Raw genomic sequence first — 57,671 nt, forward strand, 5'->3', positions numbered from 1 at the left:
AGCGCGGGCAACTCGCCCGTACCGCCCACCAGATCGCGGCCGTCGAGGCGGGCAAAAATACCCTCGCTGTCCAGCATCCCCAGCAAAAGCTCGGCTTCCATCAGGTTTTGTGGCTCGTAGATACGTCGCATGGCCGTCACTCGCTACTCATTCTCGCTGTGTACATCCAGCATCCACTCATGACCATCGGTCTGCAGCTTAAACACGATAGGACGGCAACACACCGGGCAGTCTTCTATGTACTGCTGATCGCCGCCCGACAGGTCCAGTACCGCCTCAACCTCTTCACCGCAATACGGGCACGCATAGTATTCAGTCTCAAGCATCGCGGTCTCCAGAGTGACTTGTGCGTATAATCGCCGTCTATTTGCAGGGCTATTATTGTGTCCTGCCCTGTGTACTAACCTTAGCTGTTTCCAACAAGAGAGCATGATGGGCGAATTCGATAGCATCCGACCTTACAACGACGCCGAAGTCCCAGCCGTGCTGGCCCGGCTGCTCAGCGACAAGGCGTTTCTGGAAATCCTGACCCACTTCCGCTTCCCACGTCTGGCGGGCGCTTTCGGCTGGTTGTTACGACCCCTTATAGCGCATCGCCTGCGCAAAGAGTTCGCAGGTGTCACCTCGGTCGCCACTTTACAGGACAAAGTTGAAGTCTATGTCGACCGCACCATTGGGCAAGCCACTGACGGCGTGACCTACACCGGCGTAGAGCGGCTCAAGCCCGGCAGTGCGTATCTGTTCCTGGCCAACCACCGCGACATCGTCATGGACCCGGCTTTCGTCAACTACGCGGTGTACCACGCGGGCCTGCCGACGCCGCGTATCGCCATTGGCGACAACCTGCTGCAAAAACCCTTTGTCAGCGACCTGATGCGCCTGAACAAAAGCTTTATCGTGCACCGCTCAATTACCGGGCGTCGCGAAAAGCTGGCGGCGTATCAACTGCTGTCGGCGTATATCAATCACTCAATCATCAATGATTGCCAATCGATCTGGATTGCCCAGGCCGAAGGCCGCGCCAAGGACGGTGATGACCGCACTGATTCGGCGATCCTGAAAATGTTCCACATGAGCCGTAAAAACGAGCCCTTCGCCGAGGTGATTCAGTCGCTGAATCTGACGCCTGTGTCGATCAGCTACGAATACGACCCCTGTGATCAGGCCAAAGCCCGCGAACTGTATATCCGCGCCACCACCGGCACTTACACCAAAGCCCCGGGCGAAGACGACACCAGCATTGCCAACGGCATTACCGGCTACAAAGGCCGCGTGCACATCAACTTTGCCGAACCCGTTACCGAGGCCTTCGAAGACAGCAAATTGCTGGCCGCCGAAATGGACCGTCATATTCTCAGTGGTTATCGCCTGTTCCCTGCCCACTACCTGGCGTATGCCCAGTGGACCGACGCAGACCCGCAATTGCAGGTGCCCAAGGCCGCCGAAGTGTTCCCCGCCGAAGAACTGGCCAAGGCCCAACAAGAGTGGCAACGCCGCCTTGACGCCTGCCCGGCGGAGCATCGCCCGTATCTGGTGCTGCAATACGCGATGCCGGTGCGCAACCAGTACCGGATCAAGGCCGGATTACCCCTCTGACGCCTCTCATTTTCGTAGCAGCTGCCGAAGGCTGCGTCCGGCGACGCAGTCGTCGTAATCATTTTACGATCGCTGCGCAATCGGACGTCGCCTTCGGCAACTGCTACGAGAACATCGGGTGCTAATTTCTGCTGTCACCGTATCGTCATCAAGAGAGGTCACTCTGTGGCCCCTCGACACCGACACGGAGATTGTCATGCTGCACGCAGAAAATCAGGACCGTCTTTACCTCATCGCACCCAGCGACGAACAGCAAGCACTGATCGAGGGCTTGGCCTTTAACGTGCAGGACCATCACTGGCTGGTTTTTTGCGCCTTGAGCGGCCACACCCATGCCGACCTGCCCGAGCTGGATCTGCTGACCGGGGTCAGTCGCCTTGAAGTGTATGCCGAAGCAGCCTGAAGGCAGTACCCACAAAAAAGCCCGAACGCAGCACGTTCGGGCTTTTTGTTTAAACGCGATTACTCGCTCAGCAAACGACCAATGCTCGGGTCTTTGAACACGCGTGTCAGTGCGTCGCTCAACACATCGCTGACCAGCTTGGTGTTGGTTTCCTGATTGGGTGCCATGCCGAAGCGCTGATCCAGCGAGGCACCATAACGGCCACTGTAGGTACGCCCGCCGTTCTTCACATCAGAGCGAAACGTCGCCCCAATGGTGGCTTCGGTCACGTACATGGTGTCTTTGGGCGATTGATACTTAAGCTCGGCCAGAGTGACGGTCAACGTCGGCGCATTCATTGCATTGCTGGTGGGGGTGAAACCCAGCAAACGCACGGCGGCTTCAGCTTGAGCCTGGAGCTTGGGGATCACGTCGTTGCTGCTGACGCTGATCGCGCTGGTCTCGGGGTACATGCCGCCACGGGTTCCCAGGGTTGGCGACGGACGGCCGTCTACCACACGCACCACTACCGGCTGGCCCCGGCCCACGGGTGCCAGCTGAGTTGTCAGCTTGGGTTGCGGGCTAAGCTGCTGCGGGCTGTGGGCGCAACCGACCAGCGTCAAACTGGTCACAGTAATCAAACCGAACAACAGGCGTTGCAACATGCTCATCTCTCCAGGACTGGGTAAAACAGGTCGCCAGTATAGCGGTGCACTGTCCCTGCTAACTAGCGGCTTGCTGTGCGCTGTTTTACGCAGTCGTCAGCCAGTAACCGCCAGGGTCGAATGCAAAGAAATTGACCGGCGAACCAATTAAAGTCATTAAACAGGGTCAATTGCCCACGTTTCTTCGATACACTCTCCCCCCGATTATAAGGACGTCTCCTGATCGGGCCTCGCAGCACCGCTAATGCGCTTGTATTAGCTCCCCCGCACCGCCCACAGAGAGCCGCCCACACAGACCCTGTGAAACGGGGGCGCTTGATTTTTTATGCGTCGATCCCCATTTTTCACACGGTCTGCCAGAGCTGTCATAACGCTCGGCCACTGGTGTTCGGTGCCACGCGTGCGACAGCCCTTTTTTGAGGTTCACGTCTTCAAGAGAGCGTGAAAAAAAACGGGTTTTCACAACTTCACAAGAGTGTGGCGAGCAAATGAAAAGTTTTGCGTCTGAACATGCACCATTAGCGTCTGAAACAGCCCCACCAAGCAGGATCGAAGTCGGCTCCACAGCACGAGACTGAAGCCTGTCCGCATCGGATCTGGTTGCACAATCGGACGCTCTAGACCTTAAGTCGAATTGCCTGTCGGGAACCAAAATGCGTTCATATGAACCTTCAAGGCCCGACTGGAAGCGTCCGCTGAAGTAGCAAGAAATTGCGAGAATCGGACATGGCGATCCTGGCCACGCGTGGTTTGAGGCACACCTGATTGACGCCTCGGAACACCTGGCAGCTATGCCGTCAATTTGGTGCCGTAGATTTTGGAGACGCGTTAATGGCGCATAACGAAGCAGTCGACGTAGTACTGGTTGGAGCAGGCATCATGAGTGCCACTCTTGCCGTGCTGCTCAAAGAGCTCGACCCCGGTATTACGCTGGAAGTTGTTGAGCAGATGGACTCAGGTGCTGCAGAAAGTTCCAACCCGTGGAACAACGCCGGCACCGGTCACGCTGGTCTTTGTGAACTGAACTACACGCCGCAAGCGGCCGATGGCTCGATTGACATCAAAAAGGCTGTGCATATCAATGCCCAGTTCGAAGTGTCAAAACAGTTTTGGGCCTATCTGGCGCAAAAAGGAACCTTCGGTTCGTGCAAGTCCTTCATCAGCCCGATTCCTCATCTGAGCTACGTTGAAGGCGAGAAAGGGGTTTGCTTCCTGAAAAAACGCTTTGACGTGCTGAGCCAGCACCATGCGTTTGCCGACATGGAATACACCGAAGACAAAGCCGTCATGAACGAATGGATGCCCTTGATGATGCCGGGCCGCCCTGCGGACCAGCGCATCTCGGCCACTCGCGTGATGCAGGGTACTGACGTCAACTTCGGCGCCCTGACCCAGCAACTGCTCAAGCATCTGGGCAGCGCTCCGGACACCCAGATCAAGTACAGCAAAAAAGTCACTGGCCTTAAACGCAATGGCAGCGGCTGGACAGTGAGCATCAAGGACATCAATAGCGGTAACACCCGTCACATTGATGCCAAGTTCGTGTTCCTGGGCGCTGGCGGCGCTGCCTTGCCACTGCTTCAAGCTTCCGGCATTGAAGAAAGCAAAGGTTACGGTGGCTTCCCGGTCAGCGGTCAGTGGCTGCGTTGCGACAATCCAGAGGTGGTCAAACAGCATCAGGCCAAGGTGTACAGCCAGGCTGCGGTTGGCTCCCCACCGATGTCGGTTCCGCATTTGGACACCCGTGTGGTCGATGGCAAAAAGTCCCTTCTGTTCGGACCTTATGCCGGCTTCACCACCAAGTTCCTCAAGCATGGTTCGTTCCTTGACCTGCCGATGTCGATTCGTCTGGGTAACATCGGGCCAATGCTCGCCGTAGCTCGCGACAACATGGACCTCACCAAATACCTGGTCAGCGAAGTGCGTCAGTCGATGGAGCAACGCCTTGAGTCCCTGCGTCGCTTCTACCCGCAGGCCAAAGCCGAAGACTGGCGCCTTGAAGTGGCCGGCCAACGGGTTCAGATCATCAAGAAAGATCCGAAAAAAGGCGGTGTGTTGCAGTTCGGCACTGAGCTGGTAGCAGCGAAGGACGGTTCGTTGGCTGCGCTGTTGGGCGCATCTCCGGGCGCTTCGGTGACCGTTTCGATCATGCTTGACCTGATTGAGCGCTGCTTCGCTGACAAGGCCAAAGGTGAATGGGCCACCAAGCTCAAGGAAATTTTCCCGGCTCGTGAAAAAGCCCTCGAAACCGACGCTCAGTTGTACCGTGAAATCAGCACCCGCAACTCCGAGTTGCTGGAACTGGTCGCACCGAGCACCGCAACCAGCATCGCGTAACACCATCGCCCCATAAAGGGGCGCACAAAAAGCCCGCGCCCCACTATGGAGCGCGGGCTTTTTATTGCCTCATCGCATCGTAAACATCACCCGTGAACCGCCGTGGCTTACAAACTCATCGTCGTCGGGTACGGCAATCTGCTCGGCACTGCATTGAGCAGGCACTGAACCCACAGATTTGGCCCCCACCCAACGATTGAGGTTGGCAGAATCTGGCGTGAGGTGGCCAAAGCCGAAGTGACACGCTTGCTCGCCGTACTGATAGGTAAATGCTTGGGTGCCCCGAGATTCGGGCAAGTAATACATCAATTCCTGACTGCCGCCCGGTGTAATAACAAAGTCATGGCCCGAGTTCTCTGGCTGGCTCAACCATGAAAAATCCTTGCCCGGCGAAATGTCATGCTCCGTTGCGTTGAATATTTCGACCTCCAGCACCGGATCCAACGCCAGCGCGGCCGGGCCAAAAAGCCCCAACATCAGGCCGGTTATCCTTACCAATGTACCCGTCATTGCTCAATTCCTATGAGTCATCGACCCATAGTCCTTATGGGCCGCTTCATCATCGAGTATTGCTCGCCCACGCAAAAGCCCCATGCGCCAAAGCACACGGTATCTGTCGGAAGGGTCTGTAATGGTGCTTGCTTTGTAGCCGCTGAGGAGCGCAGCGAGGCTGCGTCCGAAGATGCAGTCTTCGCATACCCGATGGTCGCGGTATTCCTGACTCATCGGGTCATGAGGCTTTACGACTGCTGCGCAGCCGGACGCAGCCTCGCATAGCTCGTCAGCGGCTACTCACGAGCGAGATTAACCTCGGGCTTGCTCGATCAGCTCGATGTATTCGGCAGCATTGCGCTGGTCTTTGATGAGGTCGACAAAGGTCTGGCCATGCTCATCTTTGCCATCAAGGTCGTAGCCGGCTTCTTTGAAAAAGCCCAGAAAACGCTCGAAATCGTCAATACGCAGGCCACGATAGGCCTTGATCAGTTTGTGCAGCGAGGGTGAAGTGGCGTCTACCGGCTCAAAATCCAGGAATAACTTGACCTGCTCGTCGCCAATCTCATCACCAATCAACTGTTTCTTGTCTTTACGCATGTCCGACTCCAACCTGCTCAAACTTCACGGGGCCCGCAGTTTACCCAAGGCTCAACGTGCGCGCACGCTGCCGGTGTGCAAATCAGCCCAGACATGGCCATTGGCATAGGTCAAAAACTGAACATAGACCGTGTCATTGCGCAGCAAATCCATAATCACGCGGTATTGGCTCTGTGGATAAGACAGGTTCAAAGTGCGGGTTTTACTGTCAAATGTCGGCTTTTTAAGGCTTTTACTTTCGCCATCGAATGTCATCAGCACTTCACGCACCGTTGCCCCCTGGCTCATAGGCTTACCCTTGAGGCGCACCAGTAGAGGCGATGTGACCGGAATCGGCTGCTGATTGGACTGCCGCTGGCTGCCCACCACCACAGAGTAAGAGGTCACCAACATCAACTGTTGGTGCTCGGGCGCTTCGGCCCGCAGTTGAAGGTCATCAGCCGGTAGAAACTGCGCATGCAACGGCGCAGTCGCAGCGGGCGCGGCCGCCAATGGCAGGCTGGCCATCAACAGGCTCAATGCAACACTGCGAAATAGAAAACTCATGGCATATTCCAAAAAGCGGGAAACAGCACTCTAGCATGCTGTTTACTGCGACCGGCAGAGGTCAGCGAGCTACTGCACAACCAACTGACCGGCCTCAATGCGCACGTGCCGGGCATGAAAGCGCGCCAGACTGCTGCGATGCCCCACACTGACAATGCTCAAGCCCTGGAGTTGGTCGATCAGCGCCTGATACATCATCGCTTCGTCTTCTTCATCCATCGCTGACGTGGACTCGTCCATGTACAGCCACTGCGGGCGATACAGCAACACACGGGCAAAAGCCAGGCGTTGTTGTTCACCACCAGAGAGCAAACGCTGCCAGTGATTAGGTTCATCAAGCTTGGACACCAGATGCCCCAGACGGCAGTCATGCAGCACGCGCTCATACTCTTCAAGCGCGTAAAGGGTGCTCTCCTGTGGATAACTCAACGCGTCACGCAGGGTGCCGATGGGCAGGTAAGGTTTTTGCGGCAAAAACAGAGCGCGCTGTTCAGGCAACCGAATCGCCCCACCCCCTTGCGGCCACAAACCGCCCATCGCCCGCAGCAAGGTGCTTTTGCCGCTGCCTGAACGACCACTGAGCATGACTCGCTCGCCCGCCGCCACCCGCAGGTTGGCGTCACACAGCAAGGGGCGCCCATCGGCCAAAGTCAGGTCCAGTTCATCAACCAGTAACGCGTCGCCTTGGGCCCGCACATCAATGGCAGGGGGGCGTAGTTCGTTATCGGTCATTGCCTGACGAAAGCTCAGTAACCGGTCGCAGGTCGCGCGCCATGCGGCCAGGGTCACATAGGCATCAATAAACCAGCTGAAATTTTCTTGCACATTGCTGAAGGCCGAGTTGATTTGCATCAGCTCGCCCAGCTCGATTTTGCCTGCGAAGTATCGCGGTGCCGCGACAATAAACGGAAAGATAATGGCGATTTGCGAATAACCCGCCGTGAAGAACGTAAGGCGTTTTTGCACCTTCATTTGTGTCCAGAAATTCTTCCAAACCTTGGTGAACCGTTCACTCAAGCGCTCATATTCGTTGGGTTCACCGTTATACAAGGCAATGCTTTCGGCGTTTTCACGCACCCGCACCATCGAAAAACGCAAGTCAGCTTCGTAGCGTTGTTGTTGATTACTCAGGCCAATCAGACGACGACCGATCAAGTGCGCCAGCCAACTGCCCACTGCGGCATACACCAGCGCGCACCAGAACATATAGCCGGGTATGGTGATGCCAAAGACTTCAATACTGCCTGAAACGCCCCACAAGATAATCGAAAAGGACACCAGGCTGACCACGTTGCGGATCAAACCCAAGCCAAGCGTGAGCGTGTTGTCGGTGAACGAGTTGATGTCTTCGCTGATGCGTTGGTCAGGGTTATCGGTATAACTGCCCTGCTCCAGCTGGTAATAGTTCTTGTGCGCCAGCCAGCGCGCGAAGTGCTCCTCGGTCAGCCAGCGACGCCAGCGTATGGTCAACATCTGTGTGAGATAAAGCCTGTAGACCGCACCGACAATACCCACTGCCGCGATGATCCCGAAGTAACCGATCAGGCTCCAGAAGGCCGCGCCATCCTTTTTTTCCAGCGCGTTGTAAAAGTCCTTGTACCAATGGTTGATCCACACCGAGAGGCCTACGCTGACCAGCGACAAGGCAATAACAGCGACCAGCAACATCCAGGCCCCAGCACGTTCTTCACTGCGCCAATAGGGTGTAATCAGGCCCCATACCCGAGGGATAAAATCGCCGTGCACAGCATCATTGACCGCAGAAGGCTCAGCGTTCTTTTTCATCGTTCAAGCTCGGTGGGTATAGAGAGCAACCGGTAAGCCGGTCAAGGCGACCGGCCTTTGACGCGCAGAAACGTCTAGTTACAGACTAGAGGCGGTTGCCACTGCGTTGCAACTCGCAAGGCAGTGGCTACAGCTCTCGTTCAGCGTCGGACCGGGCGCTTTTGCAACTTGCGCTGCAAGGTGCGGCGGTGCATGCCCAGTGCGCGGGCGGTGGCGGAGATATTGCCTTCATGCTCACCCAGCACGCGCTGGATATGTTCCCACTGCAAACGGTCCACCGACATCGGGTTTTCCGGCACCAGAGAATCCAGATCGGCGTGCTCGGTCAGCAGGGCCGCCAACACGTCGTCGGCATCGGCTGGCTTGCACAGGTAGTTGCAGGCGCCGCGTTTGATCGCTTCAACGGCGGTGGCAATACTCGAATAACCGGTGAGGATGACCACGCGCATTTCCGGGTCGAGTTCCAGCAGTTTAGGCAGCAAAACCAGACCTGAATCGCCGTCCATTTTCAGGTCCAGCGCGGCAAAGTCCGGCAAGTCCTGCTGAGCCAGCTCCAGCCCTTCATCTGCCGAACTGGCAGTGCTGACGCGAAAACCGCGGCGTGACATGGCGCGGGCCATCACTCGGGTGAACGTGGCGTCATCGTCTACCAGCAACAAATGCGGCAGCTCTTCTTCTTCGACCTGAATTTCTTCACTCATTTTCATTTCCTCGGGCGACACGTGGCAGGCGCAGCTCGGTGAGCGTGCCGCCATCCTCATGACTGTAGAGTTTTACCGAGCCGCCTGCGCGTGTCACGCTGGCTTTGCTCAAGAATAGGCCCAGACCGAAGCCTTTACCCTTGGTTGTAAAAAAAGGTTTACCGATTTGCTCTGCGATGGCCAACGGAACCCCGGGGCCATGATCACGAATATTGATGGTGACATCCACCGCATCCCAGTCCAGGGACACCTCAAGCCCTTCGGGGCAGGCGTCGGCTGCATTGTTCAACAAATTGAGCAGTGCCTGGGTCAAATCGGGGGGCGGCGCCATGCGCGGTATCGGCGCATGACCAAGACAATTAAAGCGATAGGTGGCTTCGGGGCGCATCAAGTGCCAGCGATGCAGCGCTTCATCCAGCCACTCGGTGACGTCCTGCACTTCAATGGCCAGACGGCGATTGGCTTCAGCGGCACGCACCAATTGCTGCAAGGTCTCCTTGCACAACTTGACCTGATCCTGAAGCACGCTCAAGTCTTCTTGCAACTCCGGGTCGGGGTGATCGCTGCGCATCTCTTTGAGCAACACGCTCATGGTCGACAAGGGTGTACCCAGCTCATGCGCTGCACCCGCAGCTTGAGTCGCGACCGCCAGCAATTGCTGATCACGCAACCCCTCTTCACGACGCAATGCGCGCAGTTCTTCCTGGCGACGCAACTCTTCGGCCATTTTTGCGGCAAAAAAGGTAATAACCCCCGCAGAAAGCGCAAAGCTCAGCCACATCCCGTAGATCTGCAGCTTTTCGCGGAAGAACGCCATCGTGTCCAGCGGGTAAGACTGCACCAGCAGCAAGGTGTAGAGCGTGAGTGCGATACACGACAACACCACCGAGAACCGCCAGGGCAGGGTAACGGCGGCAATGGTCAGCGGCACCAGATAATACGAGACAAACGGGTTGGTCGAACCCCCCGAGAAGTACAGCAAGGCACTGTGGATAAACAGGTCGCATGCCAACTGGAGAGCGTACTCCAGCTCGGTAACCGGCCATGTGGTACGTAACCGGATGGCCGTGAATGCACACAACAGCATGGAGAAAGCCAGCGTCAGGCATAGCTGAAACCACGGCAGCGGCAACAGATCGAACAGATAGGCAATGCCTACTGAACTCGCCTGCGCGGCCAGCACGAGTGTTCGGATAATGGTAAGGCGCCAGAGATTTTGGCGAGTAACGGAGACTAACTGTTCGGGGGCGAGCATGAGCTCTCCTGATGAGCACTGCAGGCGATTCGTGCGCAGTATAACCAAGCTGAAGGCCTGACAGTCACAAGTGCGGCAAAGGGCCACAGTGTAATTTCTGAATTTTTGTCTATTAGCCGCCCCCGCGCCATCTCGTAGCAGCTGACGAAGGCGGCGTCCGATTGCGAAGCGATCGTAAATCCGCGAATCTCGATACAACAGTTAAAACGCGCTGCCTAATATTGCGACGGCTTCGCCGCCGGACGCCGCCTTCGGCAGCTGCTACGGAGCACAGTGCAGTTGTAGTGAAAATGTAAACTGGGCGAACGGAAGCCCAATCACTACAGTCTTATAGGTTTACCCATTCAAGGAGCTTCCATGTCTACGTTCCAGCGCACTGCAGCCGTTCTGACTCTGACCCTCGGCACATTCGCCAGCCTGCCGGCGTTGGCCGAAGGCATTAACTACAATCAGGTTTCTCTGCGTGCCGAGGCCAGTCAGGAAGTGCCTCGCGACCTGATGATAGTGACCCTGTACACCGAAGCGCAAAATAGCGACTCGGCCAAGCTGGCAGCTGAAATCACCACCACCATGAACAACGCCCTGAATCAGGCCAAACAGGTCAAGGAAGTGACCCTGCGACAGGGGTCGCGTAACAGCTTCCCTATTTACGACAACAAAACCCAGAAAATCACTGGCTGGCGTGAACGCGCAGAGTTACGCCTGGAAAGTACCGATTTCGCAGCCCTGTCCAAGCTGACCGGCGAACTGATGCAAACCCTTAAAATGGGCAATATGCAATTCACCGTGGCCAATGCCACGCGCAAAACCAGCGAAGATGCACTGCTCAAAGATGCGGTCAACGCCTTCAAGGCCCGCGCCCAACTGGCCACCGATGCCTTGGGCGGCAAAGGTTACAAAATCGTCAGCCTGAACCTCAACACCAATGGCTACCCGCAACCCTATATGCGCGGCGCCATGATGATGAAAGCCGCCGCCCCTGCAATGGACTCGACGCCTACTCCCGAAATTGAAGCCGGCACCAGCGAAGTCAGCATGAGTGCTGACGGCGTGATTGAAGTGCAGATGCAATAAAACTGCGTACGTTTGCCCAAGCCCTTGAAGTGGTTTCGCTTCAAGGGCTTTTTTACGCCCGGTGTAATAGTGGGACGCGCCCAAGAACAATATTAGAAAATTCTTACACCATTTAGAGCGTGGACTTACATGCAAGCCCGCCAAAAGTCTGGATAAGTAACAACCCCGCACCAAAGCTGGGCATTGAGCGTGCTTGCGTGTAGCACGCATGTAACTAAATGAGTCGAAAACCGCGACGCAAACGATCAAATGCGTCATAAGTTATAGATAAGCGACATTCTTGTACGCACGTTCCACTTTTTTCGGGTGCACACTCATACACATATTGCATTGGGTACGGGCCGTGCATAAGTATCGCCAGGTCGACTCATAAGGTCGCCCTCAAATCAAAAACGATAAAAATCATGAGGTCTCCATGTTTAAACTCGCGGTCATTCCGTTGTTGGTGGGCGCCAGCCTGCTGGCCAGTGCACCTTTTGCCTCGGCGGCAACAAACCTGGTGTATTGCTCCGAAGGCAGCCCTGCCGGTTTTGACCCGGGCCAATACACCACCGGTACAGATTTCGATGCCTCGGCCGAAACGATGTTCAACCGTTTGAGCCAATTCCAGCGCGGCGGCACCGCCGTCGAACCCGGTCTGGCCACGAGCTGGGACGTTTCGCCGGATAACTTGATCTGGACGTTCCACCTGCGTGACGGGGTCAAGTTCCACACTACGCCTTACTTCAAACCGACTCGCGACTTCAACGCAGACGACGTGCTGTTCACCTTCAACCGCATGCTCGACAAAGACATGCCGTTCCGTAAGGCCTACCCCACCGAATTCCCTTATTTCACCGACATGGGCATGGATAAAAACATCGCCAAGGTGGAAAAGATTGACGATAAAACCGTCAAATTCACCCTGAACACGGTCGACGCTGCGTTTATCCAGAACCTGGCCATGAGCTTTGCCTCTATCCAGTCAGCCGAATACGCCGACCAACTGCTCAAGCAAGGCAATCCGGCTGATATCAACCAGAAGCCAGTGGGCACCGGCCCATTTGTATTCAAGAGCTACCAGAAAGATTCGAACATCCGTTTTACCGGTAACAAGAACTACTGGAAGCCTGAAGACGTCAAGATCGACAACCTGATTTTCGCCATCACCACTGACCCGTCGGTGCGGATGCAAAAGCTGAAAAAGGATGAGTGTCAGGTGACTCTCTACCCGCGCCCTGCCGACCTCGAGGCGTTAAAAGCTGATTCGAAGCTGCAAATGCCACAGCAAGCAGGCTTTAACCTTGGCTACATCGCTTACAACGTGATGGACAAAATCAAGGGCAGCAACGAGCCCAACCCGATGGCTCAGCTCAAGGTTCGCCAAGCGCTGGACATGTCCGTGAACAAACAGCAAATCATCGACTCGGTCTATCAAGGTGCCGGTCAACTGGCTGTAGGTTCCATGCCACCGACCCAATGGTCCTATGACACCACCATCAAGGATGCCCCTTACGACCCTGAGAAAGCCAAAGAGCTGCTCAAGGAAGCCGGCATCAAGCCAGGTACCGAAATCACACTGTGGGCCATGCCTGTTCAACGCCCCTACAACCCGAATGCCAAGCTGATGGCTGAAATGCTGCAATCGGACTGGTCCAAGATCGGCATCAACGCCAAGATCATGACGTATGAGTGGGGCGAGTACATCAAGCGCTCCAAGGGCGGTGAAAACGGCGCAATGCTGATTGGCTGGAGTGGCGACAACGGTGACCCGGACAACTGGCTGGGCACCCTGTTTGGCTGCGACGCGATCGAAGGCAACAACTTTTCCAAGTGGTGTAACCCGCAGTTCGACAAACTGGTCAAGGCCGCAAAAGCCACCACCGATGTCGCTGAGCGCACAAAGCTTTATCAAGAGGCGCAGCAACTGATCAAACAACAGGTGCCCATGACACCGATCGCCCACTCGACGGTGTATCAGCCAATGAGCAAAAAAGTGGAGGGTTTCAAGATCAGTCCGTTTGCCTTGAACTCCTTCTACGGCGTGAGCGTCAGCAAATAAGGTTAAGGGTAAATGCGGCGACAACGCCGCATCCCCCCTACCCCCTCGCAATCGGAAATTTCCGTCAGTCTAAAGCCACTGCGTACTACAGCAGAGGCTATAGGACTTAGAGACATTTCCTACACGATTGTCAGTCCTGCCGCATTTACTCATATGCGTCGACTCCCTAACGTCGACGCATAGCCAGTCTATTGCGCCAGGTAAAACACCGTAGCTGATGAGAACGACGCCCCGAGCCCTTCGTGCGCAATCAAAAACGTGCGCGCAGGACTCAAAAACAAGAAAAAGGATTGGCAACTTCATGCGCAACCCAGTGGTTTTATCTGTATTACTCAGTGCCGGAATTCTGGCCGCAAGCCCGCTCGCAAACGCCGCCAACAGCTTGGTCTTCTGCTCGGAAGGCAGCCCTGCCGGCTTTGATACCGCGCAATACACCACCGCCACCGATAACGACGCGGCAGAACCCATTTACAACCGTCTTGCCGAATTCGAAAAAGGCGGCACGGCCGCCATTCCCGCATTGGCAAAAAGCTGGGACGTGTCCGAAGACGGACTGACATGGACCTTTCATTTGCGTGACGATGTGAAATTTCACACCACCAAATGGTTTACGCCGACCCGTAATTTCAATGCCGATGACGTGCTCTTCACGTTCAACCGCATGCTCAACCCTGAGCACCCGTTCCGTAAGGCTTACCCGACCGAGTTCCCGTATTTCACCGGAATGAGCCTGGACAAAAACATCGCCAGCGTTGAAAAAACCGACCCGCTGACCGTAGTGATGAAGCTCAACTCGGTCGACGCCGCGTTCATTCAAAACCTCGCCATGAGCTTTGCCGCGATTCTGTCCGCCGAATATGCCGATCAATTGCTCAAGACCGGCAAACCCAGCGATATCAATCAGCGACCGATCGGCACTGGCCCATACGTGTTTCAGCGTTATCAAAAAGATTCGAACATTCGCTATGCGGCCAACAAGGACTACTGGAACCCCAGCATGGTCAAGCTCGACAACTTGATTTTCTCGATCAGCGTCGATGCCTCGGCACGCATGCAAAAGCTGCGTAAAAACGAATGTCAGGTATCGCTCAATCCGCGTCCGGCCGACATTGCCGGTCTTAAGGCAGACCCGAAAATCAAGGTCATCGAAAAGCCCGGTTTCAACCTTGGTTACATTGCCTACAACGTTCAACACAAACCGCTCGACCAGCTTCCAGTACGTCAGGCGCTGGATATGGCCGTCAACAAGGATGCCATTCTCAAAGCGGTGTATCAGGGCGCGGGGCAAAAAGCCGTGAATGCCATGCCGCCCACCCAGTGGTCTTACGACGACACCATCACAGACGCCCCCTACAACCCTGAAAAAGCCAAGGAGTTGCTCAAGGCTGCCGGTGTCAAAGAAGGCACGGTGATCAACCTGTGGGCCATGCCGGTACAACGCCCGTACAACCCGAACGCCAAGCTGATGGCCGAAATGCTGCAAGCGGACTGGGGCAAGATTGGTCTTAAGGTCAACATCATCAGCTATGAATGGGGCGAGTACATCAAACGCACCAAAAATGGCGAACATGACATCAGCCTGATTGGCTGGACCGGTGACAACGGTGATCCGGACAACTGGCTCGGCACCCTCTACAGCTGCGACGCCATCGGCGGTAACAACTACTCCATGTGGTGCGACAAGGCCTACGACACGCTGGTCAAAAATGCAAAAACCATCACTGACCGCGACCAGCGCACTGTGCTGTACAAACAGGCCCAGCAGCTGATCAAGCAAAACGTGCCCATGACTCCGATTGCGCACTCCACGGTCAACCAGCCGCTTACGGCCAACGTCGAAGGTTTCACGGTCAGCCCTTTTGGACGTAACGCGTTCTCGGGCGTCAGCCTCAAGGAATAACCCCTCCCCTGCGCTCACCTTCAACCAGCCCCTTGGGAGGGTGGGTTGAAGGTGTGCAGCCGCAGGGCGGGGACAGGTTTGCAACGCTTCAAAGTTCCATAACAGCCAGGTCAAACCAATAAAGACCGGCAATAAAAAAAGCAGTAAGGAGCCTCAACCATGAAAGTCACAAGCAGCGCGTTGTTAGCCTTGTCCATCAGCGGCCTGGCCGGTATGGCCTACGCCGATGAGTTCATTGCCACCGAACTGAAAACCGGTGCCAGCGCTCAAAGCGAAACCAAAGGCTTTGTTGAAGAACAAACCTTGAGCGGCACCACGCGCAACTGGTATGCCAATGAGCTCAAGCGCCGCGACGGTCGCTTTACCTATAACGATCACGGTGAAACAAAAACCACCCCGCGCCGGATCAACTGGGTACAGGGCACCATCCTGGACTACACCTCGGGGTTCACCCAGGGTACCGTCGGGTTCAGCACCCAATTCGCGGCTTACAACGCCATTGCACTGGATCGCGACATCAATGACATTGCCGGCGACAACAACCGCACCCTGACCCGCCATAACGGCGACGCTGTGGGCCAGTGGAGCAAACTGGGGCTGGCCAATATCAGTGCGCGTATCTCCAACACCACACTGACCGCAGGCCGACAGAACTTCAGCAGCCCGACCATCGACGTGATTGGCAACCGTGCACTGCCTTCCAGCTTCCAGGGTGTGGCGCTGCACAGCGAAGAATTCAACAACCTGTCCTTTGACGCAGGTTCGTTTGATCGCGTGTCGCCACGTACCGAAGCCAGCCTGAGCAAGTTTCGTAGTGAATACAGCGCCACCGGGGTTGAGACAGACCGCGCCAGCGTCGCCGGCCTTAACTACCAGCCGTTCAAAAACCTGAAAACCACGCTCTACGCCACCCACGTAGAAGACTTCTGGAATCAGTACTACTTCGGCGCCGTGCACGACATGGGTGACAACGCCACGCTGGGCCTGAACACCAACTTCAACTACTACAAGACCCTCGACACCGGCAGCAAGGCCATGGGGAACATCAACAACGATGCGTACAGCCTGGCCTTTGCCCTGACCCATCAGGCACACACCGTCAGCCTGTCGTTCCAGCAAATTGCGGGTGATGAGTACTTCGACTACCTGCATGAAACCAACGGCATCTACCTGGCCAACTCCTTGCTCTCGGACTTCAACGGCCCGAACGAGAAGTCGCTGCAACTGGCCTACAGCATCAACATGGCGCAGTACGGCATACCGGGTCTGAAGTTCAACGCTTACCACGCCCGTGGTTGGGACATCGACGGCACTCATTACAAAGGCACTGCCTATGACGTGCGCAATATGGACGGTGAAAAACACTACGAGTACAGCGTTGGCACGTCCTATGCAATCCAAAGCGGCCCACTGAAAGCCACTGCCATTCGCGCCACCTACACCACACACCGCGCCAGCAAGAATCAGGCTGACGGCAGCATCAACGAGTTCCGCGTGGTCACCACCATTCCATTCAACATTTTGTAAAACACCGCTTACACCCCTGAAGACTACGGCTGATTCGACGAATCAGCCGTAGTCGTTACGCTGGCTCAACCAATTGGAGAGGGTTGCAATGAAAAAACGTCCACTACGCACTGCCCTGGCCGTGGCACTGCTCAGCACCGCTGTCAGTGTTAGCGCCAAAAACCTGGTGGTCTGTACCGAAGCCAGCCCTGAAGGGTTCGACATCGCTCAATACACCACCGCCGTCACGGCCGATGCTTCGGCTGAAACCATCCTCAACCGCCTGGTCGACTTTGCACCGGGCTCCACCGATGTTGTGCCCGCACTGGCAGAGCGCTGGGACATCAGCCCAGATGGCCTGGAGTACACTTTTCACCTGCGCCCCGACGTGAAATTTCACACCACCGACTATTTCAAACCGACCCGAACCCTGAATGCCGATGATGTGGTCTGGAGTTTTCAGCGCCAGCTGGACCCGAACCACCCGTGGCACAAGCTTTCGCTGGTCGGTTTTCCCTATTTCGAAAGCATGGGTTTTAAAGACTTGCTCAAGAGCGTCGAAAAAGTCGACGACCTGACCGTCAAAATAACGCTCAACCATGCCGAGTCGCCTTTTTTGCGTGACGTGGCCATGCCCTTCACGTCGATCTACTCCGCCGAATACGCCGACCAATTGCTCAAAAGCGGCAAAACAGCAGAGCTGAACAGCAAGCCGATCGGCACGGGCCCGTTTATTTTCGTGCGCTACAACAAAGACGCGCAGGTACGCTTCAAAGCCAACCCCGACTACTTTCGCGGCAAGCCGCCCAGCGACGTGCTGATCTTTGCCATTTCCACCGACAGCAATGTGCGCCTGCAAAAGCTCAAGGCCAACGAATGCCAGATCGCGCTTTACCCCAAGCCCGATGACGTCAAAAACATCCGCACCGACGCGAATCTAAAGGTCGATGAACTGGCCGCGCTGATGACCAGCTACATCGCCATCAACTCAAGCCATCCCTATCTGAACGACGTCCGGGTGCGCAAAGCCATCGACATGGCTTTCGACAAACAGACCTACCTCAATACCGTTCACGGCGCCGGTAATGCCCTGTTAGCAATAAACCCGTATCCGCCTACGATGCTCGGTTTTAACAAGAACATCCCGATTCCACCCCGCGACCTCGACAAAGCCCGCGCTCTGCTCAAGGAAGCCGGTGTACCTGAAGGGCAAGTCTTCACCCTGTTCACCCGCAACGGCGGCGGCCCGACCAACCCCAACCCGATGCTGGGTGCACAACTTTTGCAATCGGATCTGGCGCAAATCGGCATCAAGCTGGATATTCGGGTCATGGAATGGGGTGAAATGCTCAAGCGTGCCAAAAGCGGCGAGCACGATATGGTCTCCACCGGTTGGGGCGGCGATAACGGCGACCCGGATAACTTCCTGACCCCGCTACTAAGCTGTGAAGCCGCTAAAAATGGTGAAAACTACGCCCGCTGGTGCAACAAGGACTTCGAGGCCCTGATCACCAAGGCTCGCACTATCAGTGAACCCGCTGAACGGGCCGCACTCTATGAACAGGCACAGGTGATTTTCAATCAGGACCAACCCTGGATCAATGTGGTGCACCCTATGCTCTTCACTGCCCTGCGCAAAAACGTCGAGGGCTACACCCTTAGCCCGCTGACCAATAACAACTTCGCCACCACCCAGGTGAAGTAGAACAATAAAACACCCGCCAGCGTTCACCCGAACACTGGCGGACCTGCCTAACCGGCTGATGAGGTACACCACACGATGTTTAGTTTTATTGCCCGCCGAGTGGGATTGTTGATTCCCACGTTCTTCGGCATCACCCTGCTGACCTTCGCCCTGATTCGCATGATTCCCGGCGACCCGGTCGAAGTCATGATGGGCGAGCGTCGAGTCGACCCCGAAATGCACGCACAGGCCATGGAACGTCTGGGCCTGAACAAACCGCTGTATGAGCAATACTTTGACTACATCGACAAGCTCGCCCACGGCGACCTTGGCGAATCCCTCAGAACACGTGAAAGCGTGTGGACCGAATTTACCGCCCTGTTCCCGGCCACCCTTGAGTTGTCGATGGCCGCGCTGTTGTTCGCCGGCATCCTCGGGTTGCTGGCCGGTGTGATCGCGGCACTCAAGCGCGGCTCGTTGTTTGACCACGGGGTGATGGGGATCTCCCTGGCGGGTTATTCAATGCCCATCTTCTGGTGGGGGTTGATTCTGATCATGTTCTTCTCCGTCGGTCTTGGCTGGACGCCGGTGTCCGGACGCATCGACCTGCTGTACGACATCGAGCCAAAAACGGGCTTCATGCTCATCGACACCTTGCTCAGTGAGGAACCTGAGGCCTTTTGGGATGCGCTGCATCACTTGATCCTGCCCGCCATTGTGCTGGGCACTATCCCGTTGGCCGTGATCGCACGGATGACCCGCTCATCCATGCTTGAAGTGCTGCGCGAAGACTACATCCGTACCGCCCGCGCCAAAGGTCTGTCGCCCGCCCGTGTGGTGTTCGTACACGGCCTGCGCAATGCGCTGATCCCGGTACTCACCGTTGTCGGCCTGCAAGTCGGCACCCTGCTGGCCGGTGCCGTACTGACCGAAACGATCTTTTCATGGCCCGGTATCGGCAAATGGCTGATTGAAGCCATTGGCGCCCGGGACTATCCCGTGGTGCAAAACGGCATCCTGCTAATCGCCTGCCTGGTGATTCTGGTCAACTTCGTGGTGGACATCCTCTACGGCTTTGCCAACCCACGCATCCGTCACCAGCGCTGAGATCTTGACCATGACCACCCCAACCAACGTTACAGAAGTGGATCAAAGCCTGCTTTATCCATCGCCTTACAAAGAGTTCTGGCACGCCTTCGCGAAAAACAAAGGCGCCGTGGCCGGCCTCATCTTTATGAGCATCATCGTGTTTTGCGCGATTTTTGCCCCGTGGGTCGCCCCGCATAACCCCAGCGAGCAATACCGCGACTTCCTGTTGACCCCGCCGGTCTGGCTCGAAGGTGGCAACTGGCAGTTCCTGCTCGGCACGGACGAACTGGGCCGTGACCTGCTCTCGCGCCTGATCGAAGGCTCACGCCTGTCGCTGCTGATCGGCTTGTCATCGGTGGTCATTTCGCTGATTCCGGGCGTGATTCTGGGACTGTTTGCCGGGTTCTTCCCGCGCATCCTTGGCCCCAGCATCATGCGCTTGATGGACATCATGCTGGCCCTGCCGTCCTTGCTGCTGGCCGTGGCGATTGTCGCCATCCTCGGCCCTGGCCTGATCAACACCGTGATCGCCATTGCCGTGGTGTCATTGCCCTCCTACGTGCGTCTGACCCGCGCTGCCGTGATGGGCGAACTGAACCGCGACTACGTGACCGCCGCCCGCCTGGCCGGCGCCAGCTTGCCGCGCCTGATGTTCATCACCGTGCTGCCCAACTGCATGGCACCGCTGATCGTTCAGGCCACCTTGAGCTTTTCATCGGCCATTCTCGACGCCGCCGCACTGGGCTTTCTGGGCCTTGGCGTACAACCACCGACCCCGGAGTGGGGCACCATGCTGGCCTCTGCCCGCGACTACATCGAACGCGCGTGGTGGGTCGTGAGCCTGCCCGGTTTGACCATTTTGCTCAGCGTGCTGGCAATCAACTTGATGGGCGACGGCCTGCGCGATGCGCTGGACCCGAAACTCAAGAACGCCGCCTGAGGAGATTTCCATGTCACTGTTAGAAATCAAGAATCTCAACGTCCGCTTTGGCGACGCTACGGCCGTGCCGGTGGTTGACGGGCTGAGCCTGTCGGTCGACAAAGGCGAAGTATTAGCCATCGTAGGCGAGTCGGGGTCCGGTAAATCCGTGACCATGATGGCGCTGATGGGCCTGATCGAGCACCCCGGCATCGTCACCGCCGACGCGCTCAACTTCGACGGCAAAAACATGCTGACCCTCAGCGCCCGCCAACGTCGGCAAATCGTCGGCAAAGACATGGCGATGGTCTTCCAGGACCCGATGACCGCGCTGAACCCCAGCTACACCGTGGGCTTCCAGATTGAAGAAGTTCTGCGCCTGCACCTCAACATGTCGAAAAAACAGGCCCGCAAGCGCGCCATCGAACTGTTGGAAAAGGTTGAAATCCCCGGCGCGTCCAGCCGCATGGATGCCTACCCGCACCAACTGTCGGGCGGCATGAGCCAGCGGGTTGCGATTGCCATGGCCATTGCCGGCGAACCCAAGCTGCTGATCGCCGACGAACCGACCACCGCGCTGGACGTGACCATTCAAGCCCAGATCATGGACTTGTTGCTCAACCTGCAACGCGAGCAAAACATGGGTTTGGTGCTGATCACCCACGACCTCGCCGTGGTGGCCGAAACCGCCCAGCGGGTCTGCGTGATGTACGCAGGCCAAGCCGTGGAAGTCGGTCAGGTGCCGGGCTTGTTCGACGTACCGGGCCACCCTTACAGCGAAGCCTTGCTGGCGGCAATTCCGGAACACAGCATGGGCGCTGAGCGTCTGGCCACCTTGCCCGGTATCGTTCCCGGTCGCTATGACCGCCCCAATGGTTGCCTGCTGTCGCCGCGCTGCCCCTATGTGCAAGACACCTGCCGCCAACAACGTCCTGCGCTGGAGCCAAAGGCCCACAGCCAGGTGCGCTGCTTCTTCCCCTTGAATCAGGAGGTGGCGTAATGACTGTCGTTCTTACCGCCCGCGACCTAACCCGTCACTACGAAGTGTCCCGTGGCCTGTTCAAAGGCCACGCTCTGGTACGCGCCCTGAACGGCGTCTCCTTTGAACTGGAGGCCGGTAAAACATTGGCCGTGGTGGGTGAGTCGGGCTGTGGCAAGTCCACCCTCGCCCGCGCCCTCACACTGATCGAAGAACCGTCTTCCGGCTCATTGAAAATCGCCGGCCAAGAAGTGACCGGGGCCAACAAAGCCGAGCGCAAGCAACTGCGCAAAGACGTGCAGATGGTCTTCCAAAGCCCTTACGCGTCGCTTAACCCGCGGCAAAAAGTCGGGGACCAACTGGCCGAACCGCTGCTGATCAACACCACCCTGAGCGCCAGCGAACGTCGCGAAAAAGTCCAGGCCATGATGAAACAAGTCGGATTGCGCCCAGAGCATTACCAGCGCTACCCGCACATGTTCTCTGGCGGCCAACGTCAGCGTATTGCCCTGGCACGCGCCATGATGCTGCAACCTAAAGTGCTGGTGGCCGACGAACCGACCTCGGCGCTCGACGTCTCGATTCAGGCACAGGTGCTCAACCTGTTCATGGACTTGCAGCAAGAGTTCAACACCGCCTACGTGTTTATCTCGCACAACCTTGCGGTGGTGCGCCATGTAGCAGACACCGTGTTGGTGATGTACTTGGGTCGCCCGGTTGAAATGGGCCCCAAGGAAGAGATTTACACCCGCCCGTTGCACCCTTACACCCAAGCGCTGCTGTCAGCGACCCCGACCATCCACCCGGACCCGCTCAAACCGAAAATAAAGATTGTCGGCGAGCTGCCCAACCCGCTAAACCCGCCCTCGGGCTGCGCTTTCCACAAGCGCTGCCCGTACGCGACCGAGTTGTGCAGCACAGACGAACCGGCGTTGCGCCTGCTCGACAACCGCCAGGTAGCGTGCCATTACGCGGAACAGTTTATGTAAGGGGAATGCTGCGGCTTAGTCGATAAGCCGCAGCGCCTGCCCTGAGAAACCGTGTAGCAGCTGTCGAGCTCCGCGAGGCTGCGTTCGACGATGCAATCGTCGCAAGTGCTATGAGCAAGGTGTATCCGAGACCGCAAATCCAAACTTTGCTATGTACCTGATGTAACGCAAGTACTGTTTTGCGACGGCCTTGCCGCCGATCGCAGCCTCGCGGAGCTCGACAGCTCCTACGCAGGAATTCTCAGCTTATGATGCTGACGATCAATACTGCCCGCCGCTCGATTTACCGTCATCGACGCTGTCATCTTCGTCAGGATCAGTCTTGCCATCGCCATCGGTCGAGTCTTCACCATCCGTCCCGCTGTCGCCATCGACCTGATCATCATCCCCCGAGCTGCCGCCCTGGCCTTGATCACCCGGCTCAGAATCAGACTTGTAAATGGCATGCACCGTCGGCCCGGCCACACCCGTGGTTGAAGCCCCGACACCGGGAAGCGTTAGAGGACTACTCGCCCACGCACTCGACGCGCTTATCGTGAGCAGTAGCAGTACTTTGATCGACAACACGATGCGTTGAAAAAGGTTCATAGGTCATTCCTTCCGTAAATAGAATACGTTCGGTTTAAACCTAGACCGTCTATAGGGCGATTGCCGTAAATCTTCCTAGAACCATTTGAACTAACTAAAGAGCTGCCCCCCTATCCCGCACACGTAAATAACCATCCGTGACATGAAAAAAACCCCGTGGCTTTCGCAACGGGGTTTTACTTGGCACTTCAGTGCTTAGTGATGCTCACGCGTGGCGCGGAACTTCACATCAGGCCAGCGCTCTTCCATCAGTGCGAGGTTAACGCGGGTTGGCGCCAGGTAGGTCAGGTGACCGCCGCCGTCAATCGCGAGGTTTTCCACCGCCTTGATTTTGAACTCTTCCAGCTTCTTCTTATCGTCGCAGTCAATCCAGCGGGCCGAGTACACAGTGATTGGCTCGTAGGAGCACTCAACTTTGTATTCGCCCTTCAGGCGGCTGGCGACCACGTCGAATTGCAGCACACCGACGGCACCCAAAATGATGTCGTTGCTGCGCTCCGGGAAGAACACCTGAGTGGCGCCCTCTTCGGCCAATTGCTGCAAGCCCTGACGCAACTGCTTGGATTTGAGCGGGTCACGCAGACGCACGCGACGGAACAGTTCCGGAGCAAAGTGCGGAATGCCGGTGAAACCCAACACTTCGCCTTCGGTGAAGGTGTCGCCGATCTGGATGGTGCCGTGGTTGTGCAGACCGATGATGTCGCCCGCGTAGGCTTCTTCGAGCTGTTCACGCTCAGAAGAGAAGAACGTCAGTGCATCGCCGATGCGGATGTCTTTGCCGGTACGCACGTGACGCATTTTCATGCCCTTTTCGTACTTGCCCGAGCAAATACGCATAAAGGCGATGCGGTCGCGGTGTTTAGGGTCCATGTTCGCCTGAATCTTGAACACGAAACCGCTGAATTTTTCTTCGGTCGGTTCAACCACGCGCTCGTTAGCCACACGTGGCAGCGGCTCCGGCGCCCAGTTGACCACGGCATCAAGCACGTGATCGACACCGAAGTTGCCCAATGCTGTACCGAAGAACACCGGCGTCAGTTGGCCGTCGAGGAATTCCTGCTGGTTGAACTCGTGGCAGGCGCCTTGAACCAATTCAAGTTGATCAACGAAGCGCTGGTACTCGTCACCCAAGTGGGCACGGGCTTCGTCAGAATCGAGCTTCTCGATGATCTTGGTTGCGGTGCGTTCATGACCATGACCGGCGGTGTAGACGATGATGTAGTCGTCAGCCAGGTGGTACACACCCTTGAAGTCTCGGTAGCAACCAATTGGCCAGGTGATTGGCGCGGCCTTGATTTTGAGGACGGCTTCAATCTCATCAAGCAACTCGATAGGGTCACGAATATCACGGTCGAGTTTGTTGATGAAGCTGACGATAGGCGTGTCACGCAGGCGACACACGTCCATCAGGGCAATGGTGCGTGGCTCAACGCCTTTACCGCCATCGAGCACCATCAGTGCCGAATCCACTGCGGTCAAGGTGCGGTAGGTGTCTTCAGAGAAGTCTTCGTGGCCCGGGGTGTCGAGCAGGTTGATCATGTGGTCGCGATACGGGAACTGCATGACCGACGTGGTAATCGAAATACCCCGTTGTTTCTCCATTTCCATCCAGTCGGAGGTGGCATGGCGGTCGGACTTTCGCGATTTCACCGTGCCGGCGATAGCAATCGCCTTACCCATCAGCAAGAGCTTTTCGGTGATGGTGGTCTTACCCGCATCGGGGTGGGAAATGATGGCGAAAGTGCGGCGTTTCGCGACTTCGGCGGCCTGGTGGGTCATGGGAAATCGCCTGACGATTGATTCAAAAAAGGGCGCGGATTATAGCCCAAATACAGCGTGTGCAGCCACCGTTGGTGCCGTGGCTCGTCGGTTAAGAGTGGCAATGTGCCGTAAAAAATGTGAACCTTTTAGGCAGTGGAGGCGTCCACTCCCCTGATACGACAAACCGTCAGGGGCTGAAATATCAGCAAGTTAGCCTGACGAGGCTGCGCTAATGACAGGTGATGACGGCGTTTTTTTCGCCACGGCCTGTTGCTTTTCGCGAACACATCGTCGGCAGCCAGGAATGGCGTTGCCACGCGACAATGTGTCCGCCGACTAAAAAAAAGGAGTCCGCCTGTGGCTAATCGCTATGGTAAAGGGCTTATAGGAAGTGTGATCGTTATCGCGCTTCTGGCCCTGTTGGTCCACTGGATCGGCATCAGCACTATCGAACACTATCAAGATGATCTGTTGTTCTATCTGCAAGCCCATCTGTACCTCGTACTCGCTTCAATGTTTGCCGCCCTCCTTGTAGGGATACCCGCCGGGATTTTTCTCAGCAGACCCAGTATGGCCGCTCGTGCCGAGCGCTTCATGCAGGTTTTCAATATCGGTAACACCGTCCCGCCGCTGGCCGTATTGGCCATTGCACTGGGTTTCCTGGGGATCGGCAGCGGTCCGGCCATCTTCGCCCTGTTTCTCGCTTCGTTGCTGCCCATTGTGCGCAACACCTATGAAGGCCTGAAAAACGTCCAGGGTTCGCTCAAAGAAGCCGCCGTCGGCATCGGCATGACCCCGCGCCAAGTGCTCTGGCGGGTCGAAATGCCCAACGCCGTGCCCATCATCATGGGCGGTGTACGCGTGGCACTGGCGATCAACGTCGGTACTGCACCGCTGGCGTTCCTGATCGGCGCCAACAGCTTGGGCAGCCTGATTTTCCCCGGCATCGCCCTTAACAATCAGCCGCAATTGATCCTTGGCGCCGCGTGCACCGCGCTGCTGGCATTGCTGCTCGATGGCCTGGTGATTCTCATCAGCCGTCGCTGGTTGGAACGCGGTCTTCGACCTGCTTAAGGTCTGGCTGAGCAAAGGAATAAGCATGAAAAAAATTAGCTTTTTACTGGGCTGCGTTCTGCTGTGCGCAGGCATTGTCCAGGCCGCCGAGAAACCCTTGATTCGCATCGGCGCACGGGTCTTTACCGAGCAAACCCTGCTCGCTGAAATCACCTCGCAATACCTCAACAGCAAGGGCTACAACGCACAAGTCACCGGCGGTCTGGGCAGTAGCCTGGCACGTTCGGCCCATGAGTCCGGGCAACTGGACATGGTGTGGGAATACACCGGTGTGTCACTGGTGGCTTACAACCACGTCACTGAAAAACTCGACAGCCAGCAATCCTACGATCGGGTTAAAGAGCTGGATGCCAAAAAAGGTCTGGTCTGGTTGCATCCGTCCAAGTTCAGCAATACCTACGCACTGGCCTTGCCACAAAAAGTGGCCGAGGAATTTCCGCAGATCAACAGCGTCAGCGACCTGAACAAGGCGCTGCGCGATCCGGAAAACAAAGATGCGCTGGTGGCACTGGATACCGAGTTTGCCAACCGCTCTGACGGTTTGCAGGGCATGGTCAAGCTTTATGACATGGACCTGACGCGCCGAAATATCCGCCAGATGGACGCCGGGCTGGTCTACACCGCGCTGAAAAACGGTCAAGTATTTGCCGGTTTGGTCTACACCACGGACGGTCGCTTGAGCGCCTTCAATCTCAAATTGCTTGAAGACGACATGCACTACTTCCCGGACTACACCGCAGCGCCGGTGGTGAGCAAAGCCTATCTGGACAAGCACCCGGATCTCGAAGGTTTGCTCAAGCCACTGGCCGATCTGTTCGACGATGAAACCATGCGTCAACTGAACGCCCGGGTCGACGTTGATCACGAAAGCCCATCCAAAGTCGCCGCAGACTTTCTGCGCCAGCACCCACTGAACTGAACCGAGGAGAAGACATGGAATTTTTAAACGCCTTTTCCCACATGGACTGGTCACAGGTTCTGCATCTGACGCTGCAACACATCACCTTGGTGGGCATCGCCGTCATTTTGGCGATCCTGATCGGTGTGCCCCTGGGTGTCTTGATGACACGCTTCCCGTCACTCGCCGGCCCGCTGCAAGCCAGTGCCACGGTGCTGCTGACCATCCCGTCGATTGCCCTGTTTGGCCTGCTACTGCCGTTCTACTCCAAGTTCGGCCAAGGCCTTGGCCCGATGCCAGCCATTACGGCGGTGTTCCTGTACTCACTGCTGCCAATCATGCGTAACACCTTTCTGGCCCTTACCGGCGTGGAACCGGGTATTCGCGAAGCCGCACGCGGCATCGGCATGACCTTCAGCCAGCGCCTGCGCATGGTTGAACTGCCCATTGCCGTACCGGTGATTCTGGCCGGCGTGCGTACCGCCGTGGTCATGAACATCGGCGTCATGACCATTGCCGCCACCATCGGTGCCGGCGGTCTGGGTGTACTTATTCTTGCTGCAATCAGCCGTAGCGACATGTCGATGCTGATCGTCGGCGCCGTATTGGTCAGTGTTCTGGCCATCATCGCTGACTTGCTTCTGCAATGGCTGCAACGCTCGCTGACTCCAAAAGGACTGCTCAAATGATCGAACTTCAAAACCTCAGCAAAACATTCCAAAGCAACGGCAAAGATGTAAAGGCCGTGGATTCGGTAAGCCTGACCGTGAACGAAGGCGAAATCTGCGTGTTCCTGGGGCCTTCGGGTTGCGGTAAAAGCACCACGTTGAAAATGATCAACCGCCTGATCAAGCCGACCTCCGGCAAGATTTTGATCAACGGTGAAGACACCACCGACCTCGACCCGGTGACCCTGCGTCGCAACATCGGTTATGTGATCCAGCAGATCGGTCTGTTCCCGAACATGACCATCGAAGAAAACATCACCGTAGTCCCGCGCCTGCTGGGTTGGGACAAGCAAAAGTGCCATGAGCGCGCTCGCGAACTGATGAGCATGATCAAGCTGGAGCCCAAGCAGTACTTGCATCGCTACCCGCGTGAGTTGTCCGGTGGCCAGCAGCAGCGTATCGGCGTGATTCGCGCATTGGCCGCTGACGCCCCGCTACTGTTGATGGACGAGCCGTTTGGTGCGGTCGACCCGATCAACCGCGAGATGATCCAGAACGAGTTTTTCGAGATGCAGCGGGCGCTGAACAAGACCGTGATCATGGTCAGCCATGACATCGACGAAGCGATCAAGCTGGGTGACAAAATCGCCATTTTCCGTGGCGGCAAGCTGTTGCAGATGGATCACCCGGACACCTTGCTGGCGCATCCGGCAGATGAATTTGTCAGTAACTTTGTAGGCCAGGACAGCACCCTCAAGCGTCTGTTGCTGGTCAAGGCGGAAGATGCGGCCGATAACGCACCGTCGGTGAGCCCGGAAACACCGGTCGCCGAAGCGCTGGAACTGATGGACGAACTGGACCGCCGTTATGTTGTGGTCACCGATGGCGACAACAAGGCACTCGGCTATGTACGTCGACGCGACTTGCACCGTCAGACCGGCACCTGTGGCCAGTTCCTGCGGGAGTTCACCGCGACCGCTGCGTCGGAAGAGCACTTGCGCATTCTCCTGTCGCGCATGTACGAGTTCAACCGTTCGTGGTTGCCGGTGATGGACCCCGAGCGCGTGTTCCAGGGTGAAGTGACACAAGAGTCGATTGCAGCGTACTTGAGCTCAGGACGTTCGCGTGGGGCCAAGAGCAGTATCGTGTCGCCAGCGGACATTGCGCTGGCCTGATCGAATGTCACCCTCACCCTAACCCTCTCCCAGAGGGAAAGGGGACTAAAGGCAAAAGCGTATTTGCGCCCCATCACAAATCAGCTCCTCTCCCAACGGGAGAGAAGACTGAAGGCAAAAGCTGATCTTGGCCCCACCACTCCTCAGCCCCCTCTCCTCTGGGAGAGGGACTGAAGGCAAAGCTGATCTTGGCCTCACCACTCCTCAGCCTCCTCTCCCTCTGGGAGAGGGACTAAAGGCAAAAGCTGATCTTGGCCCCACCACTGGTCAGCCCCCTCTCCCTCTGGGAGAGGGACTGAAGGCAAAAGCTGATCTTGGCCTCACCACTCGCCAGCCCCCTCTCCCTCTGGGAGAGGGTTGGGGTGAGGGGCTTTTGATTTTCTGCTGCCTGAACTCTGCGCTGTCATCACAGTCGGTTACATAAAGGGCCGTTTTTTCCCCCACGACAAAGCCGTGTAAAAACGCGACATTTTTTGTTGATCTCAACGCGGTCACGCCCTAAAGTTCGCGCCGAACATCCATGCTGGAAACGATCCATCCGGCTCAAGTACTGACGACGAGACAGCAAGGTTCATTTACCTTATTTGCTTTCGGCGGACATGCCTTGGGAAGTAGGCGAACCAAAGTGGGGATACGGAGGATGTTCAGCTGCACCCATTTATTGATGACGTTTGCCACAGGAGTTCCCCAGCATGTCGATCCAGATCGAAGACTATTACGCGCGCGATACCTTCAACAAAATGAAGGCCTTCGCTGACACCCAGGAAACGCCGTTCGTGGTGATCGACACTGCCATGATCAGCAAGGCTTACGATGACCTGCGCGCAGGCTTCGAATTCGCCAAGGTGTATTACGCGGTGAAGGCCAACCCGGCCGTCGAAATCATTGACCTGCTGCGCGACAAAGGCTCGAGCTTCGACATCGCGTCGATTTATGAGCTGGATAAAGTCATGGACCGCGGCGTTAGCCCGGACCGCATCAGCTACGGCAACACCATCAAGAAATCCAAAGACATTCGTTATTTCTACGAGAAAGGCGTGCGTCTGTTCTCTACCGACTCCGAAGCTGACTTGCGCAATATCGCCAAGGCTGCCCCGGGCTCGAAGATTTATGTGCGCATTCTCACCGAAGGTTCCACCACGGCTGACTGGCCACTGTCGCGCAAGTTCGGCTGCCAGACCGACATGGCCATGGACCTGCTGATTCTGGCCCGTGAATTGGGCCTGGTGCCTTACGGCATTTCCTTCCACGTCGGTTCGCAGCAACGCGACATCGGTGTGTGGGACGCGGCGATTGCCAAGGTCAAAGTGATCTTCGAGCGCCTGAAAGAAGAAGACGGCATCATCCTCAAGCTGATCAACATGGGTGGCGGCTTCCCGGCCAACTACATCACCCGCACCAACAGCCTGGAAACCTACGCAGAAGAAATCATTCGTTTCCTTAAAGATGACTTCGGCGATGACCTGCCAGAAATCATTCTGGAACCAGGCCGCTCGCTGATTGCCAACGCCGGCATTCTGGTCAGTGAAGTGGTATTGGTCGCGCGTAAATCGCGTACCGCCGTCGAGCGTTGGGTGTACACGGACGTGGGCAAATTCTCGGGCCTGATCGAAACGATGGACGAAGCCATCAAGTTCCCGATCTGGACTGAAAAGAAAGGCGAGATGGAAGAAGTTGTCATCGCTGGCCCGACCTGCGACAGCGCCGACATTATGTATGAGAACTACAAATACGGTCTGCCGCTGAACCTGGCCATTGGCGACCGCTTGTACTGGCTGTCGACCGGTGCTTACACCACCAGCTACAGCGCGGTCGAATTCAATGGCTTCCCACCGTTGAAATCGTTCTATCTATAAGTAGCGATTGATCATTGCGCCCGTGAGGTTCATCACATGGGCGCAATGTTCATCACCGATCATTGGGCCTTTGCCCTGCACCTTTACACGCGCACCTGACGGAGCAACTGCTCAAAGGTTAGAAAATGATCAAGTAAGCGGCGCATTTCAACCGCTTCTGCCGTCTGAAATAGCCGGCACTCTCTTGAAAATACGTCTACACACTCAATGACGTTGCCGACCTGCTCCACCCACCGGGTCTTAGCTTCGAGCAGACGGTCATAAGCCTCAACCCTTTCTTTACGCGCCTGCAACACCTGAATTTTTTCCTGGTTATCTGACCGTTCACGGGTATTAACGGTCAGCTTTGCTGACACATTCATAATCGCCTGCGCGAGAGAGGAGCGCTTTGCCACTCCTGCGAACAGGTCTATGTATTGGCTTAAGCGCTTTAATGCCAGTTCGATAATCTGAGCGTCGACTTTGGGTACGATTGCAATCGAAACCAATAACTCTACTTCTTCAGCCGTGGGCAATAATGTTTTGGCTTGCTCTAACCAAAAATCAGTCCCCAACACGGCATCAGCCGCTTTAAGTGCTTGCAGGTCGGCCAATAGCTTTTCTCGCTGCGCCTGCAACGCCCCCTCCCGTGCGCACAGTATCTTTAAACGGCTTTCATCATAGTCAACCAACTCGCCCGCATAATGTTCAAGGTTTAACGCGTTGAACTCCTGCTTTAACGCATCCAGGGCCAACCGAACCTCTTCGGTTTTGATGATCACACTCAACAACCGCTTCTTGCTGAGCGCAACCAAACTCTCCAGGCCTTTGCTCTTCACTGCGTCAGACAAAGTGACTGACTCACTGAGTTCGCGGGTTTGCGTTGCAATGTCGTCCATACCTGAGTTCGAAAGTTTGACTTCCAGCTTCATGACTTCGACCACCAGGGCACGACCATGAGTATTCATCATTGCACTGGCCGCCACTACACGCTCCTGCAAACCGGGAATAAACGCATAGTAATTATTGGCCACCACCTGATTAAACAGGCGCATAGCAGACTTGACAGCGGTCATATTCAACGCTGGGTAGAGATTCAAAGAGGTGATTCCATTCACGTGAAGACTCCTTATCAAGTTAAGGCTTGACCAGTTCATTAAAGGCACTGGAAATCTGAATTGAATAATTTTTAATACTGCGCCACGGATTAATCACCAAAGACAAGTTAAGCGCAAACAAGTGCAGTTCAGCCATGTTATCCACCTGGTCGAGTTCATCGCTCGCTTCATCCAGATAACGGGCAATATAAGCCCAGACCTGGGACAGTTGTTTAGCGCCCACTTCCGCAGAAAACATTCGCCCTTGCAGGTCTACAAACTGCTCCTGCAACCCGTCCAGCAAGTCGGCAACACGGTCCACCTCCCTCACTTTTTCTCGAGCGACTCTTCGTTTATCTATCAGCTGGTTTTTCTGTTTTCGGCATTTTTCTGCCTTATCACCAAACACGCCCCCCGTGATGACGAGACCCAGAGGGCCAGCAGCCATTCCCGAAAAGGCGAGCCCCACCAGTTTTTTGTAGGTGGCACTCAGGAGTTCGATTTGCTCATCGAGCTCTTCTATTTGATCCACCCAATCATCACGTTCACCCAGCTTTCCAGAGTACTTGTAGGCCGAAAGTTTTATCTGAAGAGTCGGAATCAAATCGTCGGTCAAGGTGGTTTCAAACACGCAGGCCAGCTTTTCAACGTGACTGACCTCCTTGATGAATTTTTGAGTTCGCTCCTGCAACATGGTCAGGTACTGCTTCAAACTGGAAATGCCCTTTTTTTCTGTGGCATTAAGCAGCATTTGGCTCAGCTTCTGGTGTTCTTGATCAGTGAGCTCTTCAAGGGTGCCGGTTAAACGCCGCCCCAATTCAACTTCTTTAATAAGATCAAGCAAGGCATTGCCGAACAATAAAAATTCAGCCGAGAACTTTTCTAACTGCCTCGCCAATTCTTTAGTGCCCACCTCCAGCGCAGACCACGTATTCGCATGCGCAACGATGCTGACATGCATTTTCATGATGCTCTCAGGCTCCAACTCGGGAACGCCGATAGACTCATAATTCAACCGCTGCCGCACATCCTGCAAACGGGTCGGCAAAACTTGCACATGACGCACATACTGGCGCGTGTTCGCAATATCACCTCGCCGAATCAAGAAACCTAGTTCTTTCTTATCAATACCCGACAGCGTGGCACCCGACATGACTTTCAAATACTGTTCGGGCATGTAACTTGCCGCCTCATGCACACTTAGACTTTCAATACTCCCTGCTTCACTTTGAATCGTTAACGTATTCACGTTGAGCTCCTTGATACCTATTAACTTCCCTTTCAAAAGGGTAGTGTCGATATCAATTTACTCAATGTGAAAAAACATACTGTGCACGTAGGATGCGCACGTTCACAGGCAAGAAATAAGACCTTTACCTGCGCTTTAAAAAATAAGCGTAAGTAACTGTTACAACAATGACCTTAATTAATCACTTACTCGCCAAAAGTTCTAACTCATCCAGGCGCTTTTTATAGTCAATGCACACGGCCTGGATGGCGGCAGACCGGCTGGTAAGCAAGGCTGGATAAGCCACGCGCAAGAAATTCAAATTGCCGTTATCAAGCGCCTTGCGATACCACACAAGCGCGCTTTCCAGCTGACCATTTTCCAACAGCACAGAGGCATAACTGAACTGCCCACGGAAATCCCCACCGTATGCCGAGCGCTTGTACCACTCGCAGGCCGCCGCCTTGTCCATGGGGCAATGCACCCCCTCTTCCAGGTAGCGTCCTACAAGATTCATCGACTTGGCATGTCCCGCCTCTGCCGCCACTCGATACAGCTTGAGTGCGCCTGCAACGTCTTGCGCCACACCACGCCCGGTGGCCAGCAAATTGGCAAAGTTGTAGAGCGCCCAGTCCAGCCCTGCTTCGGCCGCCAGCCGGTACTCATGGCTGGCTTTGGCACAGTCCACAGCCCCGCCCCAGCCATGCTCCCAGCAACGGCCCAACATGTTGCGAGCCATTAAATGACCGCCGTTGGCTGCAATCTGGAACCAGCGCTTGGCCAGGACTGGATCGCAAGCGATGCCTTGCCCATCGAGTAAAATCTGACCCAGCAACGCCTGCCCGTCGACGATGCCTTGTTTGGCTGCCAGTAAAATTGCCTGGGCAGCCCGGGCCGGATTTTCAGCCAGCATGGCCGTCAGTTGCTGACCATCCAGCTGTTCTTCGCGACGCAGTTGAAAGCTCATGGCTTAGACCTCGACCCAGCGACGCAACAGGTTGTGATAGGTGCCGGTGAGCTGGATCAGCGAGGGGTGATCCGGGACGTCGCGTGTCAGTTGCTGAATTGCCCCGTCCATCTCGTACAACAATGTGCGCTGGCTGTCTTCGCGTACCAGGCTTTGGGTCCAGAAAAACGACGCAAAACGGGCACCACGGGTGACGGCATTGACCTTATGCAAACTGGTACCGGGGTACAGCACCATATCGCCCGCGGGCAACTTTACCTGCTGCACACCGTAGGTGTCCTGAATCACCAGCTCACCGCCGTCATAGTCCTCGGGGTTGCTGAAAAACAGGGTGGCCGACAAATCAGTGCGCACACGCTCCGGGCTGCCTTTGGGCTGACGCACAGCATTGTCGATATGGAAGTCGAAGCTGCCACCGCCGGTGTAGCAATTGACCAAAGGCGGGAAGACCTTATGCGGCAAGGCTGCTGACATGAATTGCGGGTTTTGCCATAGCCGATCAATCATCGCCGCGCCGATTTCCTTGGCGAGTGGATGGCCTTCAGGCAGTTGCAGATTGTGCTTGGCTTTGGCCGACTGGAAGCCGGCGGTGATTTTACCGTCAGCCCACTCCGTCTGCTCCAGCGCCTCGCGAATGCGCTGTACTTCTTCACGGGAGAACAAGCCGGGAATGTGCAGCAACATGGCGCAATACCTGATAGCAAAGGGATGGCAATGGTATTGATTCTTATTGATTGTGTAAAATCCTGTTAAGGGCTACATAGACGAACGAGTGTGAAAAAACCGTAAAGCCAAATTGTAAAGATTGTAAATTTATCGCTAATAGTAATTGCTCTCAATTGATAGGAGTAATTGTTTGCACTATATTTCGCGGCTCAAATTCTGGGGGAAGGGATCTTCACATGTCGCGCCAACTTATAAAAATACCTGTCAGCTCACCGCGTTTACTGGCTTCGGCCATCGGTGTTGCGATTACTGCGACCTCGGCTGCGCACATGGCTCAAGCCGCTGAAAGCACTGACAGCAAGGCGCAGGGCAATACCCTTTCCCTTGGCGCGACCACGGTTTCGGGCGAGCAGACTGAACAGTCTTACCAGATTGAAAAGGCCGACTCGCCTAAGTACACCGCTCCCCTGATCGATACCCCCCGCTCAATCACCATCATCCCGCAGCAACTGATCAAAGACACCGCGGCCACCTCCCTGCAAGATGCGCTGCGCACCGTGCCGGGCGTGACCTTCGGTGCTGGCGAAGGCGGCAACCCGCAGGGCGACCGACCTTTCATCCGTGGTTTTGACGCGCAGGGTGATACCTACCTGGACGGTGTGCGCGACACTGGCGCACAGAGCCGCGAAATTTTCGCAGTTGAATCCATTGAAGTTGCCAAGGGCCCCAACTCGGCCTTCGGCGGTCGTGGCGCAGCGGGCGGCACAATCAACATGGTCAGCAAAAAGGCCCACTTGGGTAACTCCTTTGATGGCGGTTACACCTGGGGTTCTGACCAGACCCAACGCTACACGCTGGACGGTAACTATCAGTTCAGTGACACCGTTGCAGGTCGATTGAACCTGATGAGCCACGAAAGTAATGTGGCCGGTCGTGACAGCGTCAACTACGACCGTTGGGGTATTGCACCCTCGCTGGCGTTCGGCCTGGGTACAGATACCCGCGTCAACATTGATTACTACCACATGGAAAGCAACGACCTGCCGGACTCGGGCATTCCTTATGGTTATTCGGTGGGTAAAACCCACACCGCCGCCAGCCCCGACCGCCCGAATAACGGCGGCGACAGCAGCAATTTCTACGGCCTGAAAGACCGCGACTTCCGTAAAACCCGCACCGACATCACCACGCTGGCGTTTGAGCACGACTTCACCGAAGACCTGCACATCAAGAACACCTTGCGCCACGGCAACAGCATGCAGGATTACATCCTGACCCAACCCGATGACAGTAAAGGCAACGTGAACAACGGCAGCGTATGGCGCCGGGCCAACACTCGCGTCAGCAACACGGCCACCACCACCAACCAGACTGACCTGTTTGGTGACGTGTACATCGGCGGCTTTAAAAACAGCTACTCGACCGGTATCGAACTGAGCCGAGAGACCAGCAGCAAGTCGTCTTATAACGTCAATACCGATACGATGCCCGGCACCCCCGGCTCCGATTCCAACTGCACACCGGGCATGATCGGCGCCTCCAGCGGGTTTAACTGCACCTCGCTGGGCAACCCGAACCCGAATGATCCTTGGAACGGCGCAATTTCGCGCAAATACGACGGCACCGACACGTCCAGCACCACCCGCGCGATTTACGCGATGGACACGTTGGAACTGTCGCCGGAATGGCTGCTGAACATGGGCCTGCGTTACGACCACTTTGAAACCAAGTACAAGTCGTACACCGCTGATGGCGCCACGACGTATAAAGGCGATGACACCAGCGATTTCTTCTCCGGCCAACTGGGTCTGGTGTGGAAAGTGCGGCCTAACGGCAGCATCTATGTGTCTTACGCCACCTCGGCGACACCGCCCGGCTCGATGCTCGGCGAAGGTATGGAAGGCAACGCCTTGGGCGGCACACCGGATCGCACTGGCAAGCTGCTGGCCAGCGACATGGAGCCGGAAGAAACCACCAACTACGAGATCGGTACCAAGTGGGATGTGTTCAATGACCGCCTGTCTCTGACGGCTGCCATTTTCCGCACCGAGAAAGAAAACACACGCGTTCAGACCGACGCTGACACCTACGAAAACGCCGGTAAAACCCGCGTCGACGGTGTTGAACTGTCGGCTTCCGGGAAGATCACCGACAAATGGCAAGTGTTCGCCGGTTACACCTACCTGGACGGCAAACAGAAAGATGGCGGCCCGTTGAACAAGGCCACGGATGGCAACCAACTGCCTAACACCCCGAAAAACAGCGCCAGCCTGTGGACAACGTATGCCATTACGCCAAAGCTGACCGTAGGTGGCGGTGCGTTCTACGTGGATGAAGTGTTTGGTAACGTGGCTAACTCTACCTATGTACCGGCTTACACCCGCTTCGATGCCATGGCCAGCTACAAGCTGACCAAAAATATCGACCTGCAACTGAACGTGCAAAACCTGACAGACAAGACCTACTACGACAAAGCGTTCTCGACCCACTTCGCCAACCAGGCGGCGGGCCGTACAGCGTTGTTGACCACCAGCGTCCACTTCTAAACCGGTTTAGCGCTGAACAAGCCCCGCCCATTCAATGGCCGGGGCTTTTGTGTGAAAGCCCCACCCATTGAGCGAGCAAGGCGGTTGTCGTGTTTAAGAAAATCCTGTTTCAGTTGCACTGGTTTTTCGGGATAACCGCAGGGTTGATCCTGGCCCTGATGGGCATTACCGGCGCCACCGTATCGTTTCAGGACGAGTTGCTGAACCTGCTCAATCCTTCGGTGCTTAAGGTCGAAAAACGCGAAAGCGGCGTATTGCCCCCTGCCGAGTTGGTGCGCAAAGTCGAAGCCATTGAAGGCAAACCCGTCTCCATGCTGTGGGTCGGTGTGGACAGCGACAGCGTTGCGCGGATCTTTCTCACCCCGCCACCGGGGCAACGTCGCGGCGAACTGCGTTATGTCGATCCGTACACCGGCAACTATCAGGGCAGCGCCACCGGCCAAGGCTTTTTCGACTTGATGCTGCAACTGCACCGCTTTTTGGCCATTGGCCAGACGGGTCGCCAGATCACAGGCGCCTGCACCTTGATGCTGGTGTTCTTCTGTCTGTCGGGGCTGTACCTGCGCTGGCCGCGCAAAGCTTTGAACTGGCGCACCTGGTTAACGCTGGACTGGGCCAAGAAAGGTCGCAGTTTCAACTGGGACTTGCACGCAGTGGCGGGCACTTGGTGCATGGTCTTTTACTTGTTGGCCGCTTTGACCGGCCTGTCGTGGTCGTACGAATGGTACAACAAGGGCCTGCAAAAACTGCTGTCAGACGCCCCCGCTGGTGAACAACGTCAAGGTGGCGGTCGTGGCCCTCGCGGTCAGGGCGGGCCTTCCGGCCCTGCACCCGTCGCCGATTACGACGCAATGTGGGCCAGCATTCAGAATGCCGCCGGCCCCGATTTGAGCATGTACAACGTACGTATGCCGCCCGTGGCCGGTCAGCCTGCGACGGTCTTCTATCTTTTGAAAACGTCGCCCCATGAGCGCGCCTTCAACCAGATCGTGCTCGATCCAGCCACGGGAGTGGTCAAGAAGGTCGAGCGCTATGACGACAAGACGTACAAAGCGCAATTGCTCTCCAGTATTTACGCCCTGCACACCGGCAGCTACTGGGGGTTGCTCGGACGTATTCTGGTCACTGTTGCCAGCCTGACCATGCCGTTGTTCTTTATTACGGGTTGGCTGCTGTACCTGGACCGTCGACGCAAAAAGCGCCAGATCAAGCAGGCGCGTCAGGGCGTTGGGGCGGCTAACGCCGATACGCCTTCATGGTTGATCGGTTTCGCCAGCCAAAGCGGCTTTGCTGAGCAACTGGCGTGGCAGACTGCCGGGCAATTACAGGCGGCCGGTTTGCCGGTGCGGGTCGAGCCGTTGAGTTCGGTCAGCAAGCAAGACCTGCAACAAGCGAGCAATGCGTTGTTCGTGGTCAGCACCTTTGGTGACGGCGAAGCGCCCGACAGCGCACGGGGCTTTGAACGCAAAATCCTCGGCCAGCCCTTGGGGCTGGAAACGCTCAAGTATTCAGTGCTGGCGCTGGGCGATCGTCAATACCCGCATTTCTGTGGCTTTGCGACTCGCATTGCCCACTGGTTGAGCGAACGTGGCGCGCAATCGTTGTTCACTCCCGTTCAGGTCGACAGCGGCGATCCGCAAGCGCTCCAGCACTGGCAACAGCAATTGGGGCAACTGACGGGTGTTGCCCCCACAGGTAAATGGCCGGTAGCGGCGTATGACAACTGGGCGCTTGAGCAACGCCTGTTACTCAATCCTGACAGCAGCGGATCGGGCGTCTACCAATTGCAGTTGCGAGCACCCGATGCCCGCTACACGTGGCAAGCCGGTGATCTGGTGGAAGTCATGCCAAGACAGTCGAGCTGGGCCGTTGAGCATTTTCTGGAGGGCTTGGGCTTGGCGTGCGACGCGCAAGTGCGCCTTGATGGTCTGAATGAAACACTCGCTCAGGCGCTTGCCAGTCGCCAACTGCCTGAAAATCGTGGCCATCTGGTGGGCATGCATGCCCAAGCGCTGGTCGATGCGCTGATCCCGCTGACGATGCGTGAGTATTCCATCGCATCCATCCCCCAGGACGGTCTGTTGCAACTGCTCGTGCGTCAGGAGCGACATGCCGATGGTAGTTTGGGGGTGGGTTCTGGCTGGCTGACCGAGCATGCCGAGATAGGATCGAGTATCAGCCTGCGCCTGCGCCGCAACAGTGGCTTTCATCTTCCAGGCGAACCGTGCCCGGTGATTTTGCTGGGTAATGGCACTGGGTTGGCTGGTTTGCTCAGTTTGCTCAAGGCACGCATCGCTGCAGGTGAGCAGCGCAACTGGCTAGTGTTTGGTGAGCGCAATGCGGCGCATGACTTCTATTGCCGCGAGGAATTAGAGGGATGGTTGGCCAGCGGTGATCTTGAACGGCTGGATCTGGCGTTTTCGCGGGATCAGGCTGACAAGATTTATGTTCAGGACCGACTGCGTGACGCGGGTGAAGAGGTCAAACGCTGGGTCGCTGAAGGCGCCGCCATTTATATCTGTGGCAGCCTGCAAGGCATGGCTACGGGTGTGGATGAGGTATTGATCGAGATACTCGGTGCTGAAGGGGTGCAGGTGTTGATTGAGCAAGGCCGTTATCGTCGGGATGTGTATTGAGTCACCCTCACCCTCTCCCAAAGGGAGAGGGGACTAAAGGCAAAAGCAGTATTGTGTGGCAGGCAACTACACTCAATCAGGCACCCACCTTCACAAGGACGTGAAGCATGCCAACACTCCATCAATTCGCCCGCCAATTACGCACTCATCAAACCGAGTGTGAACGACTGATATGGCAAAAACTGCGTGCCCGGCAAGTACTGGATTTGAAGTTCAGACGCCAACATCCCTGCCCGCCTTATGTACTGGACTTTTACTGCCTTGAACTGCAATGGGCTGTTGAGCTGGATGGCAGTCAGCACTTCACGCCTGAGCAGCGCGATGATGACCGGCGTCGAAGCGAATATTTGAATAGCTTGGGAATTGAAGTGCTGCGGTTTGATAACCGGCAGGTATTGGTGGAAACCGAGGGTGTATTGCAGGAGATATGGCGTACAGCGCACCGAAAAATCAAAAGCCCCTCACCCTAACCCTCTCCCAGAGGGAGAGGGGATTAAAGGCAAAAGCAGACAGACCAAACACCACAAATCAGCCCCCTCTCCCTTTGGGAGAGGGTTGGGGTGAGGGTCAGCGGTATCACGCCTTCGCCGTTTCCAGCGCAATCTCCACCGGCTCCGGCCGTTTGATCACCGCATACACCACAGCTGTCACCACGCTGCCTGCTATGATCGCCAGCAAATACAACAATGCATGGTTAATCGCGTTCGGAATCAGCAGCACAAACAAACCACCATGCGGCGCCATCAGTTTGCAGCCGAAGTACATCGACAACGCACCCGTCAACGCCCCGCCCAAGATACTCGCTGGTATCACCCGCAGCGGGTCTTTGGCAGCAAAGGGAATGGCCCCCTCAGAAATAAAACACAACCCCAGCACCAGAGCAGCCTTGCCCGCCTCGCGCTCGGTCTGGGCAAACTTGCGGCGCGCTATGAATGTCGCAATCCCCAAGCCGATCGGCGGCACCATGCCCGCCGCCATCGTGGCCGCCATCGGCGCGTAGCTTTGCGACGCCAGCAGCCCTACCGAAAACGCATACGCCGCCTTGTTGATCGGCCCGCCAAGGTCAACACACATCATGCCGCCCAGCAGCACGCCCAGCAGAATCGCGTTCGTGGTGCCCATGCTGTCCAGGAAGTGAGTCAAGCCTTCCAGCATCCCGGCCACAGGCTTGCCCACCACGTAGATCATCACTAACCCGGTGAACAGGCTGGCAAACAACGGGATGATCAAAATCGGCTTGAGCGCCTCAAGACTCTGCGGCAACGTCGCATAGCGATTGATCGCTTTGGCACAGTACCCCGCGATAAAACCGGCAATGATCCCGCCGATAAAGCCGGCGCCCAAGGTGCTCGCCAACAAGCCACCTATCATCCCCGGCGCCAGGCCCGGACGGTCGGCAATCGAATAGGCGATATAACCCGCCAGCAACGGCACCATCAGCTTGAACGCGGCATCTCCGCCGATTTGCATCAGCGCCGCCGCTAACGTACCCGGCTCTTTATAGGCCTCGATGCCGAACACAAAAGACAGTGCAATCAACAAACCGCCCGCTACCACCATCGGCAACATAAACGACACACCCGTCAGCAGGTGTTTGTAGACGCCGGTTTTCTCTTGCTTGGCCGGGGCTCCGCCACCCGCAGCAGCGCTCTCCTGCTGACCTTCGCTCAGCGCTTTGTTAAGCGTGGCTTCAGCCTGCTTCAGCGCGATGCCCGTGCCACAACGGTAAATCTTCTTACCGGCGAAACGCTCTGTAGGTACTTCAATGTCGGCGGCCAACAGCACCACATCGGCGTCGCGGATGGCCTGCTCGCTCAAGGGATTACGAGCCCCTACAGAACCCTGGGTTTCGACCTGCAAGTCGTACCCCAAGCGCTTGGCAGCCTGCTGCAAGGCTTCGGCGGCCATGAAGGTGTGCGCTACCCCCGTCGGGCATGCCGTGACTGCCACAATTTTAGGCGTGCTCTGCGGTTTTTCAGTCTCAACAGCCTGCGCAGGCGCGACGTACACTTGGGCCTCTTTCACCCCACGCTGCAACACCGCCTCTACATCTTGCAGAGCCTGGGCCGGAGTGCTCTGAAACACTCGCTTGCCGATAAACCGCTGCATGTCCAATGGCGTGCTGCTCACCACCAGCACCCATTCGGCCTCGTCGAGTGTCGCTTTCGACAGTTGGCGCTCAGGGTGTTTGGGATCATGCACTTCAACGCTGGTGCTCCAGCCCTGACGCTGCGCCGCTGCATCCAGCAGGCGAGCACACAGCACACTGGTCACCATGCCGTTGGGGCAGCCCGTCACTATGGCTAATTTCATGGGTATTCCTCTTATTCTTTTGTCAGGTGGCGCACGTTTACGCGGCTTTCGAGCAGCGCTAACTGCACCGCATCGCTGATACCAAATCCAATCTGGGTAACCGCCATCGCCGCAATCGCGGTGGCCGTGCGCAAGGTCTGTTCGGGGCTGTGACCACTGATCAAGCCATGCAGCATGCCCGCCAGCAGCGAATCACCTGCGCCCACAGTGCTGGCCACACGAACCTTGGGCGGCACGGCCTGCAGGGCCACATGGCGACTGAACCAGTTAACCCCCTGCGCACCGTCAGAAATCACTACATGCTCGATGCCCTGAGCGAGTAATTGAGTCGCAGCGCCTACTTGGGCGGCCAGACTGTCCACTGCACAGGCCAGCGCGCCGCCCAACTCTTCGGTATTGGGCTTGACCAGCCAAGGACCGGCACTCAGGCCTTCTTTCAACGCCTCGCCACTGCTGTCCAATACCACTTTCAACCCCATCGCTTTAAGGCGCAGCAGTAACGCTCGTAACCACTGCGCACTGACGCCGCAGGGCAAGCTGCCTGCGACAACGACCGCGTCGTGAGCACTGGCAATCTGATCCAGTTTGTCGAGCAACGCTTGCTGGGCCAGTTCACTGACCTGCGGCCCCGGCCCGTTAAGGTCGGTCACGCGGCCATCGTCTTCCGCCAGTTTGATGTTGCTGCGGGTTTCGCCCGGTACGCGGATAAACGCATCGGCGAACCCTCTGCGGGCAAACAGTGCTTCAAACGCATGCGGATTCTGTTCACCCAGAAAACCACTGACGGTCACGGTGTGGCCTAAATCAGCCAGCACTTGGGCCACATTCACGCCTTTACCGGCGGCATGGGTGATTAAAGGCTGGCAGCGGTTGACCTCGCCGGGCACCAAGTGCGGCATGCGCACGGTCACGTCCAATGCGGGATTCAGGGTGATGCACAGTATTCTGGCCATTAGAGCGCTTCCACCAAGGCACGAACTTCATCCGGGCTGCCCACGCTCAACGCGTCAGCGGCCAAGGTTTTAAGGCGTTCCATCGACAATTCACGTACTCGAGCCTTGACCTCAGGAATGCTGCGCGCCGACACGCTCAACTCATCAACGCCAAGCCCCACCAACACCGGCACCGCCAGAGGGTCGGCCGCCAGTTCGCCGCATACCCCTACCCATTTGCCATGGGCATGGGCCGCACGGACGGTGATGTCGATCAGTTGCAACACGGCAGGATGCAAACCATCCGCCTGCGCCGACAAGGTCGGATGCCCCCGGTCGATGGCCAAGGTGTACTGGGTCAAATCGTTAGTACCGACGCTGAAGAAGTCGACTTCCTTGGCCAACACCGGCGCCAGCAAGGCCGCCGAGGGTACTTCGACCATGATGCCCAGCTGCAAATCAGCAACCGGTATTTCCACACGCAGACGCTCGGTCATGTCCCTCGCGGCGCGCCATTCGGCCACGCTACCCACCATCGGGAACATGATGCGCAGCGGACGGTTATCCGCGGAGCGCAACAGGGCACGCAACTGGCTTTCCATTATTTGTGGACGTTGCAGCGTAAGACGAATGCCGCGCACGCCCAAAAACGGGTTTTCTTCTTTCTCGATGGGCCAGTAGGACAAGGGTTTGTCACCGCCCACATCCAACGTGCGCACAACCAAAGGGCGACCATCAAGCCCATCCAGTACGCGTCGGTATTCGGCTTCCTGCGTGGCTTCGTCGGGCACTTGGGAGTGAGCCATGAAAATCAGTTCGGTACGCAACAGGCCAATGCCTTCTGCCCCCTGCTCCACCGCGCTGGCAACACCTTTGCTCTCACCGATATTGGCAAACACCTCAATTGCATGCCCATCCTGGGTGACAGCAGGTTCATGACGGCGCTCGGCGGCGGCCAGTAAACGTTGGTCGCGACTGTCGCGTTCCTGCGTGGCGCGCTGCAGGGCATCGGCACCAGGGGCCACATGCAAGCGGCCGCGCTGTCCGTCGATCAACAACGGCGTGCCCGGGGCCAGCAGCAATACGCTGTCGCCCGCCCCGACCAACGCCGGAATGCCCAGTGCACGGGCCACAATGGCACTGTGTGCGGTCGCACCGCCACGGGCGGTCAAAATCCCTGCAACACGCGCCGGATCAAGGCGCGCCACGTCCGAGGGGCCGACTTCGTCCATCACCAGCACATACGGCTGATCGGGTTCAGCAGGGGTTTCGATACCACACAACTGCGCCAGCACACGACGACCGATGTCGCGCAGATCGGCGGCCCGCTCGGCCAACAGCGCATCCTTCAATGACTCTTGCTTGAGCGCGGCCGCTTCAATAACCGACATCCATGCCGCTTCCGCGCTTTCGCCTTGCTTGAGGCGTGTGTCGACTTCGTCGGTGAGCTCGGGGTCGTCGAGCATTTCCTGATGAGTAATGAAAATCTCGCGAATGGCTTTGGACTGGCTGCGTTGAATCAGCCCGTCAATGTCTTGCCGCACATCCGCCAGGGCTTTTTGCAGGCGCTCGCGCTCAACCACGGATGACTCGCCCCGCAGCGGGTAATCCAGAATTGGCAGGACGTGAATATGCGCCGGGCCGACGGCGATACCAGGTGCCGCCGCAATGGCCTGAATCACGGTGCCAGCGGCCGGTGCCGTGAGCACTGCGGCAATGTCCGCCACCACGGACGGTGCTTCGGTTTCGATTGGCAATGGCTCTACTTCTTCGCCAAGGCCTTCTTCAATGGCGGCCAGGATCGCTGGCAGTGCATCGTCGGCAATACTCGGTTCAGCCACAAACTCCAGTACCTGACCGCGACGGGCGCCTAGGCTCAGAAGTTTGCTCAGGCTTTTGGCGGATACCGCAGAGTCTTGCCCCTCGACAACTCGCACGCGGATGTCGCCATCAAAACTTTTCGCCAGTTGCGCGAGAATCTTGGCCGGGCGCGCGTGCAAGCCGTGGGCATTGGGCAACGTGATGCGGGCGCTCGGCCAATCTGCCGGCAACTCGCCGCCCAGCACTTCGAGCACTGCACGACGGCTGGTGGCACGGCCCAGTTCATGGCCCCGGCCTTCAATCAGCAGCGCACACAAACGTTCGAGCAGGGCTTGATGCGCTTCGCCCAGGCTGGCCAGGCAAAACAACCCACTCAAGGGCTGGCCCAAATACCGGATCGGCTTGTCGGGAGTGACAAACGCCAGCCCCGGGCGCTTGACGGTTTGCTCGCTGTGCAGCCACCACAGACCGTCGCCCAGCGGCAGGGCTTCAACTTGTTGCAGCACGGCGGCAAAGCCATTGCTGACGCAGTCGGCTTGTCGCAACAAGCGTGCGCCGCGCCACACCAGCTCTTCAAAGTCATCCGCCGAGACCCCCAGGCCAATCATCTGCGCGTCCAGCGCCAATTCCTGCGGGGCGCCCTGAAGCAGCTTGAGTAAGGCTTCTGGTGTGCTGGCACGGCGCAATGCCTGGCCCAGATCGGTCTCACCAAGGGCACGAGTGAGCAATTGCAACAAACGCAAATGCTCGTCGGATTTGGCGGCAATGCCAATCGCCAGATAGACGATTTGGCCATCGCCCCAATCCACCCCCTCAGGGAACTGCAATAAACGCACGCCGGTGGCATACACCAGCTCACGGGTGTCCGGAGTGCCGTGGGGAATGGCAATACCTTGGCCCAAAAAGGTCGAACCTTGAGCCTCACGCGCTTGCAAGCCCTGAAGATAACCTTCAGCCACCAACCCATCGGCGACCAGCTTATCCGCGAGTAATTGCAGCGCCGCAGACTTATCCACAGCCGTTTGGCCCATGGAAATCTGCTCTATGGTGAGTTCGAGCATGCGTTCTCCTTTTCCGGCACTCTGTGGCGCCAGGTATTGTTTTGAATGAGGTCAGCTTAGGTTGTTAGCACCAGACCGCTTTGGGCCGATGTGTGGCAAGCACATCACGTGCGGAAAAACCTATTAAACACGCCTGCTGAAACGTTTAACCCTGACTGCACGGCACGTTACTGCATAATTGCCCGCGCTTGAAGCCCAACCTGTCGCATTGTTCGAGCCTGTGTTGGTACTGACACAAAAAAATACCGTGAGCACAAGGCAGACGATGATCGACTGCCACAATCGGGTAGGATTGGCGAAAATGTTGATATGTACTACAAAAAATAAGGAATTTTCGGCGTGAAGCTCAGTGATATAGCTCAACTGGCAGGTGTATCCGTCACCACGGCCAGCTACGTCATCAACGGCAAGGCCGAGCAGCAGCGCATCAGCAGCGCCACGGTCGAACGCGTGCGAGCGGTGGTTGAAGAGCACGGTTTCACCCCCAACCCGCAAGCGGCCGGGCTGCGCAGCCGGCACACACGCACACTGGGGTTTATCCTTCCCGACCTTGAAAACCCGAGTTATGCGCGCATCGCCAAGCAACTGGAAAAAGGTGCCCGTGCCCGTGGCTATCAGTTATTGATCGCCAGCTCCGATGATGCACCCGACAGCGAGCGTCAGTTGCTCAAATTGTTTCGTGCCCGCCGTTGCGATGCCCTGTTCGTCGCCAGTTGCTTGCCCGCCGAGGATGACAGCTACCGCACACTGCAAGAGCTGGGCATACCGATTATTGCAATTGACCGGACACTGGACCCGACGCGTTTTAGCTCGGTGATCAGCGATGACTGCGAAGCCAGTCTGCAATTGACCCGCAGCCTGTTACAACCCATGCCGCGACAGATCGTTTTGATCGGCGCTCGCCCCGAGCTGAGCGTCAGTCAGGCGCGCGCGGCGGGCTTCAAAAAAGCCCTGGAGCACTTTGAAGGCGACATCCTGATTGAGCACGGCAGCGCCTTTAGCCGAGAGTGTGGCCGACGCATTATCGACGAGTTACTGGAGCGCCTCGGGCATTTCCCCGATGCACTGGTGACAACCTCGTACGTGTTGCTGCAAGGGATGTTCGATGCGCTGCTGGAGCATCCAGAACAGAAGCCGCCGTTACGTCTGGCCACCTTTGGTGACACTCAGTTACTGGACTTCCTGCCATTGCCTGTAAATGCCATGGGCCAGCAGCATCAAAAGATTGCTGAAAAGGCGCTGGACCTTGCCTTGGCGGCCATTGAAGATCAACGCTATGAACCCGGCATCCACGCCATTGCCCGAGTGTTCAAACAGCGCATTCATCAGGCCTGACCATGCATTTGATCGACAGCCATACTCATCTCGACTTCCCGGACTTCGATGCGGATCGCGCTCAAGTGCTGAGCCAGAGTCGGGCATTGGGTGTCGAGCAAATGGTGGTGCTGGGGGTCTATCAAGAAAATTGGCAGCGGCTATGGAATCTGGTGCAAACAGACAGTCATCTGTTTGCCGCGTTTGGCTTGCACCCGGTGTACCTCAATCAGCACCGGGCCGAACATATGACTGAACTGGGCGAATGGCTGAGTAGGCTGGCCGGGCATCCGCAGGTGTGTGCCGTGGGTGAAATCGGCCTGGATTACTTTCTCCCCGAACTCGACCGTGGGGCTCAGCAACGGCTATTTGAAGCGCAGTTGCAATTGGCGGTCGATTTCCAGCTTCCTGCCTTGCTGCATGTTCGACGTAGCCATGCGCAAGTGATTGCGACACTCAAACGTTTTCGGCTCAAACGCGGGGGGATTATTCATGCCTTTGCGGGCAGTCGGGAAGAAGCGCGCGAGTACATAAAGCTGGGCTTTAAATTGGGCTTGGGAGGCGCCGCGACATGGCCCCAGGCTTTACGGATGCGCAGAGTGATTGCTGATTTGCCGTTGAGTGCCATTGTGCTGGAAACCGACTCACCGGACATGGCGCCGGCCATGTTTGCCAACCAGCGCAACAGCCCACAGCATCTACCGGCCATATGCCAGGCGCTGGCGCAGGTGATGGGTATCAGTGAAGAGCAGTTGGCTGAGGTGACGACGTTGAATGCGTGTGAGGTGTTTGGTTGGGTGAGCACACAAGATCGACCCTCACCCTAACCCTCTCCCTCCGGGAGAGGGTTAGGGTGAGGGGCTTTTGACGTTTAGAGCAGCAACGTCCACACCGCAAAACCGGCATACCACAACAACGCCGCGCGCAGCAGCAAAGCCCATAGCGTGTCCAGGCTCACAATACCCTCAGGTCCCGCCTGCGGTGCCGCGATTTCTGCCGCGGCACAACCGGCCTTGTTGATCAACTGCTCGGCGCTAATGTGCCAATTCAACAATTCATGCAACATCACCCGGCCCACCGCCGCGAAATTGCCCACCAACGCAAAACTTGCCGCCAGCAACCGTACCGGCACCCAGTCAAAGGCATGGCGAAGTTGCTGCGCCCGTTCGACCAACTCCGGGTTTTTACCTTGCTCGGCAGCCAGCGCCAACAAGCGATAGCTCAAGGCCGCCACGGGGCCCAGCAGGAAGTACCAAAAAATCACCGCAAAAAAACCCTGATACGACTGCCACAGCAAATGGCTTTGCACCTTTTCCAGTAATTGCTCGCCATTTTCAGCGGTGATACCAAGGTCACGCTCAGCAACATGAGCACCGGCCTGCAAGTCGCCGCGGCGCCAGGCATCTCGGAATGGCCCTAGCCCGGCCTCTACATCGCCTCTGCCCAGACTGTAAATCACCACCAGCACATGCACTGGCAACGCCAACAGACCATAGGCCACAGGGTCGAGCACCCATAGCAACAAGGCCAGCAAGGCCACCGGGCAGAGAATCAGAATGGCTAAGACCAGCCAGGGGCGGGTCACGAACTTCGGGCTGGCTTCCAGTGCGTGCAACTCTCGCAGCCAGCCCCCGTCACGCTGAAAACGCTGACGCAAACTCGAAAACTTTTCGATCAAGATCGCCAGCAGTAACACCACAAAACTCATTGCATCTCTCCTGTGTGCTGCAACGCGCCGCGATAGCGCTGCCAATCAAACGCAGGGCCCGGGTCAGTTTTACGCCCGGGGGCCACGTCACTGTGACCACATATCCGTTGCACGGTAATGGCGGGATAAGCCCCTTGCAGTTGCAAGGTCAAATCGACCAACGCGTCGTATTGAGCATCGGTGAACGGTAACTCATCGGTGCCTTCAAGCTCGATGCCCAGCGAGAAGTCGTTGCAAACCTCACGACCTTCAAAACTTGAAACACCGGCATGCCATGCGCGATCAAGGCATGAAACAAACTGCGTGATCTTGCCATCCCGTTCAATCAGAAAATGCGCACTGACTTTCAATTCACTGATGCTTTCGAAGAATGGATGCTCTGTGGCATTCAAATGATTCTGAAAGAACGCCTGAACCTTTCCGGTGGCAAACTGGCCGGGCGGCAAGCTGATGTTGTGGATAACCAGCAAGGAGATTTCGCCATCAGGGCGCTCATTGAAGTTGGGCGACGGGCAATGGCACACGCCTTCAAACCAACCGCTAGCGGGGTCCAGCAGCATACAGCCTCCTTCGACAACTCAAACCAAAGGTGCAGTATGCCGCGATGTGCCTGCAGATGGGCAGCAATCTGCCGTGGTCGCTTTAATGTGCCAGGCTGTCGATCATGGACGCCAGAGCCCGGTCGAATAACAGGCGCTCATCAATCAACTCAATCGCACCGCAGCGCAACTGTGCAATCAATTCCCCACGGGATTGCTCCACCACCTGAATACCGCTTCGGTTGACAAAAACATGCCGGTGTTCAGGGGCAACAATCGCAATGAGCTTGCAACGCTGGCGAATACCCTGCCCGTCCTTGATCTCGACCCAACTGCCAATGCGCAGTTGACTGACCAACAACAACCCCAAGTGATCCTGCTCTTCCAACTCGGCAAGGGGCTCTGCCGGCACCTGCTGAGAAGGCGCTGACAGGCCATCGATGAGGGCGAATTCAAGGGCTTCGACGCGCTCTCTTTCGGCGTTGGTAAATAACAGAAAATCGTGCAGCACGGTTTCCAGCGCGTCAGGGGTGCTCCCTGAATAAGCAGCCAACTGCCGCACGACTTGCTCAATGCAGGCGTGGAGCGGGTCATTGTCGCAATCAAGATTCGCGTCCCACCCGATCGCGGCCTGGGCCATGAGATTGAGCAAGCGCCGCGCCGGGTGCCTGTCAGAACTGAAAAAGTTCTGGTCCATTTGCGCAATCTTGAGGATGGGCAGTTGCACTTGAGCGACAAGATTCTTGAGCGCCGGCGAGAGGTTACGATCACCGCTGATGTATTCGAACAGTTGGCCCACCAACTGGCTCGCGTATTCCCCTGCACCCGGAACTTCCTGAGCGTGATCAGACGTGATCGCGCAGAGATTGGGCAATACCCCTGTGGCGATCAACAACTGATTGGCATCGGCATAAAGCTGCCCGGTATGCCTGAGCAGGTAATGTTCGAATAACTGCAGCGTGATCAGTTTGACTTTGATGTCGACACCTTGGTCGCGCTCAGCTTGAAGAAAATACTCACACAACATCGCCGGCCCCAGAGGGTTGCTCTGTTCATCCAGCTTCACCCAACTCAAGGTGTTGAAACGCGTACTCAAATGGCACAAAGCCAGATGATCACGATTCAACACTTTCGACACCATCGAGTTGACGGCCTCGGCACGGGCAAAATCATTGCCCAGCAGCGAAAAACCATTCGGGGAGAGCCCCTTGCCCAATAAAGTCGGTTCATTGGCCGAGGGCTGGGTCAGGGCGATAAAGGCATCAAACAGGCGATTGAGAAAACCACGTTCAATATTCTTTCGTTTGAGCCGCAGGTCGCGCATGGCCTCGAAAAACAGACTTTGCTCGACATTGCTCCGGGCTTTGTCGGCCATCTCGAACAGGGCTTTATCCGCGTTATCAAACAGCACCTGCAACTGCTGCTTGAGTTGCTGTGCCGCCTTGTCATGCACTTGTGACAGGATCACGGGCAAGCGGGTGAGCGGCGAGTGGGTCGCCAACTCCGTTGAGGCCCATTGTGGCCCTCCCCCTTTCCCTTCATTGTGCATCCCGCCCCCCAATCATGCGCGTCAAAGCTATGACGCCAAATAGAAGGCGGATTATCTTGTAAATCATGCCGCTTGTGCCAGCAGACTCTTCACTTCATGGCATGAGTGGTTGAATAAAACCTCAAACTGCCGAAAACCGCACAATTGTGGCCATTTACCCTGGGTGTCGCGCGCACCTTGGGTTCACTCCCGGCATGCCTCTATAATCGAAGCACTTTGTTTGTGGAGCTCGTTATGCCGAATTTACGTCTGGCCGACCTCACTGCCGAAATCGAAGCCAACGTGCGCCGTGCGTTAGCCGAAGACCTCGGCAGCGGCGACATCACTGCACAGCTGATCCCGGCCGAACGCCTGGCCAAAGCTTCAATCATTACGCGCCAAGCGGCTGTCATCAGCGGAACAGCGTGGGTCGATACCGTATTTCGTCAGCTGGACCCGCGTGTCGCAGTGCATTGGCAAGTGTCTGATGGCGAGCGCGTAACCCCGAACCAAATACTCTTTCACCTTGAAGGCCCGGCCCGCTCTCTGCTCAGCGGGGAACGCAGTGCCCTGAATTTTCTGCAACTGTTATCCGGTGTCGCGACTCACGCGCAGTCGCTGGCCGATCAGGTTGCTGATACCCAGGTCAAACTGCTCGACACCCGTAAAACCTTGCCCGGCCTGCGTCTCGCACAGAAATACGCCGTGACCTGTGGCGGTTGCCACAACCACCGCATCGGCCTGTACGACGCCTTTTTAATCAAGGAAAACCACATTGCAGCCTGCGGCGGCATTGCTCAGGCCATCATTGCCGCGCACAAAATTGCCCCGGGAAAACCCGTGGAAATCGAAGTGGAAAGCCTCTCGGAACTCAAAGAGGCGCTGGCGGCTGGCGCAGACATCATCATGCTCGACGAGTTGAGCATGGACGATATGCGCGAGGCCGTGCGCCTTAACGCGGGCAAGGCCAAACTGGAAGCCAGCGGCGGGATCAACGAAGCCACACTGCTTCCTATCGCCCAAACCGGGGTGGACTACATTTCAATTGGCGCCATGACCAAGGATGTCAAAGCGGTCGATTTGTCGATGCGGTTGAGTGTCTAGCGGGGGTTAGAGCTTCAAACGCTGCAAGCTACAGGCGGGTTTCAGCTTTTACCTGGAGCTTGCAGCTTAAAGCTTGCCGCTGCTTCAAACCCCAACAACCACTGTTTGGCAGCCAGCCCACCAGCAAACCCGGTCAGGCTGCCGTTGCTACCAATCACACGATGACACGGGATGATGATCGGGATTGGGTTGCGTCCGTTGGCAGCGCCCACCGCCCGTGAGGCTTTGGGGCGATCAAGCTGTTGCGAAATCTGCCCATAGCTGGCCGTTGTCCCGTATGCAATGGTCGTCAGCGCCTGCCATACCGACTGCTGGAAATCAGTGCCCTGCGGCTTGAGCGGCAGATCAAAAGTCTGTCGCTCTCCCGAAAAATACGCTTCAAGCTGGTGACGAACTTGCGCCAGCTGTTGCGCTGAATGCACCCAACCGTCCAGCGGCTCGTGCGGACGCTTTTCAAACTCGAAACGCACCTCTCGCAGTCCTTCATCATCGGCAACCAAAAAAAGAGGGCCGATAGGTGAAGGCATTTGATCGTAATAAATAAGGCTCATGCTCCCTCCTTGCGGGCTGCCGCCGAGTCTGTGGCAGCGCGCCATAAATACATGACGGAATAGGCCCGCCACGGGCGCCAGCTTTCGGCCAGCGATTGCAACGCTTGGGTCGTCAAGGGTGCGCCGTGAGGGTTGGCCTCGCGCCGCAAAATCAAATCTGCTGCGGGAAAAGCATCCGGGTGTTTAAGCACGCGCATGGCGATGTAATGAGCCGTCCATGGGCCAATGCCCGGTAATTGCACCCAGCGCTCAATAAAAGTGGGTAAAGGTTGCTCAAGGGCAAAGTCAACACGACCTTCCACCAGAGCACGCGCAATACCTTTGATCGTATCGATACGTGCCTGAGTAATCCCCATCTGCCCCAGATCCGCGTCGGCCAGTTGTGCAGGGCCAGGAAACAACCTCTCAAGGCGGGTTCCGGAGGGGGATTCAATCACCACTCCATAGCGCTGCACAATGCGACTGGCCAAGGTACGCGCGGCGGCCACGCTGACTTGCTGGCCCAATACCGCCCGCACGGCCACTTCAAAACCGTCCCAACCGCCCGGCAGCCGCAGGCCCGGATAGCGGGCCATTATCGGCGCCAGCAGTGGGCTGGCACTTAACGTTTGAGCAATGGCGAGCGGATCAGCGTCCAGATCAAACATCCGCCGAACCCGTGAAACCACGCCCAGCATTTGGCTCGGTGCCACATTCAACAGTTCCAATTGCAACGCATGCTGCTCACCGGGCCACGCGCTGATCCGCAACCAGCCAGGGGCATCGCCCGTGCCAATGACCCGTTGATAGCTGTGCTCATCCACCTGTTCAATGCCAGGTAAGGCACGGTTGCGTAGAAACCCCAGCAGCGCCGCGAAATCATAAGGCGGGCGATAACTCAGGCGCAGCACCAATGCATTGTCCGCCCGCGCTTTTGGGCTGCGCCTGAAAGCTCTGGGCTGCACGTGATTGGCCTCGGCAAAGGCTGCATTGAAACGCCGCAGGCTGCCAAAACCTGAAGCCATCGCCACTTCAGTGATCGACATAGGGGTTTCGGTCAACAGTTGCTTGGCAAAAAGCAATCGCTGAGTGGCGTGCACCGCCATCGGTGGTGCGCCCAAATACTGCACGAACAACCTGCGTACTTGTCGGGCGCTGACATGCAAGCGCTCAGCCAGCCTCTCCAGCGAGTGGTCAGCCAAAAAACCTTCATTGATCAGTTTCAATGCTCGGGCCACTAAATGCTCACCCTGCTGCCAGAAGGGATTACCCGGTGCCAGCTCCGGGCGGCAACGCAAACAAGGGCGAAAACCCTCGGCTTGAGCCGCCGCAGCACTGGGGTAATACACCACGTTTTCAGCTTTGGGCGCGCGCGCCGGACAGACCGGGCGGCAGTAGATGCGCGTACTCAGCACCGCTGTAAAAAACACCCCGTCGAACCGCGAATCGCGGCTCAGACGCGCGATTTCACAGGCGGCGGTGCTGGGTACACTAAGACTGTCGGATGTGTTCATAGCCTGCACGATAGCACTGGCAATGGGCCGAATCTCGCCATTTTCGGACGTGGATGTTGCCGTTTTGCGGGCGCTTAAGGCTCCCTCTAAATTAAATACGCACCGGTGCGAGGCTTACTTGCACGCTCCTTTTTCCAGACACGTACCGCTTTGTGTCCACACCAGGGTGCTGCCCGATTCACTTAACGCAGGCGCCAGCACGCTGGTCCAGCCACCCGCAGCCTGAGTGCCGGTCAGGGTAATCACGCCATCAATCACCGTCATGCCAGCAGCCAGGTTATCCGTCGCATCGGCCGGCCCAGGAATGCCATGGCTGCCTGCATCGCATACCGTCAAATCATTGCTCTCGCTGTAGCACAGTGCTACCGCGGTTTTGTAGGTGTTGCTAATGGCGTTCACTTCTGCGAACCGGGCCTTCATGGTGTGCTCGGTGTACGCGGGCAATGCAAACGAGGCGATCAGACCAATAATCGCTACCACGATCATCAATTCGATCAGGGTGAAGCCTTTTTGTTGTTTCACAAGTCATCTCCAAAATAAAGACGCGGCACCTTGGCCAAATGCCATAGCCGTTCTGAGCCGCCAAAAATGGCGCACAGGCTATCAAGGTTAGCCCGCCGATGCTCCACAACCGCTCCGCTGACACCTTTGGACACGCTCCCATGGACGGCCTGGCATGAACGGCACCTAGTCTTTTGGTTCAGCGCTCGCACGAGCCATCAGCGCCACAAGGACCAGCCGCATGCCTACACAACCCGTTAAGACCCGTCTGTATCAGTGGGAAGGAACAGACCTCGCGGGGGCCAAAACCAAGGGGGAAACAAGCGCCGAAAGTCAGGCGATGATACGCGTTCTGCTGCGCCGCCAAGGTATTACCGCATGTCACATTCGACGTAAAACCCATCGCGGACGACTCGGCGTTCAATCCATCAAAGGGTTGGATATCATGCTGTTCACACGCCAACTGGCCTCGTTGATCAAAGCAGGCATTTCACTGATACAAGCATTGGACGTGATTGCAGAGGGAGTTGAGTTGCCCGCCATGCGTGAACTGGTGATCGACCTGAAACAGGACATCTGCGCAGGCACCAGCCTGGCCAATGCATTACGTAAAAAACCGGCACATTTCGACGCTCTTTTTTGCAATTTGATTGATGCCGGCGAACAGGCAGGCGCTTTGGATGTACTGCTGGAACGCATAGCAACCTATAAAGAAAAAACCCAGGCACTGAAAAAGAAAATACAGAAAGCCATGACCTACCCTATCGCCGTACTGGTGGTGGCAGTGATGGTCTGCGGGATTTTACTGCTCGAAGTCGTACCGCAATTTCAACGTGTGTTCAGTTCGTTTGACGCTCAACTTCCAGCGCTCACCCTGTGGGTCATCGCGTTATCGCAGGTGCTTCAAGACCACGCAATAGGGTTGGTGTCAGCGGTGAGCCTTGTGGTTGCGGGCCTGCACTATCGGTACAAACACTCTGAGTTGTTACGTCAAAACATTGATAAATGGCTACTAAAAATGCCCGTTATGGGTAACCTGCTGCACGTGTCGGCCATAGCCCGCTTCGCCCGCACACTCGCAACGACCATTGCCGCCGGGGTGCCCTTGCTGGAGGCGCTAAATGCTGTCGCCGGCACCACAGGCAACAACGTTTATAAAGACGCCGTGCTAAAGCTTAAACATCAGGTGGCAACAGGGTCGCAGATCCATGTCGCCATGGCCGCTACCGGCGTATTTCCCGGCATGGCGATTCAGATGACAGCTATAGGCGAAGAATCCGGCACACTGGAAAGCATGCTTGACCATCTGGCCACCTATTATGAGAACGAGGTCGACACATTGACCGATAGCCTGACAACCTTGATGGAGCCAGCCATCATGCTGGTTTTGGGCGTCATGGTAGGCGGTCTGGTAATCGCCATGTATCTACCTATATTCAAACTAGGCCAAGTAATTTGAGCATGATCGACCTGTTCACCCGTTACACCGACCTCTTCATTGCCAGCGCACTTGTACTTGGATTACTGGTAGGCAGCTTTCTCAATGTGCTGGTGTGGCGCCTGCCCAAGATGCTTGAGCACGATTGGCAAGCGCAAGCCCGCGAGTTGCTGTCTCTGCCCGCGCCCGACAAAGGCCCTGTGTATAACTTGTTGCTGCCCCACTCTCATTGCCCCCATTGCCAACACCGCCTGCGTGCATGGGAAAACATCCCGCTGATCAGTTACCTGTTCCTGCGCGGCAAGTGCGCGCAATGCAAGAAAGCCATTAGCCCGCGTTACCCGCTGACCGAGCTGGCCTGTGGATTATTGTCAGCCTTTATCGCCTGGCATTTTGGCGTCAGTGCGCAAGCGGGCTGGATGCTCGTGCTGACCTGGGGGTTGATCGCCATTTGCCTGATCGATCTGGAGCATATGATCGTTCCTGATGTGCTGGTGTTGCCCCTACTGTGGCTGGGCTTGCTGCTCAACAGTTTCGACACCTTTACCAGCCTGTCGCAGGCGGTTTGGGCCGCCGCATTGGGCTATGCCTGCCTGTGGTCGATCTTTTGGGTCTTCAAACTGCTGACCGGCAAGGACGGTCTGGGCTATGGCGACTTCAAATTACTGGCCATGATTGGCGCGTGGGGCGGCATCGCGGTGCTACCGTTAACCCTGCTGCTCGCCTCGCTATCGGGCGCGGTGGTTGGCGTGTTGATGTTGGCCTTGCGCCGCACGCAAGCCTCTACTCAGATCCCCTTTGCCCCCTACCTGGCAATTGCTGGCTGGATTGCATTGCTCTGGGGTGATCAAATAACCACTTTCTATTGGCAGCTTTCGAGTTGATATGAATACCCCTTCTACACACCCCTGGATTCTCGGCCTGACTGGCGGCATCGGCAGCGGCAAAAGTGCTGCCGCCGAGCATTTTGCGGCGCTGGGCGTCCACGTGGTTGACGCCGACCATGCGGCGCGCTGGGTAGTGGAACCGGGGCGCCCGGCGCTGAGCAAAATTGCTGAGCACTTCGGCGAGCAAGTGCTGCAAGCCGATGGGCAACTCAATCGCGGTGCGTTGCGCACGCTTGTTTTCAGCGAACCGGAGCAACGCCGCTGGCTCGAAGCCCTGCTGCACCCGCTGATTCGTGAAGAAATCGCCAACAATCTGGCACAGGCCCAATCGCCCTACGCCATTCTGGTTTCACCGTTATTGATCGAGTCCGGGCAACACACCACGACTCAACGCGTGCTGGTGATCGACGTGCCGCAGGCGTTGCAGATTCAGCGCACGCTTAAACGCGACAACACCAGCGAAGAACAGGTACACGCCATTCTCAAGGCACAAGCCAGCCGCGAAGATCGCCTTCGCCACGCTGACGACATACTCACCAATGACCGCGACCTGGCGGCTCTCAAGACAGAAGTCGAGCGCCTGCATCATTTTTATTTAACGTTGCGCGGAGGCCAACCATGACCAAACCTATGACCGTAGACTGCCCGACTTGTGGCACAGCCCTGGAATGGAAGCCCACCAACCCGTTCCGTCCATTTTGCTCAGACCGCTGCAAACTGATCGATCTGGGTGCATGGGCCAGCGAAGAGCACAAAATCCCGGTTAGCCCGGATGCTGAAGATGAACTTTTTTCTGAAGACT

General features: G+C 56.7%; 51 protein-coding genes (2 of these 51 running past the window's edge). 27 read left to right on the top strand and 24 right to left on the bottom strand.

Annotated features, from left to right (window positions below; translation table 11 throughout):
* A protein-coding gene (locus EQV93_RS02105) for a putative signal transducing protein (RefSeq protein WP_122785877.1) crosses the window boundary here: on the bottom strand, positions 1-131 show its 5' portion. The gene continues 130 nt to the left of window position 1, outside the view; 131 of the gene's 261 nt are visible here — the first part of the coding sequence; its start codon is at positions 129-131; the stop codon falls past the left edge of the window.
* A gap of 12 nt (positions 132-143) precedes the next feature.
* The gene (locus tag EQV93_RS02110; protein WP_122785767.1) at positions 144-326 is read right to left on the bottom strand and encodes a CPXCG motif-containing cysteine-rich protein; all 183 of its coding nucleotides are present in this window, start codon (positions 324-326) and stop codon (positions 144-146) included.
* Between the two features lie 103 nt (positions 327-429).
* Here EQV93_RS02110 and EQV93_RS02115 point away from each other — a divergent pair, with 103 nt between their 5' ends.
* Positions 430-1,596: a 1-acyl-sn-glycerol-3-phosphate acyltransferase gene (locus EQV93_RS02115; RefSeq protein WP_122785768.1), complete on the top strand. Its 1,167-nt coding sequence runs from the start codon at positions 430-432 to the stop codon at positions 1,594-1,596.
* Positions 1,597-1,792: 196 nt separating this feature from the next.
* Positions 1,793-1,999: a hypothetical protein gene (locus tag EQV93_RS02120; RefSeq protein ID WP_122785769.1), complete on the top strand. Its 207-nt coding sequence runs from the start codon at positions 1,793-1,795 to the stop codon at positions 1,997-1,999.
* A gap of 59 nt (positions 2,000-2,058) precedes the next feature.
* Here the strand turns inward: EQV93_RS02120 and EQV93_RS02125 are convergent, their stop codons facing one another.
* Positions 2,059-2,643, bottom strand: a complete 585-nt coding sequence (locus EQV93_RS02125; RefSeq protein WP_122785770.1) for a YajG family lipoprotein — start codon at positions 2,641-2,643, stop codon at positions 2,059-2,061.
* A gap of 831 nt (positions 2,644-3,474) precedes the next feature.
* Between EQV93_RS02125 and mqo the strand changes: the two genes are divergently transcribed.
* The gene (gene mqo, locus EQV93_RS02130) at positions 3,475-4,980 is read left to right on the top strand and encodes a malate dehydrogenase (quinone) (RefSeq protein ID WP_146384276.1); all 1,506 of its coding nucleotides are present in this window, start codon (positions 3,475-3,477) and stop codon (positions 4,978-4,980) included.
* Positions 4,981-5,049: 69 nt separating this feature from the next.
* Here the strand turns inward: mqo and EQV93_RS02135 are convergent, their stop codons facing one another.
* The 6 genes from EQV93_RS02135 to EQV93_RS02160 form a co-directional block, all read right to left on the bottom strand.
* Positions 5,050-5,490, bottom strand: coding sequence for a hypothetical protein (locus tag EQV93_RS02135; RefSeq protein WP_146384278.1), 441 nt, complete (start codon positions 5,488-5,490; stop codon positions 5,050-5,052).
* A 294-nt stretch (positions 5,491-5,784) separates the two neighbouring features.
* On the bottom strand, positions 5,785-6,072 hold the full coding sequence (locus EQV93_RS02140; RefSeq protein ID WP_240890800.1) for a PA4642 family protein: 288 nt from the start codon (positions 6,070-6,072) through the stop codon (positions 5,785-5,787).
* 51 nt (positions 6,073-6,123) lie between these two features.
* Complete coding sequence (locus EQV93_RS02145; RefSeq protein WP_122785774.1) at positions 6,124-6,618, bottom strand: hypothetical protein; 495 nt, start codon at positions 6,616-6,618, stop codon at positions 6,124-6,126.
* A 69-nt stretch (positions 6,619-6,687) separates the two neighbouring features.
* Complete coding sequence (locus EQV93_RS02150) at positions 6,688-8,403, bottom strand: ABC transporter ATP-binding protein/permease (RefSeq protein ID WP_122785775.1); 1,716 nt, start codon at positions 8,401-8,403, stop codon at positions 6,688-6,690.
* A 140-nt stretch (positions 8,404-8,543) separates the two neighbouring features.
* Positions 8,544-9,104, bottom strand: coding sequence for a response regulator transcription factor (locus EQV93_RS02155; protein WP_122785776.1), 561 nt, complete (start codon positions 9,102-9,104; stop codon positions 8,544-8,546).
* Positions 9,097-10,359 (bottom strand): ATP-binding protein, encoded by a 1,263-nt coding sequence (locus EQV93_RS02160; RefSeq protein ID WP_122785777.1) that lies wholly within the window; start codon positions 10,357-10,359, stop codon positions 9,097-9,099. Before EQV93_RS02160 ends, EQV93_RS02155 begins: the two co-directional genes overlap by 8 nt.
* Positions 10,360-10,716: 357 nt before the next feature.
* On the opposite strand from EQV93_RS02160, the gene EQV93_RS02165 reads away from it, so the two are divergent.
* From EQV93_RS02165 to EQV93_RS02205, 9 genes are all read left to right on the top strand, one after another.
* Positions 10,717-11,433, top strand: a complete 717-nt coding sequence (locus EQV93_RS02165; protein ID WP_240890801.1) for an SIMPL domain-containing protein — start codon at positions 10,717-10,719, stop codon at positions 11,431-11,433.
* A 415-nt stretch (positions 11,434-11,848) separates the two neighbouring features.
* A complete protein-coding gene (locus tag EQV93_RS02170) occupies positions 11,849-13,474 on the top strand; it encodes an ABC transporter substrate-binding protein (protein WP_240890802.1) in 1,626 nt (541 codons plus the stop codon).
* A gap of 301 nt (positions 13,475-13,775) precedes the next feature.
* Positions 13,776-15,374: an ABC transporter substrate-binding protein gene (locus EQV93_RS02175; protein WP_122785780.1), complete on the top strand. Its 1,599-nt coding sequence runs from the start codon at positions 13,776-13,778 to the stop codon at positions 15,372-15,374.
* 159 nt (positions 15,375-15,533) lie between these two features.
* Positions 15,534-16,901 (top strand): OprD family porin, encoded by a 1,368-nt coding sequence (locus EQV93_RS02180; protein ID WP_122785781.1) that lies wholly within the window; start codon positions 15,534-15,536, stop codon positions 16,899-16,901.
* Positions 16,902-16,989: 88 nt separating this feature from the next.
* Positions 16,990-18,585, top strand: coding sequence for an ABC transporter substrate-binding protein (locus EQV93_RS02185; RefSeq protein ID WP_122785782.1), 1,596 nt, complete (start codon positions 16,990-16,992; stop codon positions 18,583-18,585).
* Positions 18,586-18,660: 75 nt separating this feature from the next.
* The gene (locus EQV93_RS02190; RefSeq protein WP_122785783.1) at positions 18,661-19,671 is read left to right on the top strand and encodes an ABC transporter permease subunit; all 1,011 of its coding nucleotides are present in this window, start codon (positions 18,661-18,663) and stop codon (positions 19,669-19,671) included.
* Positions 19,672-19,681: 10 nt separating this feature from the next.
* Positions 19,682-20,593: an ABC transporter permease subunit gene (locus EQV93_RS02195; RefSeq protein ID WP_122785784.1), complete on the top strand. Its 912-nt coding sequence runs from the start codon at positions 19,682-19,684 to the stop codon at positions 20,591-20,593.
* Positions 20,594-20,603: 10 nt separating this feature from the next.
* Complete coding sequence (locus EQV93_RS02200; RefSeq protein WP_122785785.1) at positions 20,604-21,572, top strand: ABC transporter ATP-binding protein; 969 nt, start codon at positions 20,604-20,606, stop codon at positions 21,570-21,572.
* Complete coding sequence (locus EQV93_RS02205; protein WP_122785786.1) at positions 21,572-22,540, top strand: peptide ABC transporter ATP-binding protein; 969 nt, start codon at positions 21,572-21,574, stop codon at positions 22,538-22,540. The genes EQV93_RS02200 and EQV93_RS02205 overlap by 1 nt, the downstream gene beginning before the upstream one ends.
* Positions 22,541-22,801: 261 nt before the next feature.
* Here EQV93_RS02205 and EQV93_RS02210 read toward each other — a convergent pair whose 3' ends face one another.
* Together EQV93_RS02210 and EQV93_RS02215 are read right to left on the bottom strand one after the other, a co-directional pair.
* A complete protein-coding gene (locus EQV93_RS02210; protein WP_240890803.1) occupies positions 22,802-23,128 on the bottom strand; it encodes a hypothetical protein in 327 nt (108 codons plus the stop codon).
* 195 nt (positions 23,129-23,323) lie between these two features.
* Positions 23,324-24,907 carry a peptide chain release factor 3 gene (locus tag EQV93_RS02215; RefSeq protein ID WP_122785791.1) on the bottom strand — a complete coding sequence of 528 codons (1,584 nt, stop codon included), beginning with the start codon at positions 24,905-24,907 and terminating at the stop codon, positions 23,324-23,326.
* 339 nt (positions 24,908-25,246) lie between these two features.
* Between EQV93_RS02215 and EQV93_RS02220 the strand changes: the two genes are divergently transcribed.
* The 5 genes from EQV93_RS02220 to EQV93_RS02240 all read left to right on the top strand — a co-directional run bounded on the left by EQV93_RS02220 (position 25,247) and on the right by EQV93_RS02240 (position 30,560).
* Positions 25,247-25,963, top strand: a complete 717-nt coding sequence (locus EQV93_RS02220) for an ABC transporter permease (RefSeq protein ID WP_122785792.1) — start codon at positions 25,247-25,249, stop codon at positions 25,961-25,963.
* A gap of 25 nt (positions 25,964-25,988) precedes the next feature.
* The gene (locus EQV93_RS02225) at positions 25,989-26,882 is read left to right on the top strand and encodes a glycine betaine ABC transporter substrate-binding protein (RefSeq protein WP_146384293.1); all 894 of its coding nucleotides are present in this window, start codon (positions 25,989-25,991) and stop codon (positions 26,880-26,882) included.
* A gap of 14 nt (positions 26,883-26,896) precedes the next feature.
* Complete coding sequence (locus tag EQV93_RS02230; protein ID WP_122785794.1) at positions 26,897-27,550, top strand: ABC transporter permease; 654 nt, start codon at positions 26,897-26,899, stop codon at positions 27,548-27,550.
* Positions 27,547-28,704, top strand: a complete 1,158-nt coding sequence (locus EQV93_RS02235) for an osmoprotectant ABC transporter ATP-binding protein OsmV (protein ID WP_122785795.1) — start codon at positions 27,547-27,549, stop codon at positions 28,702-28,704. The genes EQV93_RS02230 and EQV93_RS02235 overlap by 4 nt, the downstream gene beginning before the upstream one ends.
* Positions 28,705-29,396: 692 nt before the next feature.
* Entirely contained in the window at positions 29,397-30,560 is a 1,164-nt protein-coding gene (locus tag EQV93_RS02240; protein WP_122785796.1) for a type III PLP-dependent enzyme, read from the top strand.
* 83 nt (positions 30,561-30,643) lie between these two features.
* Here EQV93_RS02240 and EQV93_RS02245 read toward each other — a convergent pair whose 3' ends face one another.
* The 4 genes from EQV93_RS02245 to EQV93_RS02260 all read right to left on the bottom strand — a co-directional run bounded on the left by EQV93_RS02245 (position 30,644) and on the right by EQV93_RS02260 (position 34,515).
* Positions 30,644-31,657 carry an alpha-xenorhabdolysin family binary toxin subunit B gene (locus EQV93_RS02245; RefSeq protein WP_240890804.1) on the bottom strand — a complete coding sequence of 338 codons (1,014 nt, stop codon included), beginning with the start codon at positions 31,655-31,657 and terminating at the stop codon, positions 30,644-30,646.
* 19 nt (positions 31,658-31,676) lie between these two features.
* On the bottom strand, positions 31,677-32,885 hold the full coding sequence (locus tag EQV93_RS02250; RefSeq protein WP_146384297.1) for an alpha-xenorhabdolysin family binary toxin subunit A: 1,209 nt from the start codon (positions 32,883-32,885) through the stop codon (positions 31,677-31,679).
* 181 nt (positions 32,886-33,066) lie between these two features.
* Positions 33,067-33,831: a tetratricopeptide repeat protein gene (locus tag EQV93_RS02255; protein ID WP_240890805.1), complete on the bottom strand. Its 765-nt coding sequence runs from the start codon at positions 33,829-33,831 to the stop codon at positions 33,067-33,069.
* Positions 33,832-33,834: 3 nt separating this feature from the next.
* A complete protein-coding gene (locus tag EQV93_RS02260) occupies positions 33,835-34,515 on the bottom strand; it encodes a Fe2+-dependent dioxygenase (protein ID WP_122785800.1) in 681 nt (226 codons plus the stop codon).
* 218 nt (positions 34,516-34,733) lie between these two features.
* Between EQV93_RS02260 and EQV93_RS02265 the strand changes: the two genes are divergently transcribed.
* From EQV93_RS02265 to EQV93_RS02275, 3 genes are all read left to right on the top strand, one after another.
* A complete protein-coding gene (locus tag EQV93_RS02265; RefSeq protein ID WP_240890806.1) occupies positions 34,734-37,043 on the top strand; it encodes a TonB-dependent receptor in 2,310 nt (769 codons plus the stop codon).
* A gap of 89 nt (positions 37,044-37,132) precedes the next feature.
* Complete coding sequence (locus EQV93_RS02270) at positions 37,133-39,679, top strand: PepSY domain-containing protein (protein WP_240890807.1); 2,547 nt, start codon at positions 37,133-37,135, stop codon at positions 39,677-39,679.
* Positions 39,680-39,786: 107 nt separating this feature from the next.
* The gene (locus EQV93_RS02275; RefSeq protein ID WP_240890808.1) at positions 39,787-40,149 is read left to right on the top strand and encodes an endonuclease domain-containing protein; all 363 of its coding nucleotides are present in this window, start codon (positions 39,787-39,789) and stop codon (positions 40,147-40,149) included.
* A 106-nt stretch (positions 40,150-40,255) separates the two neighbouring features.
* Here the strand turns inward: EQV93_RS02275 and EQV93_RS02280 are convergent, their stop codons facing one another.
* From EQV93_RS02280 to ptsP, 3 genes are read right to left on the bottom strand one after another with little or no spacing between them, the layout of a single operon-like run.
* Positions 40,256-41,992, bottom strand: a complete 1,737-nt coding sequence (locus EQV93_RS02280) for a PTS fructose-like transporter subunit IIB (RefSeq protein WP_146425531.1) — start codon at positions 41,990-41,992, stop codon at positions 40,256-40,258.
* An 11-nt stretch (positions 41,993-42,003) separates the two neighbouring features.
* Entirely contained in the window at positions 42,004-42,945 is a 942-nt protein-coding gene (gene pfkB, locus EQV93_RS02285) for a 1-phosphofructokinase (protein WP_122785804.1), read from the bottom strand.
* Positions 42,945-45,806: a phosphoenolpyruvate--protein phosphotransferase gene (gene ptsP, locus EQV93_RS02290; RefSeq protein WP_240890809.1), complete on the bottom strand. Its 2,862-nt coding sequence runs from the start codon at positions 45,804-45,806 to the stop codon at positions 42,945-42,947. The genes pfkB and ptsP overlap by 1 nt, the downstream gene beginning before the upstream one ends.
* Positions 45,807-46,145: 339 nt before the next feature.
* On the opposite strand from ptsP, the gene cra reads away from it, so the two are divergent.
* Both cra and EQV93_RS02300 read left to right on the top strand, forming a co-directional pair.
* Positions 46,146-47,141 carry a catabolite repressor/activator gene (cra, locus tag EQV93_RS02295; protein ID WP_122785806.1) on the top strand — a complete coding sequence of 332 codons (996 nt, stop codon included), beginning with the start codon at positions 46,146-46,148 and terminating at the stop codon, positions 47,139-47,141.
* Positions 47,142-47,143: 2 nt separating this feature from the next.
* Positions 47,144-47,947: a TatD family hydrolase gene (locus EQV93_RS02300; protein ID WP_240890810.1), complete on the top strand. Its 804-nt coding sequence runs from the start codon at positions 47,144-47,146 to the stop codon at positions 47,945-47,947.
* A gap of 44 nt (positions 47,948-47,991) precedes the next feature.
* On the opposite strand, the gene ampE is transcribed toward EQV93_RS02300, so the two are convergent.
* The 3 genes from ampE to EQV93_RS02315 all read right to left on the bottom strand — a co-directional run bounded on the left by ampE (position 47,992) and on the right by EQV93_RS02315 (position 50,916).
* On the bottom strand, positions 47,992-48,828 hold the full coding sequence (gene ampE, locus EQV93_RS02305; RefSeq protein WP_122785808.1) for a regulatory signaling modulator protein AmpE: 837 nt from the start codon (positions 48,826-48,828) through the stop codon (positions 47,992-47,994).
* Complete coding sequence (ampD, locus tag EQV93_RS02310) at positions 48,825-49,388, bottom strand: 1,6-anhydro-N-acetylmuramyl-L-alanine amidase AmpD (protein ID WP_240890811.1); 564 nt, start codon at positions 49,386-49,388, stop codon at positions 48,825-48,827. The genes ampE and ampD overlap by 4 nt, the downstream gene beginning before the upstream one ends.
* Positions 49,389-49,470: 82 nt before the next feature.
* Complete coding sequence (locus EQV93_RS02315) at positions 49,471-50,916, bottom strand: DUF1631 family protein (RefSeq protein ID WP_240890812.1); 1,446 nt, start codon at positions 50,914-50,916, stop codon at positions 49,471-49,473.
* A gap of 234 nt (positions 50,917-51,150) precedes the next feature.
* Here EQV93_RS02315 and nadC point away from each other — a divergent pair, with 234 nt between their 5' ends.
* Positions 51,151-51,999 (top strand): carboxylating nicotinate-nucleotide diphosphorylase, encoded by an 849-nt coding sequence (gene nadC / locus EQV93_RS02320; RefSeq protein WP_122785811.1) that lies wholly within the window; start codon positions 51,151-51,153, stop codon positions 51,997-51,999.
* 41 nt (positions 52,000-52,040) lie between these two features.
* Here the strand turns inward: nadC and EQV93_RS02325 are convergent, their stop codons facing one another.
* The 3 genes from EQV93_RS02325 to EQV93_RS02335 form a co-directional block, all read right to left on the bottom strand.
* Positions 52,041-52,550 carry a methylated-DNA--[protein]-cysteine S-methyltransferase gene (locus EQV93_RS02325; RefSeq protein WP_122785812.1) on the bottom strand — a complete coding sequence of 170 codons (510 nt, stop codon included), beginning with the start codon at positions 52,548-52,550 and terminating at the stop codon, positions 52,041-52,043.
* A complete protein-coding gene (locus EQV93_RS02330; protein ID WP_122785813.1) occupies positions 52,547-54,043 on the bottom strand; it encodes a DNA-3-methyladenine glycosylase 2 in 1,497 nt (498 codons plus the stop codon). The genes EQV93_RS02325 and EQV93_RS02330 overlap by 4 nt, the downstream gene beginning before the upstream one ends.
* Positions 54,044-54,157: 114 nt before the next feature.
* Positions 54,158-54,565, bottom strand: a complete 408-nt coding sequence (locus EQV93_RS02335) for a pilin (RefSeq protein WP_122785814.1) — start codon at positions 54,563-54,565, stop codon at positions 54,158-54,160.
* Between the two features lie 220 nt (positions 54,566-54,785).
* Between EQV93_RS02335 and EQV93_RS02340 the strand changes: the two genes are divergently transcribed.
* The 4 genes in view from EQV93_RS02340 to yacG are tightly spaced (at most 2 nt apart) and all read left to right on the top strand, a layout consistent with a single transcriptional unit that may run on beyond the window.
* Positions 54,786-56,003: a type II secretion system F family protein gene (locus EQV93_RS02340; protein ID WP_240890813.1), complete on the top strand. Its 1,218-nt coding sequence runs from the start codon at positions 54,786-54,788 to the stop codon at positions 56,001-56,003.
* A 2-nt stretch (positions 56,004-56,005) separates the two neighbouring features.
* On the top strand, positions 56,006-56,866 hold the full coding sequence (locus EQV93_RS02345; protein WP_122785816.1) for a prepilin peptidase: 861 nt from the start codon (positions 56,006-56,008) through the stop codon (positions 56,864-56,866).
* 1 nt (position 56,867) lies between these two features.
* On the top strand, positions 56,868-57,491 hold the full coding sequence (gene coaE / locus EQV93_RS02350) for a dephospho-CoA kinase (RefSeq protein WP_240890814.1): 624 nt from the start codon (positions 56,868-56,870) through the stop codon (positions 57,489-57,491).
* Positions 57,488-57,671, top strand: the 5' portion of a protein-coding gene (gene yacG / locus EQV93_RS02355) for a DNA gyrase inhibitor YacG (protein ID WP_122785818.1). 20 nt of this gene lie beyond the right edge of the window; 184 of the gene's 204 nt are visible here — the first part of the coding sequence; the start codon lies at positions 57,488-57,490; its stop codon lies beyond the right edge, outside the window. Before coaE ends, yacG begins: the two co-directional genes overlap by 4 nt.

This window comes from Pseudomonas sp. TMW22091 (assembly GCF_022496705.1).
Classification (GTDB): Bacteria; Pseudomonadota; Gammaproteobacteria; order Pseudomonadales; family Pseudomonadaceae; genus Aquipseudomonas; species Aquipseudomonas saxonica.

What these genes read in the sequence shown, in the direction of transcription:
- EQV93_RS02150 (WP_122785775.1), bottom strand. Translation starts at nt 8,403, where the DNA reads ATGAAAAAGAACGCTGAGCCTTCTGCGGTCAATGATGCTGTGCACGGC.
- ptsP (WP_240890809.1), bottom strand. Translation starts at nt 45,806, where the DNA reads ATGCTCGAACTCACCATAGAGCAGATTTCCATGGGCCAAACGGCTGTG.
- EQV93_RS02215 (WP_122785791.1), bottom strand. Translation starts at nt 24,907, where the DNA reads ATGACCCACCAGGCCGCCGAAGTCGCGAAACGCCGCACTTTCGCCATC.
- EQV93_RS02345 (WP_122785816.1), top strand. Translation starts at nt 56,006, where the DNA reads ATGATCGACCTGTTCACCCGTTACACCGACCTCTTCATTGCCAGCGCA.
- EQV93_RS02300 (WP_240890810.1), top strand. Translation starts at nt 47,144, where the DNA reads ATGCATTTGATCGACAGCCATACTCATCTCGACTTCCCGGACTTCGAT.
- EQV93_RS02125 (WP_122785770.1), bottom strand. Translation starts at nt 2,643, where the DNA reads ATGTTGCAACGCCTGTTGTTCGGTTTGATTACTGTGACCAGTTTGACG.
- EQV93_RS02340 (WP_240890813.1), top strand. Translation starts at nt 54,786, where the DNA reads ATGCCTACACAACCCGTTAAGACCCGTCTGTATCAGTGGGAAGGAACA.
- EQV93_RS02195 (WP_122785784.1), top strand. Translation starts at nt 19,682, where the DNA reads ATGACCACCCCAACCAACGTTACAGAAGTGGATCAAAGCCTGCTTTAT.
- EQV93_RS02170 (WP_240890802.1), top strand. Translation starts at nt 11,849, where the DNA reads ATGTTTAAACTCGCGGTCATTCCGTTGTTGGTGGGCGCCAGCCTGCTG.
- EQV93_RS02180 (WP_122785781.1), top strand. Translation starts at nt 15,534, where the DNA reads ATGAAAGTCACAAGCAGCGCGTTGTTAGCCTTGTCCATCAGCGGCCTG.
- ampD (WP_240890811.1), bottom strand. Translation starts at nt 49,388, where the DNA reads ATGCTGCTGGACCCCGCTAGCGGTTGGTTTGAAGGCGTGTGCCATTGC.
- EQV93_RS02230 (WP_122785794.1), top strand. Translation starts at nt 26,897, where the DNA reads ATGGAATTTTTAAACGCCTTTTCCCACATGGACTGGTCACAGGTTCTG.
- EQV93_RS02165 (WP_240890801.1), top strand. Translation starts at nt 10,717, where the DNA reads ATGTCTACGTTCCAGCGCACTGCAGCCGTTCTGACTCTGACCCTCGGC.
- EQV93_RS02145 (WP_122785774.1), bottom strand. Translation starts at nt 6,618, where the DNA reads ATGAGTTTTCTATTTCGCAGTGTTGCATTGAGCCTGTTGATGGCCAGC.
- mqo (WP_146384276.1), top strand. Translation starts at nt 3,475, where the DNA reads ATGGCGCATAACGAAGCAGTCGACGTAGTACTGGTTGGAGCAGGCATC.
- EQV93_RS02205 (WP_122785786.1), top strand. Translation starts at nt 21,572, where the DNA reads ATGACTGTCGTTCTTACCGCCCGCGACCTAACCCGTCACTACGAAGTG.
- EQV93_RS02280 (WP_146425531.1), bottom strand. Translation starts at nt 41,992, where the DNA reads ATGAAATTAGCCATAGTGACGGGCTGCCCCAACGGCATGGTGACCAGT.
- EQV93_RS02140 (WP_240890800.1), bottom strand. Translation starts at nt 6,072, where the DNA reads ATGCGTAAAGACAAGAAACAGTTGATTGGTGATGAGATTGGCGACGAG.
- EQV93_RS02235 (WP_122785795.1), top strand. Translation starts at nt 27,547, where the DNA reads ATGATCGAACTTCAAAACCTCAGCAAAACATTCCAAAGCAACGGCAAA.
- EQV93_RS02200 (WP_122785785.1), top strand. Translation starts at nt 20,604, where the DNA reads ATGTCACTGTTAGAAATCAAGAATCTCAACGTCCGCTTTGGCGACGCT.
- EQV93_RS02240 (WP_122785796.1), top strand. Translation starts at nt 29,397, where the DNA reads ATGTCGATCCAGATCGAAGACTATTACGCGCGCGATACCTTCAACAAA.
- EQV93_RS02155 (WP_122785776.1), bottom strand. Translation starts at nt 9,104, where the DNA reads ATGAGTGAAGAAATTCAGGTCGAAGAAGAAGAGCTGCCGCATTTGTTG.
- EQV93_RS02315 (WP_240890812.1), bottom strand. Translation starts at nt 50,916, where the DNA reads ATGCACAATGAAGGGAAAGGGGGAGGGCCACAATGGGCCTCAACGGAG.
- EQV93_RS02210 (WP_240890803.1), bottom strand. Translation starts at nt 23,128, where the DNA reads ATGAACCTTTTTCAACGCATCGTGTTGTCGATCAAAGTACTGCTACTG.
- EQV93_RS02135 (WP_146384278.1), bottom strand. Translation starts at nt 5,490, where the DNA reads ATGACGGGTACATTGGTAAGGATAACCGGCCTGATGTTGGGGCTTTTT.
- EQV93_RS02225 (WP_146384293.1), top strand. Translation starts at nt 25,989, where the DNA reads ATGAAAAAAATTAGCTTTTTACTGGGCTGCGTTCTGCTGTGCGCAGGC.
- EQV93_RS02160 (WP_122785777.1), bottom strand. Translation starts at nt 10,359, where the DNA reads ATGCTCGCCCCCGAACAGTTAGTCTCCGTTACTCGCCAAAATCTCTGG.
- EQV93_RS02110 (WP_122785767.1), bottom strand. Translation starts at nt 326, where the DNA reads ATGCTTGAGACTGAATACTATGCGTGCCCGTATTGCGGTGAAGAGGTT.
- EQV93_RS02275 (WP_240890808.1), top strand. Translation starts at nt 39,787, where the DNA reads ATGCCAACACTCCATCAATTCGCCCGCCAATTACGCACTCATCAAACC.
- EQV93_RS02325 (WP_122785812.1), bottom strand. Translation starts at nt 52,550, where the DNA reads ATGAGCCTTATTTATTACGATCAAATGCCTTCACCTATCGGCCCTCTT.
- EQV93_RS02260 (WP_122785800.1), bottom strand. Translation starts at nt 34,515, where the DNA reads ATGTTGCTGCACATTCCCGGCTTGTTCTCCCGTGAAGAAGTACAGCGC.
- coaE (WP_240890814.1), top strand. Translation starts at nt 56,868, where the DNA reads ATGAATACCCCTTCTACACACCCCTGGATTCTCGGCCTGACTGGCGGC.
- EQV93_RS02120 (WP_122785769.1), top strand. Translation starts at nt 1,793, where the DNA reads ATGCTGCACGCAGAAAATCAGGACCGTCTTTACCTCATCGCACCCAGC.
- EQV93_RS02265 (WP_240890806.1), top strand. Translation starts at nt 34,734, where the DNA reads ATGTCGCGCCAACTTATAAAAATACCTGTCAGCTCACCGCGTTTACTG.
- EQV93_RS02255 (WP_240890805.1), bottom strand. Translation starts at nt 33,831, where the DNA reads ATGAGCTTTCAACTGCGTCGCGAAGAACAGCTGGATGGTCAGCAACTG.
- pfkB (WP_122785804.1), bottom strand. Translation starts at nt 42,945, where the DNA reads ATGGCCAGAATACTGTGCATCACCCTGAATCCCGCATTGGACGTGACC.
- EQV93_RS02185 (WP_122785782.1), top strand. Translation starts at nt 16,990, where the DNA reads ATGAAAAAACGTCCACTACGCACTGCCCTGGCCGTGGCACTGCTCAGC.
- EQV93_RS02330 (WP_122785813.1), bottom strand. Translation starts at nt 54,043, where the DNA reads ATGAACACATCCGACAGTCTTAGTGTACCCAGCACCGCCGCCTGTGAA.
- EQV93_RS02175 (WP_122785780.1), top strand. Translation starts at nt 13,776, where the DNA reads ATGCGCAACCCAGTGGTTTTATCTGTATTACTCAGTGCCGGAATTCTG.
- nadC (WP_122785811.1), top strand. Translation starts at nt 51,151, where the DNA reads ATGCCGAATTTACGTCTGGCCGACCTCACTGCCGAAATCGAAGCCAAC.
- EQV93_RS02190 (WP_122785783.1), top strand. Translation starts at nt 18,661, where the DNA reads ATGTTTAGTTTTATTGCCCGCCGAGTGGGATTGTTGATTCCCACGTTC.
- ampE (WP_122785808.1), bottom strand. Translation starts at nt 48,828, where the DNA reads ATGAGTTTTGTGGTGTTACTGCTGGCGATCTTGATCGAAAAGTTTTCG.
- EQV93_RS02115 (WP_122785768.1), top strand. Translation starts at nt 430, where the DNA reads ATGATGGGCGAATTCGATAGCATCCGACCTTACAACGACGCCGAAGTC.